This is a genomic window from Streptomyces sp. SP18CS02 (assembly GCF_036322365.1).
In the GTDB taxonomy this organism is placed as follows: Bacteria; Actinomycetota; Actinomycetes; order Streptomycetales; family Streptomycetaceae; genus Streptomyces.
This window is the reverse complement of record NZ_JAQYXC010000285.1, coordinates 114,575-169,932: the sequence shown is the minus strand read 5'-3', so window position 1 is coordinate 169,932 and position 55,358 is coordinate 114,575. Positions and strand designations below refer to the sequence as shown.

General features: G+C 70.4%; 52 protein-coding genes and 3 tRNA genes (2 of these 55 running past the window's edge). 21 read left to right on the top strand and 34 right to left on the bottom strand.

The features are described 5' to 3' along the window. From PUR26_RS17815 to PUR26_RS17800, 4 genes are all read left to right on the top strand, one after another. Positions 1-473, top strand: partial view of a hypothetical protein gene (locus PUR26_RS17815; RefSeq protein WP_329873374.1) — the 3' portion only. The gene continues 46 nt to the left of window position 1, outside the view; the window shows 473 of its 519 coding nt (coding positions 47-519); its start codon lies beyond the left edge, outside the window; its stop codon occupies positions 471-473. A 43-nt stretch (positions 474-516) separates the two neighbouring features. Continuing rightward, on the top strand, positions 517-1,410 hold the full coding sequence (locus tag PUR26_RS17810; RefSeq protein ID WP_329873373.1) for a DUF817 domain-containing protein: 894 nt from the start codon (positions 517-519) through the stop codon (positions 1,408-1,410). A gap of 151 nt (positions 1,411-1,561) precedes the next feature. After that, complete coding sequence (locus tag PUR26_RS17805) at positions 1,562-2,122, top strand: SigE family RNA polymerase sigma factor (protein WP_329873372.1); 561 nt, start codon at positions 1,562-1,564, stop codon at positions 2,120-2,122. Positions 2,123-2,348: 226 nt separating this feature from the next. Beyond that, a complete protein-coding gene (locus PUR26_RS17800; protein ID WP_329873371.1) occupies positions 2,349-3,995 on the top strand; it encodes a long-chain fatty acid--CoA ligase in 1,647 nt (548 codons plus the stop codon). Between the two features lie 82 nt (positions 3,996-4,077). On the opposite strand, the gene PUR26_RS17795 is transcribed toward PUR26_RS17800, so the two are convergent. Both PUR26_RS17795 and PUR26_RS17790 read right to left on the bottom strand, forming a co-directional pair. Further along, a complete protein-coding gene (locus PUR26_RS17795) occupies positions 4,078-8,079 on the bottom strand; it encodes a PAS domain-containing protein (protein ID WP_329873370.1) in 4,002 nt (1,333 codons plus the stop codon). A 402-nt stretch (positions 8,080-8,481) separates the two neighbouring features. After that, a complete protein-coding gene (locus tag PUR26_RS17790; protein WP_329873369.1) occupies positions 8,482-8,928 on the bottom strand; it encodes an SSI family serine proteinase inhibitor in 447 nt (148 codons plus the stop codon). 198 nt (positions 8,929-9,126) lie between these two features. On the opposite strand from PUR26_RS17790, the gene PUR26_RS17785 reads away from it, so the two are divergent. Then, positions 9,127-9,217, top strand: a tRNA-Ser gene (locus PUR26_RS17785). A 470-nt stretch (positions 9,218-9,687) separates the two neighbouring features. Continuing rightward, positions 9,688-9,760 (top strand) — tRNA-Arg (locus PUR26_RS17780). A gap of 102 nt (positions 9,761-9,862) precedes the next feature. On the opposite strand, the gene PUR26_RS17775 is transcribed toward PUR26_RS17780, so the two are convergent. The 7 genes from PUR26_RS17775 to PUR26_RS17745 form a co-directional block, all read right to left on the bottom strand. Continuing rightward, entirely contained in the window at positions 9,863-11,140 is a 1,278-nt protein-coding gene (locus PUR26_RS17775; RefSeq protein WP_329873368.1) for a site-specific integrase, read from the bottom strand. Next, on the bottom strand, positions 11,140-11,322 hold the full coding sequence (locus tag PUR26_RS17770) for a helix-turn-helix domain-containing protein (protein ID WP_019324615.1): 183 nt from the start codon (positions 11,320-11,322) through the stop codon (positions 11,140-11,142). Before PUR26_RS17770 ends, PUR26_RS17775 begins: the two co-directional genes overlap by 1 nt. Further along, the gene (locus tag PUR26_RS17765; protein WP_329873367.1) at positions 11,319-12,776 is read right to left on the bottom strand and encodes a replication initiator; all 1,458 of its coding nucleotides are present in this window, start codon (positions 12,774-12,776) and stop codon (positions 11,319-11,321) included. The genes PUR26_RS17770 and PUR26_RS17765 overlap by 4 nt, the downstream gene beginning before the upstream one ends. A gap of 126 nt (positions 12,777-12,902) precedes the next feature. After that, positions 12,903-13,652, bottom strand: coding sequence for a DUF2637 domain-containing protein (locus PUR26_RS17760; RefSeq protein WP_329873366.1), 750 nt, complete (start codon positions 13,650-13,652; stop codon positions 12,903-12,905). Between the two features lie 48 nt (positions 13,653-13,700). Next, on the bottom strand, positions 13,701-13,853 hold the full coding sequence (locus PUR26_RS17755) for a hypothetical protein (RefSeq protein ID WP_225050436.1): 153 nt from the start codon (positions 13,851-13,853) through the stop codon (positions 13,701-13,703). Positions 13,854-13,887: 34 nt separating this feature from the next. Beyond that, positions 13,888-15,300: a cell division protein FtsK gene (locus PUR26_RS17750; RefSeq protein ID WP_329873365.1), complete on the bottom strand. Its 1,413-nt coding sequence runs from the start codon at positions 15,298-15,300 to the stop codon at positions 13,888-13,890. 162 nt (positions 15,301-15,462) lie between these two features. Then, a complete protein-coding gene (locus PUR26_RS17745) occupies positions 15,463-15,849 on the bottom strand; it encodes a hypothetical protein (RefSeq protein WP_329873364.1) in 387 nt (128 codons plus the stop codon). 158 nt (positions 15,850-16,007) lie between these two features. On the opposite strand from PUR26_RS17745, the gene PUR26_RS17740 reads away from it, so the two are divergent. Next, a complete protein-coding gene (locus PUR26_RS17740; RefSeq protein WP_325748464.1) occupies positions 16,008-16,451 on the top strand; it encodes a GntR family transcriptional regulator in 444 nt (147 codons plus the stop codon). Positions 16,452-17,606: 1,155 nt separating this feature from the next. Here PUR26_RS17740 and PUR26_RS17735 read toward each other — a convergent pair. The 6 genes from PUR26_RS17735 to PUR26_RS17710 form a co-directional block, all read right to left on the bottom strand. After that, a complete protein-coding gene (locus tag PUR26_RS17735) occupies positions 17,607-18,473 on the bottom strand; it encodes a GNAT family N-acetyltransferase (RefSeq protein WP_329873363.1) in 867 nt (288 codons plus the stop codon). Positions 18,474-18,561: 88 nt separating this feature from the next. Beyond that, entirely contained in the window at positions 18,562-18,726 is a 165-nt protein-coding gene (locus PUR26_RS17730; RefSeq protein WP_329873362.1) for a hypothetical protein, read from the bottom strand. Then, positions 18,723-19,847, bottom strand: coding sequence for a radical SAM protein (locus tag PUR26_RS17725; RefSeq protein ID WP_329873361.1), 1,125 nt, complete (start codon positions 19,845-19,847; stop codon positions 18,723-18,725). Before PUR26_RS17725 ends, PUR26_RS17730 begins: the two co-directional genes overlap by 4 nt. Further along, a complete protein-coding gene (locus tag PUR26_RS17720) occupies positions 19,832-20,053 on the bottom strand; it encodes a hypothetical protein (RefSeq protein ID WP_329873360.1) in 222 nt (73 codons plus the stop codon). Before PUR26_RS17720 ends, PUR26_RS17725 begins: the two co-directional genes overlap by 16 nt. Continuing rightward, positions 20,041-20,370 (bottom strand): hypothetical protein, encoded by a 330-nt coding sequence (locus PUR26_RS17715; RefSeq protein ID WP_329873359.1) that lies wholly within the window; start codon positions 20,368-20,370, stop codon positions 20,041-20,043. Before PUR26_RS17715 ends, PUR26_RS17720 begins: the two co-directional genes overlap by 13 nt. Then, a complete protein-coding gene (locus tag PUR26_RS17710; protein WP_184931167.1) occupies positions 20,370-20,570 on the bottom strand; it encodes a hypothetical protein in 201 nt (66 codons plus the stop codon). The genes PUR26_RS17715 and PUR26_RS17710 overlap by 1 nt, the downstream gene beginning before the upstream one ends. Positions 20,571-20,693: 123 nt before the next feature. Here PUR26_RS17710 and PUR26_RS17705 point away from each other — a divergent pair, with 123 nt between their 5' ends. Beyond that, the gene (locus tag PUR26_RS17705) at positions 20,694-22,040 is read left to right on the top strand and encodes a hypothetical protein (RefSeq protein ID WP_329873358.1); all 1,347 of its coding nucleotides are present in this window, start codon (positions 20,694-20,696) and stop codon (positions 22,038-22,040) included. On the opposite strand, the gene PUR26_RS17700 is transcribed toward PUR26_RS17705, so the two are convergent. The 4 genes from PUR26_RS17700 to PUR26_RS17685 all read right to left on the bottom strand — a co-directional run bounded on the left by PUR26_RS17700 (position 22,018) and on the right by PUR26_RS17685 (position 27,870). Next, positions 22,018-22,551, bottom strand: a complete 534-nt coding sequence (locus tag PUR26_RS17700) for an NUDIX hydrolase (RefSeq protein WP_329873357.1) — start codon at positions 22,549-22,551, stop codon at positions 22,018-22,020. The genes PUR26_RS17705 and PUR26_RS17700 overlap by 23 nt on opposite strands. A gap of 122 nt (positions 22,552-22,673) precedes the next feature. After that, entirely contained in the window at positions 22,674-25,814 is a 3,141-nt protein-coding gene (locus PUR26_RS17695; protein ID WP_329873356.1) for a DEAD/DEAH box helicase, read from the bottom strand. After that, a complete protein-coding gene (locus tag PUR26_RS17690; RefSeq protein ID WP_329873355.1) occupies positions 25,815-26,645 on the bottom strand; it encodes a Hachiman antiphage defense system protein HamA in 831 nt (276 codons plus the stop codon). It abuts the gene before it with no gap. A 538-nt stretch (positions 26,646-27,183) separates the two neighbouring features. Beyond that, positions 27,184-27,870, bottom strand: a complete 687-nt coding sequence (locus PUR26_RS17685; RefSeq protein WP_329873354.1) for an HNH endonuclease family protein — start codon at positions 27,868-27,870, stop codon at positions 27,184-27,186. A gap of 140 nt (positions 27,871-28,010) precedes the next feature. Here PUR26_RS17685 and PUR26_RS17680 point away from each other — a divergent pair, with 140 nt between their 5' ends. The 10 genes from PUR26_RS17680 to PUR26_RS17635 all read left to right on the top strand — a co-directional run bounded on the left by PUR26_RS17680 (position 28,011) and on the right by PUR26_RS17635 (position 39,976). Further along, positions 28,011-28,868 carry a carbon-nitrogen hydrolase family protein gene (locus tag PUR26_RS17680; protein ID WP_329873353.1) on the top strand — a complete coding sequence of 286 codons (858 nt, stop codon included), beginning with the start codon at positions 28,011-28,013 and terminating at the stop codon, positions 28,866-28,868. Positions 28,869-28,921: 53 nt separating this feature from the next. Beyond that, positions 28,922-29,833, top strand: coding sequence for a DUF2797 domain-containing protein (locus tag PUR26_RS17675; RefSeq protein WP_329873352.1), 912 nt, complete (start codon positions 28,922-28,924; stop codon positions 29,831-29,833). Between the two features lie 104 nt (positions 29,834-29,937). Then, complete coding sequence (locus PUR26_RS17670; RefSeq protein ID WP_329873351.1) at positions 29,938-30,807, top strand: amidohydrolase family protein; 870 nt, start codon at positions 29,938-29,940, stop codon at positions 30,805-30,807. A gap of 105 nt (positions 30,808-30,912) precedes the next feature. After that, the gene (locus PUR26_RS17665) at positions 30,913-31,650 is read left to right on the top strand and encodes a response regulator transcription factor (protein ID WP_329873350.1); all 738 of its coding nucleotides are present in this window, start codon (positions 30,913-30,915) and stop codon (positions 31,648-31,650) included. A 32-nt stretch (positions 31,651-31,682) separates the two neighbouring features. Beyond that, entirely contained in the window at positions 31,683-33,305 is a 1,623-nt protein-coding gene (locus PUR26_RS17660; RefSeq protein ID WP_329873349.1) for a sensor histidine kinase, read from the top strand. Between the two features lie 26 nt (positions 33,306-33,331). Beyond that, positions 33,332-34,741 (top strand): bifunctional glycosyltransferase family 2/GtrA family protein, encoded by a 1,410-nt coding sequence (locus PUR26_RS17655; RefSeq protein WP_329873348.1) that lies wholly within the window; start codon positions 33,332-33,334, stop codon positions 34,739-34,741. Beyond that, positions 34,738-36,921, top strand: coding sequence for an ArnT family glycosyltransferase (locus PUR26_RS17650; RefSeq protein WP_329873347.1), 2,184 nt, complete (start codon positions 34,738-34,740; stop codon positions 36,919-36,921). The genes PUR26_RS17655 and PUR26_RS17650 overlap by 4 nt, the downstream gene beginning before the upstream one ends. Before the next feature lie 109 nt (positions 36,922-37,030). Next, a complete protein-coding gene (locus PUR26_RS17645; RefSeq protein ID WP_329873346.1) occupies positions 37,031-38,524 on the top strand; it encodes an MFS transporter in 1,494 nt (497 codons plus the stop codon). Positions 38,525-38,554: 30 nt separating this feature from the next. Beyond that, positions 38,555-39,310 carry a TetR/AcrR family transcriptional regulator gene (locus PUR26_RS17640; RefSeq protein ID WP_329873345.1) on the top strand — a complete coding sequence of 252 codons (756 nt, stop codon included), beginning with the start codon at positions 38,555-38,557 and terminating at the stop codon, positions 39,308-39,310. 132 nt (positions 39,311-39,442) lie between these two features. After that, entirely contained in the window at positions 39,443-39,976 is a 534-nt protein-coding gene (locus PUR26_RS17635; protein ID WP_329873344.1) for a GNAT family N-acetyltransferase, read from the top strand. A gap of 70 nt (positions 39,977-40,046) precedes the next feature. Here the strand turns inward: PUR26_RS17635 and PUR26_RS17630 are convergent, their stop codons facing one another. The 3 genes from PUR26_RS17630 to PUR26_RS17620 all read right to left on the bottom strand — a co-directional run bounded on the left by PUR26_RS17630 (position 40,047) and on the right by PUR26_RS17620 (position 43,929). After that, positions 40,047-40,859, bottom strand: a complete 813-nt coding sequence (locus PUR26_RS17630) for a YceI family protein (RefSeq protein WP_329873343.1) — start codon at positions 40,857-40,859, stop codon at positions 40,047-40,049. 137 nt (positions 40,860-40,996) lie between these two features. Beyond that, positions 40,997-43,456, bottom strand: coding sequence for an MFS transporter (locus PUR26_RS17625; RefSeq protein WP_329873342.1), 2,460 nt, complete (start codon positions 43,454-43,456; stop codon positions 40,997-40,999). 17 nt (positions 43,457-43,473) lie between these two features. Next, positions 43,474-43,929, bottom strand: coding sequence for a MarR family winged helix-turn-helix transcriptional regulator (locus PUR26_RS17620; RefSeq protein WP_329873341.1), 456 nt, complete (start codon positions 43,927-43,929; stop codon positions 43,474-43,476). Positions 43,930-44,088: 159 nt separating this feature from the next. On the opposite strand from PUR26_RS17620, the gene PUR26_RS17615 reads away from it, so the two are divergent. Continuing rightward, positions 44,089-44,286, top strand: coding sequence for a hypothetical protein (locus PUR26_RS17615; RefSeq protein WP_329873340.1), 198 nt, complete (start codon positions 44,089-44,091; stop codon positions 44,284-44,286). 537 nt (positions 44,287-44,823) lie between these two features. On the opposite strand, the gene PUR26_RS17610 is transcribed toward PUR26_RS17615, so the two are convergent. From PUR26_RS17610 to PUR26_RS17575, 8 genes are all read right to left on the bottom strand, one after another. After that, on the bottom strand, positions 44,824-45,663 hold the full coding sequence (locus PUR26_RS17610; protein ID WP_329873339.1) for an RNA polymerase sigma factor SigF: 840 nt from the start codon (positions 45,661-45,663) through the stop codon (positions 44,824-44,826). 234 nt (positions 45,664-45,897) lie between these two features. Next, positions 45,898-46,737, bottom strand: a complete 840-nt coding sequence (locus PUR26_RS17605; RefSeq protein WP_443077096.1) for an RNA polymerase sigma factor SigF — start codon at positions 46,735-46,737, stop codon at positions 45,898-45,900. Positions 46,738-46,902: 165 nt separating this feature from the next. Next, a complete protein-coding gene (locus PUR26_RS17600) occupies positions 46,903-47,196 on the bottom strand; it encodes a Dabb family protein (RefSeq protein ID WP_329873338.1) in 294 nt (97 codons plus the stop codon). Positions 47,197-47,227: 31 nt separating this feature from the next. Then, entirely contained in the window at positions 47,228-47,392 is a 165-nt protein-coding gene (locus PUR26_RS17595) for a hypothetical protein (protein ID WP_329873337.1), read from the bottom strand. 248 nt (positions 47,393-47,640) lie between these two features. Further along, a tRNA-Ser gene (locus PUR26_RS17590) sits at positions 47,641-47,725 on the bottom strand. 57 nt (positions 47,726-47,782) lie between these two features. Further along, positions 47,783-48,211, bottom strand: a complete 429-nt coding sequence (gene tadA / locus PUR26_RS17585; protein ID WP_329873516.1) for a tRNA adenosine(34) deaminase TadA — start codon at positions 48,209-48,211, stop codon at positions 47,783-47,785. A 431-nt stretch (positions 48,212-48,642) separates the two neighbouring features. Further along, positions 48,643-49,170 (bottom strand): tRNA adenosine deaminase-associated protein, encoded by a 528-nt coding sequence (locus PUR26_RS17580; protein WP_329873336.1) that lies wholly within the window; start codon positions 49,168-49,170, stop codon positions 48,643-48,645. Positions 49,171-49,341: 171 nt separating this feature from the next. After that, positions 49,342-49,530, bottom strand: coding sequence for a hypothetical protein (locus PUR26_RS17575; protein WP_329873335.1), 189 nt, complete (start codon positions 49,528-49,530; stop codon positions 49,342-49,344). A 272-nt stretch (positions 49,531-49,802) separates the two neighbouring features. Between PUR26_RS17575 and upp the strand changes: the two genes are divergently transcribed. After that, positions 49,803-50,438: a uracil phosphoribosyltransferase gene (gene upp / locus PUR26_RS17570; protein ID WP_329873334.1), complete on the top strand. Its 636-nt coding sequence runs from the start codon at positions 49,803-49,805 to the stop codon at positions 50,436-50,438. Positions 50,439-50,532: 94 nt separating this feature from the next. Here upp and PUR26_RS17565 read toward each other — a convergent pair whose 3' ends face one another. Beyond that, positions 50,533-51,156 (bottom strand): LytR C-terminal domain-containing protein, encoded by a 624-nt coding sequence (locus PUR26_RS17565; protein ID WP_329873333.1) that lies wholly within the window; start codon positions 51,154-51,156, stop codon positions 50,533-50,535. A gap of 167 nt (positions 51,157-51,323) precedes the next feature. Further along, a complete protein-coding gene (locus tag PUR26_RS17560; RefSeq protein WP_006377352.1) occupies positions 51,324-51,620 on the bottom strand; it encodes a type II toxin-antitoxin system VapB family antitoxin in 297 nt (98 codons plus the stop codon). 113 nt (positions 51,621-51,733) lie between these two features. Here PUR26_RS17560 and PUR26_RS17555 point away from each other — a divergent pair, with 113 nt between their 5' ends. Further along, positions 51,734-53,320, top strand: coding sequence for a helicase HerA-like domain-containing protein (locus PUR26_RS17555; protein ID WP_329873332.1), 1,587 nt, complete (start codon positions 51,734-51,736; stop codon positions 53,318-53,320). 212 nt (positions 53,321-53,532) lie between these two features. Here PUR26_RS17555 and PUR26_RS17550 read toward each other — a convergent pair whose 3' ends face one another. Together PUR26_RS17550 and PUR26_RS17545 are read right to left on the bottom strand one after the other, a co-directional pair. Beyond that, positions 53,533-55,068, bottom strand: a complete 1,536-nt coding sequence (locus tag PUR26_RS17550; protein WP_329873515.1) for a M28 family metallopeptidase — start codon at positions 55,066-55,068, stop codon at positions 53,533-53,535. Positions 55,069-55,266: 198 nt separating this feature from the next. Then, positions 55,267-55,358, bottom strand: the final stretch of a protein-coding gene (locus PUR26_RS17545) for an HhH-GPD-type base excision DNA repair protein (RefSeq protein WP_329873331.1). Its footprint extends 598 nt past the window's final position; only the last 92 of its 690 coding nucleotides appear in the window; its start codon lies off the right edge, out of view; the stop codon is at positions 55,267-55,269.

Sequence of the window (55,358 nt, the reverse complement as noted above, 5' to 3'; positions counted from 1 at the left end):
GAAGGGCCGTGATCTCGGCCGACGACGGCACGGTCGTGGCCGCCGTGCGGGACGCCCTGCGGCACGGCAGGTCGGCGACGTTCTACCTCACCCCGGGGCAGGCGGCGACGGTCAAGTCCTGGTACTGGACGCCCCAGCGGGTCGAGGAGCGCGGGCTGGAGCCCGTCTCGAACGAGGAGCTGGCCAGGATCGGGTCCGAGCTGAGGATCGAGGGCATGGGCCACTCCTACTCCAACCGGATCGTGTGCGAATGCGGGGCCGTCTACGGCGCGTTCGAGTTCGTCCAGCAGGGCGTCGCGGAGCACGGCAAGGAGCAGGTGGACGCGGTGCTCGCCCTGGAGGACGTCTACGTCCTGCGGGTCAATCCCGTGAACTCCGCCGTGTGCCCCGCCTGTACCCGCGGGATCATCGTCGGGCACGAGTACGACATGACCGGTTCCTACGGCTGCTGCCGGTCCGAGGCCCCCGTCTGACGGCCCGGAAAACCGTTCCGGCCGGTTCCGGCGTCCTTGGGGCATGGACAAGATCTGTGGGGGGACGGGGCAGCTGCTCCGGTTCGGGCTGCTCCAGGCGCGCTGCTGCGCGTTCGCCGTGGCGCTCGTCGCGGGCATCGCCGTCTCGGGCATGCTGCCCGAGCTGCCGGTCGCACGGTACGACCTGGTCCTGGCGTACGGGGTGCTGCTCGCCCTCGTCGCGCGGTGGGTGGGCTGGGACAGCGCGCGCGACACCTTCGTGATCGCCGCCTGCCATCTGATCGGGCTCGCCTTCGAGCTGGTCAAGGTACGGCTCGGCTCGTGGAGCTACCCGGAGGACGCGGTCACGAAGATCGCGGGGGTGCCGCTGTACGGCGGGTTCCTCTACGCGGCGGTCGGGAGCTACGTCTGCCGGTCCTGGCATCTGATGGAGCTGAGGCTGACCGGGTACCGCCCGAAGGCGATGGCGCTGCTCGCCGCCGGGATCTACCTCAACTTCTTCACGCACCACTGGCTGCCCGACGGCCGCTGGCCGCTGGCCGCCGCGATGGTGGCGGTCACGACCGGCACCTGGGTCGGGTACACGGTCGGGGCCCGCCGCCACCGGATGCCGCTCGTCCTCGCCTTCGTGCTCATCGGGTTCTTCCTGTGGGTCGCGGAGAACGCGGCGACGTACGTGGGGGCCTGGAGCTACCCGCACCAGCTGGACGGCTGGCAGCCGGTGGCCCTCACCAAGTTCGGTGCGTGGGCGCTGCTGATCAGCGTGACGTTCGTCCTGGCCGAGCGGGCCCGGCGCCGGGCCCCGGCCCGGGTCCACGACGACGACGGCGACGGCACCGGCGATGACACCGAGGACGACACCGGCGACGACCCGGTCCGGGCCCCGGCACGGGTCGCGGGACCCGCCGCGGCAGGGGCCGGCCCGGGCGGCGTCTGAGGCACGGCCCGCCGGTCCGACCCTGACGGTACGGCGCGGTTCCTCCACCTTCAGGAGGTGCGGCGGGCCCCATCCCTACAACCTGAGGCGGATCCCGGTTCGGGACCTGGGGCCGATCCCCCGGGGCGGTACCCGCTCCTAGCGTGGACCTATGACCGCGACCACTGGGCCCGTCTGCATCGGCGCCTCCACGGCAGCCACCGCAGCCTCCGGCACCGGATACCCGTCGTTCTCTTCGTACGTACGGGCCCGGGGCCCCGTGCTGCTGCGCACCGCGCGGTCGCTGACCGCGAATCCGTGCGATGCCGAGGACCTGCTCCAGACCGCCCTCGCCAAGACCTTCGCGGCCTGGGAGCGCATCGAGGACCATCGCGCGCTCGACGGCTATGTGCGCCGGGCCCTGGTCAACACCCGTACCTCGCAGTGGCGCAAGCGCAAGGTCGACGAGTTCGCCTGCGAGGAGCTGCCCGAGCCGGCCGGCCTCCCCGGGACGGACCCTGCCGAGCAGCAGGCGCTGCACGACGCGATGTGGCGCGCGGTCATGAGGCTCCCCGACCGCCAGCGGGCCATGGTCGTCCTGCGGTACTACGAGGATCTCAGCGAGGTCCAGACCGCGGAGGTGCTCGGGGTGTCCGTGGGCACGGTCAAGAGCGCCGTCTCCCGAGCCCTCGGCAAACTCCGGGAGGACCCGGAGCTCACTCCCGTACGCTGACCGCCCCGCTCCCGCCGCCCCGTGCGCCCGTCCCCGCTCCCCTTCCCCACAGGCCGTCACAGAGCGTCACCGGCCCGGCACCGGCCCGCCCCCCCCCCGGGCCCCGATGACGTGCGCGGTTCGCGGTTTTCCGCGCTTCCGTACTCTCGGGTAGTGACATACCGCGTGGTATGTGCGCAGAATCTGCACACCCTTACTGCCACGTAGCGCCCACCGGGAGGACGCCGTGCTGAGCACCATGCAGGACGTACCGCTGACCGTGACCCGCATCCTGCACCACGGGATGACGATTCACGGCCAGGCACTGATCACCACCTGGACCGGCGAGGACGAGCCGCAGCGCCGCACCTTCGCGGAAGCCGGCACCCGCGCCACCCAGCTGGCCAACGCCCTGCGCGACGAACTCGGAGTGGCTCCCGACGACCGTGTCGCCACGCTCATGTGGAACAACGCCGAGCACGTCGAGGCGTACCTGGCGATCCCCTCCATGGGCGCCATCCTCCACACGCTCAACCTCCGCCTTCCGGCGGAGCAGCTGGCCTGGATCGTGAACCACGCCGCCGACCGCGTCGTCGTGGTCAACGGCTCGCTCCTGCCGCTGCTCGCCCCGCTGCTGCCGCACCTCCCGACCCTGGAGCACGTCGTCGTCGCCGGCCCCGGTGACCGCTCCCTCCTCGACGGCGCCGCGCCCCGGGTCCACGAGTACGAGGAGCTCATCGCCGGCCGCCCCACCACGTACGACTGGCCGGAGCTGGACGAGCGGTCCGCCGCCGCCATGTGCTACACCTCCGGCACCACCGGCGACCCCAAGGGCGTCCTGTACTCCCACCGTTCGATCTACCTGCACTCCATGCAGGTCAACATGTCCGAGTCCATGAGCCTGACCGACCGGGACACGACCCTCGTCGTCGTACCGCAGTTCCACGTCAACGCCTGGGGCCTGCCGCACGCCACCTTCATGTCCGGCGTGAGCATGCTGATGCCGGATCGTTTCCTCCAGCCCGCCCCGCTCGCCGAGATGATCGAGCGGGAGCGGCCCACGCACGCGGCGGCCGTCCCGACCATCTGGCAGGGCCTGCTCGCCGAGGTCACGGCCAACCCCCGCGACCTCTCCTCGATGGCCCGCGTGACCATCGGCGGCGCGGCCTGTCCGCCCTCCCTGATGGAGGCCTACGACAAGCTGGGCGTCCGCCTCTGCCACGCCTGGGGCATGACGGAGACGTCGCCGCTCGGCACCATGTCGAACCCGCCGGCCGGGCTGACCGCCGAGGAGGAGTGGCCCTACCGCGTCAGCCAGGGCCGCTTCCCGGCCGGTGTGGAGGCCCGGCTCGCGGGCCCCGGCGGCGACTTCCTGCCCTGGGACGGTGTCTCGGCGGGCGAGCTGGAGGTCCGCGGACCGTGGATCGCGGCCGCCTACTACGGCGGCGCGGACAGCGAGCCCCTTCGGCCGGAGGACAAGTTCTCCCCGGACGGCTGGCTGCGGACCGGTGACGTGGGCGTGATCAGCCCGGACGGCTTCCTCACCCTCACCGACCGGGCGAAGGACGTCATCAAGTCGGGCGGCGAATGGATATCGAGCGTCGAGCTGGAGAACGCCCTGATGGCCCATCCGGACGTGGCCGAGGCCGCCGTCGTCGCCGTCCCGGACGAGAAGTGGGGCGAGCGCCCGCTGGCCACGGTCGTCCTGAAGGAAGGCGCCACCACCGACTACGTGACGCTGAAGGCGTTCCTCGCCGGATCGATCGCCAAGTGGCAGCTGCCCGAGCGCTGGGCGATCGTCCCGACGGTGCCGAAGACCAGCGTGGGCAAGTTCGACAAGAAGGTGATCCGCAAGCAGTACGCGGACGGGGAACTGGACGTCACCCTGCTCTGACCGGACGGAGGGGGCGCCCCGGGGCGCCCCCTCCGGTCCGCACCGGCCCGGTCCGTACGCGGTACGCACCGGGCCGCGCCGGTCAGTTCGTACCGATCTTCGCCAGCAGGTCGACGATCCGGGACTGGACCTCGCCGCTCGTGGAGCGCTCGGCGAGGAAGAGGACCGTCTCGCCCGACGTCAGCTTGGGCAGCTCCTCCTCGTTGAGGCTCGCCGAGGTGTAGACGACCAGCGGCGTGCGGTTCAACTGGCCGTTCGCACGCAGCCAGTCGATGATCCCGGCCCGGCGCCGGCGCACCTGCATCAGGTCCATCACCACCAGGTTCGGCCGCGTCTGGGCGGCCAGGGTGACGGCCTCCGAGTCCGTCGAGGCCCGCGCCACCTGCATCCCGCGCCGCTCGAGCGTCGCCGTCAGCGCCAGCGCGATCTCCTCCTGCTCCTCGATCAGCAGCACCCGCGACGGATGCTGCTCGCTGTCCCTGGGAGCCAGCGCCTTGAGGAGTACGGCCGGGTCGGCACCGTACGCCGCCTCCCGCGTCGCCTGCCCCAGACCGGCCGCGAGCAGCACCGGCACCTCGGCCGCGACAGCGGCCCGACGCAGCGACTGGAGGGCCGTACGCGTGATGGGTCCGGTCAGCGGGTCGACGAAGAGCGCCGCCGGGAACGCGGCGATCTGCGCGTCCACCTCCTCGCGCGAGTGCACGATCACCGGCCGGTAGCCGCGTTCGCTCAGCGCCTGCTGGGTGGAGACGTCCGGCGCGGGCCAGACCAGCAGCCGGCGCGGGTTGTCCAGCGGCTCCGGGGGCAGTTCGTCGTCGAGGGGCTGCGGCTGCGGCTCGTTGGCGACCTCGAACGCGCCGCCCGGGCCGTCCAGCGGCTCCGGGCCCTCGGCCGCGCCCTCGTCCGGTGCCCCTATCTCATAGGCCCGCCCCTCGGCCGGGACCGAAAGCCGCTGCTGGGCCGGGGTCTGCGACGGGGGCCCCGGGTGCTGCCGGGCGGCCGTCTCCGGTGCCGTCGGCCGCTCGCCGTCCGGGGGCGTGGCCAGCTTGCGCCGCCGTCCCGAACCCAGCGTCTGCGGCTGTCCGGGCAGACCCTGCCCCGGCCCCTGCCGCTGGCCCTGGCCCTGCTGCTGGGCGATCTGCTGCGCGAACGGCACGCCCTGGCCCAGCGTGCGCACGCTGAAGGCCCGCCCCTGGGTGGTGTCGGACGCGTCCTCCCCGGCGTCCGGCGCCTCGGCGGCAGGTGTCTGCGCGGCGGCAGGTGTCTGCGCGGCCGGCGTCGATGGGACCGGTGCGGGTGCGGGTGCCTGGGCGGCAGGTGCCTGGGCCGCGGGTGCCTCGGCGGGCAGCGGCTGGGCGGGGGGCTGTGCCTGCGGCGCCGGGTGCGGCTGGGCGGGCGGCAGCGGTACGGAACCCGTGCCGGTGCCCGTCCCGCTGTCCGCCGGGGCGACCTGGGGCTCCTGCACCGCCCGTCGGCGGCCCGTCGGCGGCTGCACCGGATGCGGCTGCGGCGGCGTGTGGTCGGCGTCGGGCTCCGTGCGTACGGAGCCGTGGCCGGCCTCCCCGTCGTCCGGGCGCCGGTCGGCCTCGGCGGGCGGCAGCGCGAACGCCGTCCGGACGCCCTCGGCCGGCGCGGGCCTCTCCTGGGCGGGCGACAGTGCCCGGCGGGCCCGCCGCCCGGCCGGTTCCGCCGGTGAGGGCGCCTGCGGCTGCTCGGGTGAGGGCGCCTGGACGGGAACCGCCGCCGGTGCCTGTGCCTGGGGGCCGCTCGGAGCGGCGGGCAGGGCGAAGGGCGCGTGCGCGGCGGGAGGCGTGGCGACCGGCCGGCCCTGGGACCCCGCCGGGGCGGACACCGCGTCGGTGGCGGGGCCCGGGCCGGCGGTCAGCGCCGGAAGCCCGCCCTCGCCGCCCCGCCCGCCGGACCGCAGCCCGCCGGGCGGTACGGCCCCGGGGGGCATGCCCTGCGGCGGTACGGCCGTACCGAGCGCCGCCCGGCCCTGGGCGCTCTCGGCAGCGGTCACGACCGACCCCTCGGCGGGGCTGGGCCGTCCGCGCCGTCGGCCCGTGGGCTCGGAGGCCCCGGAGTCCTGCGCCGGAATGAGCTGCTGCCCGGGCTGCCCCGGCTGACCGGGCTGACCGTGTTGACCGGCCTGCACCGCCACCCGGTCGGCTCCGCCGTCCGCCTCGGCGCGCGCCCGCCGCCGCCCGGTCGGCTCACCGGTCACGGGGTCCTCGGCGTGCACCGGGCTCTCCAGGAAGGCGTCCGTCGACGGGCGCCGGGCCCGCCGCCGCCCGCCGCCCGGCGCACCGCCGGACGTGTGACCGGCGCCCGCCCCGGCCGGCACCGGGGCCGTCTCGGGGTGGGCCGCGACCTCGGGCCGCGCGACCTCCGTGGCGGCGGGCGGAGCCACCGTCCCGGACCCGCCGCCCAGCGGAACCTCCAGGACGTAGGCGCTGCCGTTCGTCCCGGGCACCTCGTGCGTCTGGAGCACACCCTCGTGCGCCCGGACGATCCCGTGCACGATCGGCTCGTGCACCGGGTCGCCCCCGGCGTACGGGCCGCGCACCTCGATGCGTACGACCTCACCGCGCTGCGCCGACGCGACGACGATCGTCGAGTCGACGTACCCGCCGCCCGGGACCGGACGGGCCTTGCCGGTCGAGTCCACTCCGGCGACGTCCGCGATCAGGTGCGCCAGCGCCGTCGACAGCCGGGCTCCGTCGACCTCGGCCTCGATCGGCGGCGCGTGCACCGCGAACTGCACCCGCCCCGGCCCGATCAGCTCCACCGCGCCCTCGACGCCGGCCGCGACGACCCCGTCGAGCAGCACCTTCTCCTTGCGCAGCCGCTCGGCGCCGACGTCGAGGCGCTGGAAGCCCAGGACGTTGTCGACGAGGGTCGTCATCCGGGCGTACCCGGCCGCCAGATGGTGCAGCACCTGGTTGGCCTCGGGCCACAACTGGCCCCCGGGGTCGGCGGCCAGCGTGGCCAGCTCGGCGCGCAGCTCCTCCAGCGGTCCGCGCAGCGACTCGCCCAGTACGGCGGTCAGCTGGGCGTGACGGGCGACCAGTTCGGCGTACTGCCGCTCGCGCTCGGCGTACCGCTCCTCCAGCTTCTCGATCTCGACGGAGTAGCGCTCGCTCCGGTCGGCGAGCTCGGTGGCGTGCGCCTCGGCGCGTTCGGCCGCCTCGGTCTCGTGGGCCTCGGCCCGCGCCGCGAGCTCGGCCTCGTGCTGCTCGACGAGCTCCTCGTAGGGCCGCCGGTCGGTGAAGGTCATGACCGCGCCGACGAGCTGGTCGCCGTCCCGTACCGGCGCGGTGGTCAGGTCGACCGGCACCGGCGAACCGTCCTTGGCCCACACCACCTGCCCCCGCACCCGGTGCTTGCGACCGGAACGCAGGGTGTCGGCGAGAGGGGACTCGTCGTACGGGAAGGGCTCGCCGTCCGCACGCGAGTGCAGCATCAGCCCGTGCAGCTCCTTGCCGCCCAGGTCGCTGGCGCGCCAGCCGAGGATCTGCGCGGCGGCCGGGTTGACCAGGACGACGCGTCCCTCGGTGTCCGTCCCGACGACCCCCTCGGAGGCGGCGCGCAAAATCATCTCGGTCTGCCGCTGGGACCGGGCGAGTTCGGCCTCGGTGTCCAGGGTGCCCGAGAGATCCCGTACGACCAGCATGAGGAGTTCGTCACCGGTGTACGAGTTGCCCGCCACCGTGTACGCGTTCGTCGCGGTTCCGTACGAGTCGTACGCCTCGCGTCCGTCCTCCAGGCTCGCGCTGGTGACCTCGACGGGAAACTCGCCGCCGTCGGTCCGGCGCGCGACCATCCGGGTCGGCTTGGTCCGTCCGCGGTCGTCGGCGGCCTCGGGCCTGCGCATGGAACCGGGGATCAGCCGGGAGTCGAAGGCGGGCAGCAGATCGAGGAGTCCACGCCCCACGAGCGCGGTGCCCGGCGTCTCGAACATCTCCAGGGCGATGGTGTTCGCGTTGACGACGGTGCCGTTGCAATTGACGAGCACGAGCCCGTCCGGCAGCGCGTCGAGTATGGCTGCGAGGCGAGCAGCGCCTCGGGATGGCCTGCTGCTCACGACGACGCTTCCTCCCACTGACCTACTGCCACTTGCGGACGGCCGGCCCCATCCTGCCGCTCGGGCCGCTGCCTGTCACTGAAGGGAGTCTAAGGGCACGCAATGTGGTCGCGACGGCGGATCAGGGGGAGCTCTCATCAAGGTTGTGTGGCGGGGGTGCGCGGTCCCGGCGCGCGACCCACGCGTCGTCCGGCCCCCTGACGGCCCGCGGACCGGCGGTGATCCGGTCCGGCCCGCTGCCCCGAACGGACCGTTCGCGGGTCCGGGGGGAGCCTCGCGCGGTCCGTGTCGTACAGCTTCCCCTTCCCCCTTCCCCGGGCGCGTCGACCGGGGAAGGGGGAAGGGGACCGGGGGAAGAGGGAAGGGGTGCGGCGGGGAACCGGGAGCCGGGCCGGGGACGGGCTACGACCTGGCCAGCGGCAGTACGGGCTTGAGGGTGTCCCAGCGCTTGATCTCGCAGCCGTTGGTCCGGGCGAAGCGGGCGTCGACCTCACGCCCGTGCCAGGTACCCGTGATGTGGGCGGTGGCGTCCCCGCCGTGCTGCTGGGTGCACATCCTGTTCTTGTCCACAGGGCTGAACGGGTCCCTGCCGTTGGTCGACAGTTCCTCCAGCCGCTCGCAGGCGGCTCGCGCGGCCGGGTGGTTGCCGCCGGGTTCCTCCCCGCACTCCAACCGGAACGTTCCGTCCGCGGAGGGGTTGCCGGAGTCGGCCACGGTGACGGTCAGCGAGTCGGGCGCGGACAGCAGCGGCGGCAGCGGCATGGGAAGGGGCACGGCCATGGCGGCGGGTGCGGCGGCGCCGAGCGCGGTGAGGGACGCGGCGGCGGTGAGGACGAGACGGCGCAGCATACGAACTCCAGGGTTACGGATCCGTGGGGGATTGACCGGCATCTCCACCTCACTAACGCTCCTATGTCCCCGGCGTTGCGCAACCGGAGACCCTTTGCCCTGCGCCCCGCACGCCTAGTACCGTGGGGATCGATTGGTGACGGCCCCCCGGGCTGTGTCATCATCTGCACGCACCACTCGCGCCCGCGCGGGTGTGCTGGAGGCGTCGCCTAGTCCGGTCTATGGCGCCGCACTGCTAATGCGGTTTGGGTCTTAAAGCCCATCGAGGGTTCAAATCCCTCCGCCTCCGCGTGATCCGAAGCCCCGGCCCCACGGCCGGGGCTTCGGCCGTTCCCGGATCCGCTTCGGCCGTTCCCCGGTGGTCTCCGGGTTCCTGGCGGCGTGCCGCGGCCGAGATCTTCCGATGCCTCTGGGCCCCGGCGGTCCCTGCCGGTCTCCGCCGCCCCCGCCGGTCCTCTTCCGGTGCCTCTGGTCCCTTCCGGTCCCTTCCGGTCCCTTCCGGTGTCTCCGGTCCGCCGCCGGGTCCCGCGGCCGGCCGCCCCCGGTTCTTCCGGGCTCCGGGCCGCCCTCCGCGACAGCCGCGTGACCCGCGCCACATATGGCCGGGGGTGATCGCGGCAGCGGGATGCCCGGAAACCTGCCGGATCGGTGTTTCCGCAGGTCAGAGTGGGTGTGGTTAACGGATTTCGCGTCACGGCGCAGGTCATGTAATGTTGTTCCCGCAACGCCGACCGGGAAGAAAAAAGCCCGGAACGCCAAGCACTCGTAGCTTAACGGATAGAGCATCTGACTACGGATCAGAAGGTTGCAGGTTCGAATCCTGCCGAGTGCACAGCAGGACAGAGGCCCTCAGGAGACATCCTGAGGGCCTCTGTCGTATGTCGTGACGGCAGTGATTGACGGCAACCGCTTCGAAGGGCCGCTGCCGGACCGATCAGACGGCTACGAGGACACCGGCCGCGCCGTCGTCATCGTCCGGCCCGTTGCTGTCACCCCTCAGTGCGTCTCCGACACGGTCGAAGGCGGAGCGCTGGGAGTCCAGCCGCACGAAGGTGTAGATGTCCATGGTCACGCGAATCGAGCTGTGGCCCAGGACCTCCATGATCATGCGGGCGTCGGCACCCTGTTCGTGGAGCAGGGACGCGCACGTGTGGCGCAGGTCGTGGAAGCGGACCTTGCGGACGCCGGCGCGGACGGACAGGGCCTCGAAGGACCGGTTCAGGTTGCGGGGCTCTATGGGTGTCCCGTTTTTCGTGGTGAAGACGAGGCCCTTCCCCGTCCCCTTCCAGTTGTGACCCGCGGCCTTCTGGTCGGCGATCTGCTGGGCGCGCTGGGCACGGAGCGCGGTCACGCATTCGGCCGGCAGCGCCACGCGCCGGGCCGAGCGCTGGGTCTTCGGCGCGACGATCAGCAGCTCGCCACCCACACGCTGAAGAGCCTGCCGGACGGTCAGAACCCCGTCGAGAAGATCCGACCAGCGCAGCCCCAGCAGCTCACCCCGCCGGAGCCCGATGCGGACCGCCAGCTCGTACGCGGCCCAGAGCCGGTTGTCCCGGGCCGCCGTCAGGAGCCGACGCCCTTCCGCAGCGGTGAGCGGTTCGATCTCGCGCTTGGTACCCATGCTCAGCTCCACGTTCCTGGCCACGTTGCGGGGCAGCTCGTCCTCCCGTACGGCGTGCTGGAGAGCGGCACGCAGGATCACCAGCAGGAAGCGCACGGTCCGGTCCGACGGGAGCTTCTTGCAGCACTTGCCGAGGGCGCAGCAGCGCCGCTTGTGCTCCGGCCGCTTCTTGTCCTTCCCCTGCGCGCAGCACTGGCAGGTGGCCGCCGTCTTCATGAGGAAGGCGCGAATGTCACGGGCGGCGAGCCGGACCAGCTTCTTCTTGCCGAACTCCGGGGTGACGTAGTTCCGGACGAGGGATTCGTAGTTGACGTAGGTCGTCGGGCGGACCTTGGTCCTGGCGACGTTCGCCAGCCAGTACGCCAGGTACTCGGCGATCGTCATCTTGTTGGTGGCCACGGGAAGGCCGCTGAGCGAGTCGGCCTTGAGCTTGGTCAGCTTCTCGTGCGCCTCGTCCCAGCTCTTGCCGTAGACGCTGCGCCGCTTGTAGGTGCCGTCCGTCGTCAGGACGTACGCGCTGCCCTCCCAGCGGCCGTCCTTGCGCTGGTAGATGGTGCCCTCGTTGTTGGCGTTCTTCTTCGGCTTGGCCATCAGGCGGCTTCCTGTTCGGTGCGGAGGGATACGTAGGCGTCCAGCGCGGCTTCGCTGATGCGGCGGCAGCGGCCGATCTTGAAAGAGGCGAGTTCGCGGGAGCGGATCAGGTCGTGGACCTTCCAGCGGCTGATGCCGAGACGCTCGGCGACCTGGTCCACGGTGAGTACGGCGGTCGTCATGCAGGCTCCAGCCCTTCGTGCTTGCGGCGTTGGGCCTGGTTGATGTCGTGGCGGGTCTGGTTGGCGAGGAGTTCTTCGCCGGGGCGGTAGCCGGAGGCGAGGTAGGCCCAGGAGGACTCGGTGACGAGCACCGTGTCCGGGGCGGGTACGGAGTGGCCGGCGCGGATGCGGGCGGCGTCGGCCTGGGCGAGGCGCCAGGCGCGGCGGACGTCGCGGAGGGCGCCAAGGGTGGTGGAGTAGGCGCGGGACTTGGTGGAGAAGTGGCCGCGGAAGCCGAGCATGTGGGCCCACTTACAGAGCTTGAGGTCTGCGAACTCGGGCAGGCCGCCGAGGTCCCAGGCGGTGCGGATCATCTGCCGCACGTGCTGGTGGACGGGCAGGTCCCGCAGGGGTTCGGCCTGGCGGGTGCCTTCGCAGTCGGGGCACAACTCCCGGATTCGGCCGCCGACCGTGCCACGGCCGGAGCAGGTCCGGCAGACCAGCGAACGGTCAACCGTTCCGGAGTCCTCGGCACTCTTGGTGGCGTATTTGGCGATGTAGCCCGCCACCGCCTTGTCAGTGAGTTCCCCGTCGCCGAGCGCGGTGATCTCGTCCACCTTGAACCTCTTGCCCCAGCCGATTTCCCGATCCCCCACGGTGTCGGAGACAACGGTCAGGGTGGTCCGCTTCAGCGCGGGCTTGATCGCGCGGAGGAGGTGGTCTGCGCTGGCCCAGGCCGGCGGGGGGCTGGTGTGGCCGCCAGGGCCGTCGAAGCGGATGACAGCGTGGAAGTGGACCAGACCGCGCTGCTGGTACTCGGCGACCTTCGCGAAGGAGATCCGCAGGGCCGCGTTCATGTCCTTCTGCGTGATGCCGAAGTTTGCGGCGAGGGTGCGGCGGAGGTTGAGGGTGAAGCGTGCCCAAAGAGCGCTGGCGTGGGCGTTCCAGAGCACGGCGCCGGTGTAGTCGTACGTCTTCGGGCTCAGAGGGGTGCCGAGTTCGGGGGCGCTGTCGGGGTGCCGGGTGCCGCAGCGGCAAGGCTGGGGCTTGCCGTCCTTGGTGGTGGGTCGGTTGTGGACAGGGCCGAAGGAGGGCGCGGTGAGGGTCAGGAAAACCCTGGGGTGGGTGCGGATGGTTTCGGGGACGTTCTTGCCGCCGGAGAGTCCGGCGCGGATGAGGTGGTAGGTATCGGCGGCGTAGAGGCGGGAGCAGGTGGGGCAGCGGGAGGCGCGACGGTTGCCGCAGGTGGTCAGCAGACGTCCGGTGGGCTCGTCGCTGGTGGAGTACGAGCGGATCGTTTCGCCGGTGGTGTGGTCGCGGGTCGTGGTGTGGCCGACGAGGTTGATCGGACGGGTGCAGCCGCGCAGGCGGTTGATCTGTTCGCGGGTGCGGTCGAAGTCGCCGAGGTTGGCCAGTTCGATCAGGTCCCGGACAGCGGGGCTGATCACGTGCCGCAGGTCGAGGTCGCGGGGCATCGGCAGGGGGATCCTTTCCGCTGATGGAGGCCTCGGGCAGCACCGAGACGGAGCCAGGTGCTGCCCGAGGGCATGACGGGTCAGGCCCAGGAGGCCAGGAGGAGATGTCGGGAGGCCGGCGGAGGGTCAGGCCGTCAGTGCCGCGTGTGCGGCGGTGGCCAGGGGGAGGCTGACGCCGAGACGGGCCTTGAGTTGCGGCAGCGTGATGGGCTGGCCGGTAGCGGCGCGGTGGGCGTCGGCAATCTCGCGGGCGGCGTCCAGCAGAGCCGGGGCCACCTTGGCGGCCGGATGCGGCACAGCGACAGGAGCGGGGGCCGGGGGCGCCGCTGGTTCGGGCACGGCAACCGGTTCAGGAGCAGGCTCCGGGATGAGGGCGGCTCCGGCGTCGGCTGGAGCGTCCTCCGGTACGGATGCCGGGTCGGCCACGGGAGCCGGGGTCGGGAGCACAGCCGGTGTGGTGGCGGGGTCCGCGGTGGTGACGGCGTGGAAATGGCGCAGCAGCGCGGGGCCGACGGCACCCCAGCCGAGGAGGAGCAGCGGGGCCACGGCGTCTACGCAGGCGCGGCCGTAGTGCCCGGCGATGACGGGTTCGGCGATGTTGAGGGCGAGGGTGAAGAAGCCGGAGGTGTGCATCAGCCGGTTCGCGCCCTTGAGGTCGTCGGCGGCCACGCCGCGCAGGGACAGGTACCGCAGGGCGACCAGGAGGCCGAGGACGGACAGGTCCACCATCGGCGCGATCAGGGGCGCGACCGGGTCGGGGACGCCCAGGCGCAGGGCCAGGTTCCAGACGTTGCCGAAGGAGAACACGAAGGCCAGCATGGCGATGACTGCCATGACCACGGTCACGGTGCGCTGAGTGATCCGGTCTTCTGACATGAAGGGATTCACCTCCTTCCAAGGGGAGTTGAGGCCGAGGCCGACGGGTCAGCTCGCGGGGACGAGTTCGGCCCTGTGGGCGACGTTCGGACCGAGGTAGGTCTCCAGGACCTGGCGTTCGTGGGTGTTGGCGATGCGGTAGGCGGCGATGCCTATCCGCGCGGCGCGGCCAAGGTCCCCGGTAGTGATGGCCTTGCGCATGTGTCGGATGTAGATCCGCATGGAGGGGCGCATCTCAGGCCGCTTCCGCCGGGGGCTCGGGGTCCTCCTTGTTGAGGTCCACGCCCGTGCGGTGGATCAGGTCCTCCAGGAGCTTGGCCGGGTGGCGAACGAGGTGGGTGGTCTGTTCGGCGACGCGGGCGGCGTCCCGGTCGGCGACGTAGGGGGTGCGGATGCGGATGAAGCCGGGGCGGCCGTGCTGAGACATGACTGCGACGCCAACGTAGGCGGGGTCCTGGAGGGTGACCGGGCTGGCGTCGGGCCACTCGCGGATGTCGTCACCGAGCGCGGCCACGGCGGCGTCGGCGGTCTTCTGCGCGAATGACAGCCCGACCGGGCACACGTCGCGGATGAAGGTGGGGATCGCGTCTCCGGTGGTCTTCTGCGTGGTCAGCAGGGTCAGGAAGCCGACCGAGCGGCCCTTCTTCACCAGGTCCTCCACCAGGCGGGCGTTCTCCGCCGCGAGCGCGGACAGCTTCTTGGTAGCCGGGTCGGAGCCCTTGTAGTCGCGGAAGTAGGTGTGGGCCTCGTCGATGACGATGACGATGAGCGGCCAGTCCTCCGAGGGACCGACGTGCCACATGTTCTTCACGCCCAACACGCGGCGGATGGACGCGGAGCGGGCGCGGCGCAACTGTACGAGTTCCTTCAGCTTCCTGTTCGCCTCCTCCAGATCGTCCCCGCAGAACTCGAACGCGCGCTGCACGAGGTCGGCGTAGTCGCCCTCGTAGGCGTGGGAGACCTTTCCGTCGAAGAAGACGAACTGGATGGCCGGCGAGGGCGCCCAGTCACACACCAGCCGGTTCACGCATGACGTCTTCCCGAAGCCCGGCAATCCGCCCATGGCCACCCCGGGGACCTCCTTCAGGGGCACGACCACGGGCAAGCCGAACTCGTCCACCCCCAGCTCCCACACCGCGTACTCCTCCGGCGGGCGGCCGGTGGGCACATGAATGGTCGGCGTGATCAGCGGATCCACCCGCACCCCGCGCAGCGTGACCTGTCCTGGCTTGTCACCCGGCAACACGGACACGCGGGCCATGCGCCAGGCGTCCGCCAGATAGGGAGCGGCCTTCTGGAACTCCGCCAGACCCACCTTCGGCAGGCAGGTTGCCCCAGCCATCACCCCGAAGGTGTCCGGGGTGACCTTCAGAGCCGGGACCAGGACGCGGGGCTTGGGTTCCTTGCCGTCCGAGGTCGCGAACGAGGCCAGGGCGGTCGGCATCTTGTCCGTGACCGACAGCCCGCACATCCGCGCCAGCCGCTTCCAGCCCCAACGGATCCGTATCGCCTGCCGGATGCTGATCCGCTCCATCGGCGACGCCTGCAGGTAGCGGATCACCCAGACCACGGCCCACAGGGTGAGCAGTCCGAGCCCGAGCCACACCGCTGCACGGAGCCAGTCGAAGGCTTCGTTGAGTTCGTTCACCGGTCTTCCTTCGTTCCGTTCGAGAGATCGCGCCGCACCGGGCGCGTGGGGAAAGGCAAAGGCAGGGGGCGCAGTGCCCCCAGGATGGCGGCAGCCTCGTCGATGAAGATCACGAGCGGACGGCCGCCATCCGGGGTCTCACCGCGCACGCGGGGAGCGACGTCACGCCGCAGCACCCTCGGGCCCGGTCGTCTCCTGCGGCATAGCAGGGGCGTCGACCAGCTCCAGTGCCGCGCAGCGGTAGGCCACGCCCTCCTGAAGCTGGTCGTTGAAGATCCGCGCCCACGGGCTCGCGAAGAGGTCCACCGGGCGGACTAACCGGCCCGGGTGCAGACCGTTGGGCAGACCGGTCTGCGGAACGGTCACCTTCAGTGCCTCAGCGCGCTCGCCCTCCATCACGAAGAGCGTCAGGGTGCACAGCGGCGCACCGGTCTCGAAGTCCACCGCGCGGATGCCGTTCTCCTGGTCCTTCCACTTCGGCACTGCCGGCGTGCCGGTCATGACGTTCGTGGTGGGGAGCACGTGCACACGGATAACGGTCCTGGCCATGGCGAATAGGCCCTTTCAGTCGGGTTCGTGACCAGTGATCCGGCCACACCCAGAGGTAACCACAACGCCTGGGTGTACTGCAACACCCAGGCGTTGGAGGGATCCTGCTATCCATGCGTTCCGTAGGTAGACAGAGGCTGCGGCCGTATCCTGCGGGCATGACGCTGCCCCTCGAAGACGACTCCCGCCCGCCCTACGTCCAGGTGGCCGACTATCTGCGGCGCCAGATCCAGAGCGGCGAGCTAGGGCCTGGCGACAAGGTGCCGTCCTCACGGGAGCTGCAAGAGAAGTTCGGGCTCGCCAGCGCCACGGTGCAGAACGCGTTCCGTCTGCTCAAGAGCGAAGGGTTGATCTACAGCGTCCAGGGGCGAGGCAGCTTCATTCGCCGCCCCGCCCCTGAGTCCGACGCGGCCGCGGAGGGGGCAGGGGGAACCTCCCTGGCCGGCGACGCTGCCGGTTCAACCGCCGATGCGCGGTACGTCCGCCTTTCTCAAGAGGTCGCAGACCTTCGACGTGACGTCGCTTCCATGCGTGAAACGCTTGTTGAAGCGCTTGAGCTCATTCAGTGGCTGAAGGATCAAACGCTTGGCGAAGACGCTTAATCTCGCGCGTCACCTGTTGCATGAGCGCGGCGAGGTCGGCCACTTCGGCCGCGAGGAGTGTCACGTCCGCGTCCAGCGCTGATATCTCCGACTCGTTCACTGTTCCCCGTCCATCGCCGCGCCGTTCATTCGTTCCGTCCCGCAGAACCCCTCGATGGCCCGCCCTGGTGAAGCGCGCGTGCACCATCCGGCACCTTCTCTGGAAGCCTGCTGCGATCGGGCATCTCGCCACAACCCCGCGACCCGCCGGGCGGGAGAGGCTGTCAAAATCCCTTGCCGCGTCCCGTCGTGTGGGCGGCAGTACCGCAGAGCAGTTCCGCCTCCCGGGAAGCCGTCAGCCGCTGTGAAGGTCTCGCAACCGGATCCCGCGTGCCCATGCTTATGTGTGGCGTGGGTCACATTTCTCATTCTCTGTGTACGTAGGCCCCGGAACCTCCGGCGCGAGCCGCACGCAATCAGCGAAAGCGGACACCCCCTCAGAACGCGCATTCCCGCACCTCTCCAGCGGCCCCGCTCGGCTGCATTCCTGTGGACAACTTCCAGCAGGAACATCGAACGGCCAGGAGCCTGTGGATAGATTCCGGCGATCCCGCGATCAGACCGGGATAAAACATGGCAAAAAATCCCACTCCCTGCCGACCGAAGCAGCCGAAGGGGCGAGCTGTCCAAAGTTTCTTTACTGGATCAAGGCGGCCCGCTGGCGCGGGCCGCGCGGCGCGGCGGCCCCAGGCCGCCGCTGGCTCCATGTCTCCGCCACCGCCCGCGACGGCCCCGCCCGCTCGCGCCGCAAAAGCCCGAGAAGCGGGCAGTCAGACCCGTGAAGAACCCCGACAACTGCCCCACGGCGAGCACGGCCAGAAGGAGCGGGACGCCTGCCAAGTCCGCATCGGCCACTGCGGATTGCCGGTCAGCCAGTCGTGACCCGGCGATCGGTCTCCCGCCCATCCATCAGGCGAGGTTGGTGGCAGCGCTCAGGCTGCAACGTGGCCGAGACCGTGACGCACTGGGGGAAGCGTGGCCGGGGCCGGTGGGTGGTTGCTGGAGACACACGTGGCGGGTGCTTGTTCGGCACACCCGCCGTCGTGGCTGACTTTCTGTGGCTGAGGTCGCCAACGGCACGGGGCAGCCCACCAGAGAAAGTGGCGCGGTCCGGAGCTATGCGGACATGGCGTAGGTGAAGCCGAGGGAGGTGAGTCCTTCGGCCTGGCACAGCCGGTCGGAGGGTCCGCCGATCTCGGTCTGGAGGAGTTGGTAGGCGGCGCCGTGGGACTGGCCCCAGTGCATGGCTGCCCGCCACAGGACGCGTCCCAGGCCCTGGCCTCGGGCCTCGGGGAGGACGGCGAAGTACTGGGGCATGAGCTGGGGGCGTCCAATGGCGTCGGGCTGGATCTCCATAGGGCCGATCGCGCCCACGATGCGGTCCTCGACGGCGGCGGCGAGAACCGGGCCGCACCGGCCGGCCTGCATCTGTGCGTGGAGGAAGGCCAGACCATCGCCCGCCATGGCCTCGGCGAACGGGGCGAAGGTCTCCTGCACGGCGGCCGACCAGGCGGTTACGGGCCGGACCGGGCCGTCCGGGGCGGGGCAGGGGCGGGCGGTGAAGTCCTTCAGCTGGATGCGGGTGCCGCGCGGGTGTGCAGTCTCGGGACCGAGAGGGCGTACGACCCGGGCGCCCGCCACGTCGTGCGTGGAGGCGAGCTTCGCGGCCAGCTCGGCGGCCTCATCCACGATGGTGTCGCGGAGCCCGTAGGCGAAGACCTTCACAATGCCGCGTCCACGCCGACTCAGGGTGGGGATGAGGGTGTGCTCGGGCTGGTGAACCACGTCCTCGCGGAGGACTTTCTCGTCCTTCTCGCCGCCCCAGCGCCGGTCCTTGTCGTAGGGCAGGAAGTCACCCGTGTTGGCCGCTCGCAGGATGTCCTCGAACATGCTGACGGTCAGGGCACTGGGGTGGATGGGACCGAGAGTCGGCACGATCGGCGCGGTCAGTTGGGGCCGGAGCCAGTCCCAGCGGAAGAACATGACCGGCACCCTAGCGGTGGGCCGGCCAGGGCTCAGGCCCCGACGCGAGCACGCCGGGGCCTGAGCAGAGTTGACCGGATCGTGTCGGTCAGTGGGGGTTGTCGTCCCCGGCGTCGCAGGAGCACTCCGCGCTCTCCACGATCACGTCGAGGTCCTGGACGGCGGTGATCGACGCGGTCGCGACGGGCGGGGCCGCGCGGCGGGCCGAGGTCGGCGGGCTGGGGAGGATGGTCACCGGTACGGGCGGGGTCATGAGGCGTTCTCCTTGTCTCCGTGCTGGCAGTAGCTGTGCAGCGGCGCTTTGGCCTCCTGGTAGTGCTTGGCCAGGGGGCGGCAGACCCGGCAGGTGCCGGACAGAGCGCAGCCTTCGCACCCTCCGGTGCGAAGCATGAGGCGGTCGGCGATGGCGCCGAGCCGGGTGAGGCCGTCGATGCCTTCGGCCATGAGGTCGATCTGGTCGTCGCGCCCGACCTTGCAGATCGAGACCTTGGCGTGCGGGTCGGCGTGGAAGAAGGTGTGTCCCGCGTTGCAGCCGGCGAACGGCTTGCGCTGCCGCAGGTGGGCGGCGGACTGGGCGAGCAGCGGCTCTCCGCCGCCGTAGATCGTGGGCGTCATGTTCGTGTACGCGTGGTTTTCGACGTCCCACTCATCGGCGAGGGCGGCCATCTCGTCGGCCTCGGAGGCGTTGTCCTCGGTCACCACGACGTTGATCCGCAGCGGCAGCCCCGCCTCACGAGCGGCGTCCATGCCGCGCCGGAACGCCTTCCACGCGCCACGGCGCTGGGTGAGTGTGTCGAAGGACTCCTCACTCGCCCCGTACATGCTGACCACCAGCCGGTAGGGCGGGCAGTCCCGGAAGAGCTTGAGGAGGTCCGGCCGCCAGAGCAGCGAGCCGTTGGTGGAGATGGTGAGCATCATCCCGGCCAGCCAGGCGTACCGGTAGGCGCCCTGGAAGTGGGGATCCATGGTGGGCTCGCCACCGGTGATCTGGAGCCAGAGGACACCGGCCTCGCGCATGATGTCCAGCAGCCGCACCTTGTCCTCCCAAGCGAGCCCGGAGAAGGGGCGCTCGCCGAGGTAGCAGTGCTTGCAGCCGAAGTTGCAGCCGAGATTGATCTCCCAGGACGCCCGGCAGTAGCCGTACGGGGACGGCTCACGCACCAGCACTGTGCCCTGCGTGGGCTGACCGCCCAGGCCCAGGCCCCACACGTCGGCGGCGGTCTGCACCGCCCAGTCGGGCAGCGGCTCACCGTCGGTGGCGCCCTGGCGCAGGCCCTCGTAGTGGTCGGCGGAGATTCGGGCGCCGGCCCTTGCTCCCGGCTTGAGGAGAAGGTGCCCGTCGAGGAACGGGGAGGCGATCAGAGCGTGGGCCATCGGTGGCCCTCCTTCCGGATCACGAAGCGGGACAGCGAGTGGGACTCCTGGCGACCGGCGCGGCAGTGGATCTCGCCCAGGCCGTTGCAGGTGCCGCAGGTCTTGCCGGACGAGTTGGCGCCGCTGCCACCGCAGTCCCCGCACTGTTCGTTGCGAGGCGAGCGAGGGCGCCGGGTCTTGTGCGGGCTCGCGATCAGTTGGGGCACGAGACCTCCTCCAGGGCGTCTTCCCAGGTGTGCTGCTCGGCGTGGTCGGTGAACAGACAGCAGCCCTCACCGTCAGGACCCGGGGCGGCCACTGGGCAGTCCGGCAGTACGACAAGTTCCGCCTCGTCCACCGCGTGCCAGCGGAGCCACAGCGCGGTCCCGTACGCGCTGGCGTCGGTGAGGAGACCGAAGTGCTCACCTTCGTCGTGCGCGGACAGCTGGCACTGCACAGCCCTGTCGATGTACGGGGCGGCCGACTTCTCCCGTGCTTCCCGTGCCAGGTCGAGGGGCACCCGGCGCCAGTGCGCGCAACGCATCACGACACCATCCGGAAGGACGCGACGGCATTCCGGGCCTGCTGCGAGCACCGGGGGCAGACGCAAGGCGGGTAGCGGCCCGGGTTCTCCGGGACCACCGGGTCCTCACCCACACGTACCTCCGTGAGAGGCCCCCAGGTCTGGCCGGAGTCGCGGGAGACCCGCAACGTCATCCGTACGTCGTCCTGTCCGTTCGCCATGGCCAGGAGCATCGCGATCCGCAGGCCCGGCCAGAAAGGCCAAGCGGATTACCCAACTTGGGTAACATCACCCTCGGTTGACCAAGTGCAGCGATCCGTAGCCCTCATGCCGGAGCGTGCCCGATGCCCGAGCCATCTCGCTCGAAGGAACTCCCGGTCAGCCTGCTCACGGACCCAGTGATGATCGAGGCATGCCAGGCCAGAGACTTCGGCCGCATCTTTCAGCTGGTCAAGGCACGAGCAGGCATCTATCCGTCGATGGTCGCGCGCCGCTGCGACCTGACCCCGAGCCGCGTGGGCGAGGTGATTGCCGGACGGCGGCAGTTGCTGCACATGGACGTGATCGAACGGATCTCGGATGGACTGCGCATCCCCGGACACATGCTCGGACTTGCCCGACGCTCCTGGGAGACGCCGCCCAGCCTGACGGTCACGCCCCGTGAACCGGTCGAGGTGCCGACCTCAGCCGTCGAACCACTGGCCGCCGGACTACCGGGGGCGGATGTCGACAGTATTCTCGCCCTGGCGGCCGAGCGGGATCTCAGCCCGTCGACACTGGACGCGCTGCACTCGTCGATCGCGGACTACTGGCGCCGGGACGACGAGCACGGCGGCGAGACCTTACGGCCGGCGGTCGTCGGCCAGCTCCGCTACGTTGTCGACCTCCTCAAGGAGCAGCGTCCGGCTCCTTTACGAGACGGCCTGCACAGCATCGCGGCCGAGCTGGCCCGGCTCACCGGATGGACCTATTTCGACGCCCGCCAGTACAACCAGGCACGCGCCTACTTCACCGAATCCCTCGGCCTGGCCAAGGCCATCGACGACCGCCAGTTCATGGCCAACGTCCTCGCCTGCATGAGTCTCCAGGCCACCTACCAGGACAAGCCGGGCGACGCCCTCGCACTCGTCACAGCCGCCCAGGATCAGGCCCGAACGGCTGCGGGGACGACACCGCGCGTGCTGGCCATGCTCGCGATGCGCGAAGCCTTCGCCCACGCCACCCTCGGCAACCACGGCGCGACCCACACTGCGATCTCGGAAGCCCACACCCAGTTCGGACGGATCGGTGCCGGCGATCCGGACCCGGCCTGGGTCGCCTACTTCGACGAACCGAAACTGATCGTGGACACCGGCATCGCACACGGCCGCCTGGGCGAAGCCGCCCTCGCTGAACCACTCATCGCGGACGCTCTTCGCCGAGAACACCAGTTGAACCACCGGGGCCGCGCCTTCCACGCCTTCTGGCTCGCCCGCACCCAGCTCCAGCGCGGCAAACTCGACGAGGCGTGCCATACAGCCATGGACGCCCTGGCCCCGGCGGCGGCCGTCAGCTCACAACGAGTCGCCGGCCATCTCCGGGAGTTCTACGAACAGCTGGAGCCCTTCCGCCGCGAACCGGCCGCGGTGGCGTTCGAGTCCCGGCTCCGGGAAGCGCTGCCCCGCCAGATCAGCGGATCGCCTCGTCCATGAGCACATAGAGCAGCCCAACGAGGGAGCCACTGCTGACGATCTCCCGGCGGTCGATCATGCCCCGCACGTCGGCCAGCGGGATCCACTCGATCCGGTCCGACTCGTTCTTCTCGGTCGGCGGACCCTCGTACGTCGCCCCGTCAGCGCGGAAGACGTGATGCTGGGAGTCGGTGATGCCGTTGGCTGGCTCGGCGTAGATCAGCGACTTGATTGGACCGGGCCGCCAGCCGGTCTCCTCCAGAACCTCACGGACCGCTGCATCAGCCGGCGTCTCGCCCTCTTCGACCAGGCCCATGGGCAACTCCCACGCCCAGGCGTCCGTGATGAAGCGGTGCCGCCACATCATCAGAACCTCGCGCCGCTCGTTGACCACGGCGGCCACGGCCAGGTGGCGGAGCTTGACGACGTGGTGTTCCCAGCGGTTCCCGTCCGGCGTCTCGACGTCGGTGAGCCACAGGTTCACCCAGCTGTTCTCGTAGATCGGACGTTCACCGTGGATCTTCCACTGCATCGCTGCGGCCCCTCTCGATCGACCTCCAGCATCGCAGAGCAAGTAGGTAGGCAGACCCTGTTCAGGGCATCACGGCGCGGTGGACACGCAGCTGTGACGCCCTACTTGGACCTGCGCACGGGTTAGGCCGTCGAGCCTCCTACCGCATCCCAGATTGTCTTCAACGTTGTGGGCGAGAACTCCCGCGTTGAAGACTCTTCCCAGGAAGAAGCTGGTTGAGAGGCCACCCACGCGCGCGCCTCTTGGAACGATGTGAAACGGGGGGCTATGGCGCCGAAATGCGATGCTGCAGCGCGTGGAACGCCGACCATCCGAAGGGGAAGAGACTCGATCTTATCTACTCCGTAGAAAGACATGGCCGGAACGTGAAACGCCCTGCTTGTCTCTTCGCTGGACTTTCCAGCTAGCTCGATCAATTGCAGCGCACCGAGCCCCCACGGGAGGTACCCGGAAAGATCTCGAAACAGGTATCGACCGGCATCTGTAAGTGGCTTGTCTGAGTGAGAGAACCAGTTGTCGGCGATTTCCGGAAGAGCCTTCCCGGACACCCAGTCGCGAAGGATTCCGGCGACTCTCCTAGAATTCAAACCGCCTGCCTCATCGGAAGGCGCAAGCGACATCTCTGGAACCTCTGCTAGCACCTCGATAACTTGCATCAGCGGATTAAGGCTATCGCCGAAGAGGTTCTCTGGCGCCCAGAACTCTGGGTCCTTGAATATTCTTGGAGAGGTTGCAGAAAGGAGCCCGACACTGGGCAGAGAGAGGCCTGTCACATCGGCAACACCAAGGAGTGAACTCGACCTGAACTCCTCCATGAATCCTCTCGACCATGTAACCAGTCGCTCAGCCACCTCCCTGTCTTCTGCCTGCAGTCCGTGAAACACCAGAGAGGAACGCAGGATTTCTTCAACTTCAGCGCTGGCTGCGTCGAATCCGCCCACTTTAAGTGCATGCGCAAGATACTGAAAGAAGTGGCTGATCTGCGGATTTCCACGTACGAGACGGAGATTATATTCAGGTCGTGTCTCGTCCAGCATCATGATGGCTTGAAGCAGGGCCGACACTACCTCGGCCGCTTCACCCTCAAGATACTGGCGAAATTCTGCATCCTGCGTCTTGTTTATTGATGGGTAGATGACGACACCCACGCGGTCGCGCAGGGCGCGCCCGGCTCTTCCGGCAATGTTCCAAAACTCGGAGTAACGGAGAGGTCGGTACTTTTCCCCCCTGCCCTGGGGCATCTTTAGCGTTTCGACAATCACCGAGGACAGGGGGAAGTCGACACCTTGCGCAAGAGTGGATGTCCCCGCGACGACTCGAATGCATCCCTTATCGAGAAGAACCTCGATAAGGCTCCTCACCTCGGGTGGCAGCCCAGCGTGGTGGAACGCGACACCTGAGCGAAGTGTCTTCGCGAGCGGGTATTCCGAGCCCAGCTCATTTTCCACGTAGTCGATAACTGCATTGAGGAGATTGATATCAGGGCAGGTGGCGCTTGTTACCGGCGGCAATTGATCTGCTACTTGCTGTGCGCGCTTCTCAGATTTCCCTGGACCCCCCGTCAGGATTAGGGTGCCCCCCTGTGCCCTCTCGCTCATCGAGATTGCCAAGGAAGCCGACATGCTCTCTCGCTGACGGGACTCGCATGGGATAGAAGCCGGCCCCAGATCCATCACCACGCCATCCCAGTTTGAGGGCTGCGTAGCAGACGGCACCAGTTCAAGGGTGTCGTTGTAGCGCTTCTCCTTGCGATCTCGGGTCCAGTGGCCAAGTGCCCTAATTTGCTCGCTAGGCTTCCAGTTCAGCTCAATAGCAGAACCCTCGCCCGAACCTAGCCACTTAGCCAGGTCGGATGCATTAGGAAGGAAAGGCGTCAGCAGCAGGAATCGGCAGCGTCGGCCTCTTTCTTTCTTAAGGGTAGCGAGCAGCAATTCAAGGCGGGGGCCACGGCTTTCGTCGGCGATGTGATGGGCTTCATCCACAACAACAAGAGAGAGATCTCGTACGCTTGCGTGGTCAGATTTAACCAGTAGGTCAAGCTTTTCCGGAGTTGTTACGAGTACGTCGGGCCGGTTGCTCAGCAGGGAGCTCTCCGTAGGGTCCAACTCGAAAACAGGTACCGCTGCTTCTACTGAGATCTGAGAACCATCAGAGCTTGCACCTGAAAGATCGCGCCTCAGGCGACGCGTCATCTGATTCACCAGTGCGCGCGTGGGAACAACATAGGCGATTACTGATCCGGGATTAAGAGCCATGGTCTGGACGATCGAGAATTCTGCCAGAAGCGTTTTGCCGGCGCTCGTGGGCATCTGGACGCTGATGGCAGTCTTGAACGGGTCCAGAAGACTCTGAGAAAGTGCCTCGCGCTGAGACCACCAAAGCTCAGAGACCGGATACTCGTGATCATCAGATGCGATCTGCTGGGCGAATTCTCGTGCAGCGCTGGAAAGCCGTGATGTGTTGTACCAGATCGATGACTTCGCCATTGCTGTGGCGAGAGGCTCGATTGATTCGCCGATCCTCTCCAGCTCTATGTCGCCACTAGCCCCCAGCAGTAGACGCGCATTCTCGCTATGCCTTTGTAGTGTGACGAGAATGCTTTCAGGAGCGCCTGTTCTGATATATGATCCCAACACGGACAGGGCCTCGCCGATGTGATAGAGGCCCAGGAGTTTGCATTTTTGCTTATCCTCGCGCCAATCCGCTCCCGGAGATTCCCTGAAGATACTTGCCTCGCCTTCGCGCTGCAATTCGGAGAGTCGTGCGAGATAGGCGATCCCGTTATCTACGTCGCGCCACGAGTTGCTCTTCCTTGCGAGCATTGCGAGTGACAGAGCCGAGTGGGACCAGACGCGATCACTCCATTCCCCGAGGTCTTGTCCTGTTTCCAGCTCCTGGATTCTTTCTCCAGTCAACAGCAGTCTAAGCTCGGGCTGCTTTTGAGCTAGGACTCCTGAAACAATCAACATCCAAAGGTCGTATAGTGAGACTCGTTCAGGCGAGGTCCAAAGGACTGTTCGAAATTGGAATGCGCGCTGCGCCAGATTTGCTACGTGTTTTTCGTCTTTTTCCGCGCGAGCGGCTGATATTGCAAGCGACTCGAACGACCAGGCGATCTCGTCTACAGACTCTGGGTCTACATCCTCGGCATCGAGTGTCAGGGCGTCCAGGAACTGCGCTAGGTAGTTCAGGCGCAGCGATCCCACGTATTCGTCACCGCCCTCGTCGGCGAAGGCGTCGATGAAGATCTGGTCACGGTCCATTTAAGCTGCCCCCTCTCTAGCGATTCGGTAGACCTCCTGCGCGATCTCGAAGAGATCGCCTTCCACCACAATGCTAACCCAGCGGATTCTCTTGCCGAAGCTTTGCGGGTTGCTCTTGAAGGTTCCGGGATCCTTCTCGTGGTGGGTGTCGGAAGTCCTGACGAGGAGGGGCGCCAGTGTTATCTTGAACTTTTCTCTTTTGAGGACAAATGACGCGTGAAGTCTGGAGCAGACTGCGGCGTACCCTTCCTCGGCGTGATCGCGTAGCCAGCATAGTTCTTGAAGAAGGGCTCGGCGATTTCCGATCAGTTCGCCGAGTTTCTCCTCCATCCCGGAGACAACTCCCGGTGGGCTTTTCTTGTCCTGGGATCCCTTCACTTCGCCGAGAATCAGGGAAACGCTTGGTTGGTCAATGTCTTCAAGGCCGATGACGTCAGCCCCGCGGGTCTGCTGATCAGGGATCTCTTTGTGCTTGATTCGTGAAGCCGGTATGAAGGTCCCGAATATCTGCTTCAGTGCCTCGCTGGCTAGTATTTCGCCAAATTCACTTCGCTGTACATCGAGGTGCTTCTTCCGGTCACCCTTCCAGGGCTCTGGAATTACCGCATCGCGCTCCTCGGTGAGTGCCAGCTGTACGTCCTGCTCGGATATCTCGAACGACTCTCCACTGAAGAGCGTCAGCTCTTGGGCTGACCGGAGGAGCCGCTCGCGTACGTCGGCCTCGTCGAAGTAGTGAGCTGTGACCAGAGGTGCGATGGCATGGGCGAACTGCGCCTGATCTGCCGGGACCACGTGCACGTACCTGTGCCCATCGATGACCTCGTCGGACACAATGCTGAAGAGCCCTGTCAACTGTCCCCCCATCCCGCGTGGCCCTGCCACGGTGCCCCCCTGTGGCCGGCCCACGAGCTACAGCTGTGCCTAGTTGCCCCGAATCTACGGCTCCAGGCACGGATGGGGAACCAGCTGGCACAGGCGTCGCCGCGAGCGGGGCAGCAGTTGGCGCGAGTCTGCGGACTAGCCAGGAGGGGGTAGGCGAGGTTGCGCTGGTGGCACTGTGTGTATGGGGTTCCCGCTTGCCGCAGAGCATCAGGTGGGTTCCGGCAGGTTGTGGAAGCCCCTTGGAGCGATGTGTTCTGGAGGCGAGTTGACGGCAAGGTTGACGGCAACCGCAGCTCACAGTGACGCGCGACCACTAGCGTGAGCACCCAAGGCGTGAGGCTCCGGTGGCTTTGCGCTATGGGGTGCCCGATCCTACGGATCAGAAGGTTGCAGGTTCGAATCCTGCCGAGTGCACAGCAGGCCAGAGGCCCCGGACGAGAGTCCGGGGCCTCTGGCGTTGAAGGCCCCCCCGCCCCGCGATCGCGGATCAGGGTGCGGTCTCGTAGGTGACCGTCGTGTCCGGGCAGCCCGTCGACAGGGCGGTCAGGGCGTCGCGTTCGGCGGTGTCGAGGGTGAGGCCCCAGCGGAGTTTCGTCTGGGTCCACTCCGCGAGGTACTGACAGCGGGCCGTGGCCGCCGGGGGCAGCCATTCGGCCGGGTCCTGGTCGGCCTTGCTGCGGTTGGAGGCGGCCGTGACGGCGACCAGGGACGTCGAGGCGCCCTGGTCGTTGGCGTACGCCTCGCGGCGGGCGGCCGTCCACTGCGAGGCGCCGCTGTCCCACGCCTCCGCGAGCGGGACCATGTGGTCGATGTCCAGCGCCGAGGCGGAGCTCACCCACATCTGGTCGTAGTACGACCACCACATTCCGCCGATCAGTTTGCAGCCCGGCAGGATCTGCGGGTCCTCGGTGGCCTCGGCCAGCAGCACCTCGGCCCTGGTGTTGCAGCCGTCGGCGGGGATCTCCCCGGCGTTCCAGTGCTTGAAGCCGGTGCGCACGTAACCCTCGCGCGACTCGGCGGCCAGGGGGAGGGCGGCGACGGCCTCGGCGAGCGGGAGGGTGGTCCCGGCCGCGTGCGGGAGGGCGGTCCCGGTGCCATGGGCCGGGGTGGCGAGGGCGAGGGGCAGGAGGGCGAGCGCCGCCACGGTGGCGGCCCGCTTCAGGGTCTTGATCATGGACAGTAGGGAACGGCGTCCATCACCCCCACGAGTGGCAGTGACCCGAACAACTGAGCCGTCTGGACGATCGTGTTCACCGCAGAAACGTTGCCTCGCCCTCTCGGGAGGGAGGAGCCACCTTGCTAGATTGACGGTCCGTGCCCCTTGATCAGCTTCCGTCCCGTGTCCTTCGCGTCGCAGCCGCTCAGGCGTGCCCCGTCGCCGGGGACGTCGACGCGAACGTCTCCACCGTCGCCGCCATGGTGCGGCGGGCCGCCGCGAGCGGGGTACGGGTCGTCGTGTTCCCCGAGAAGTTCCTCAGCGGCTACGAGCCGGACCTCGTACGCGCCGAGCCCGAGCGCTGTGCCGTCCGGACGGCGGACGGCCGGCTGGCGCCGGTGCGTGAGGCCTGCCGGGAGACCGGGACCGTCGCCGTGGTCGGGGCCGCCGTGCAGGACGCGGGTGAGCTGTACGTGTCGGCCCTGGTGATCGGGTCCGACGGGGAGCTCGTGGCGCGCTACGACAAGCAGACGCTGTTCGCGACCGAACGGGTCCTCTACCGGCAGGGAGCCGCCGGCTGCACCCTGGAGGTCGACGGATGGCGGCTCGGGCTGGGCATCTGCTACGACTCCGGGTTCCCCGAACACGCGCGCGCGGCGGCCCTCGACGGCTGCCACGCCTACGTGGTGGGCGCGCTGTTCGGCGTCGGCAACGGGTATCACGAGTCCCGGATGTGGTTCCCCGCCCGCGCCTTCGACAACACGGTGTACACGCTGCTGGCCAACCACGTCGGCACGACCGGTGGCTGGCGGGCCTGCGGCGGCAGTGCCGTCTGGGGCCCCGACGGACTCCCCGTCGCCGAAGGCGGAGCGGAGACGACCGAGTTGGTCGTCGCCGATCTCGACCCGGGACGGCTGCGTGAGGTGCGCGAGGCCCACACCATGCTGCGGGACCTCCACGACACGGCGTCGGCGCCCCGCGCCCGGTACCGCGTCGGACCCCCGTCCGGTCGCTGAACCGTCCGGACCGCCGGACCTCCGCGCTACCGTGCCCGGAAACGGGAGGTGCGGTGGCCGGGTGGCGGTGCAGAGGGCTGAGGTGGCCGCAGGGGCGGCCCGTACTCGTATGGGACCGGGAGCGCCTCAGTGCCCTGGAGTACGGGCGGGCCATCGGGTTCCGGGCCGTCGGCGAGCGGCGGTGCCCCGGGGCGCGGGGCAATCCGTGTCCCCTGGACTCCCTCGTCGCCGGGCGGAGCACGGGTGGGCTGTGCGCGGAGTGCGCCAGGCTGGACCGGCTGCACTCCGTCGCCGCCGACACGATCGCCGACGACCGGCGGGTCTACCGGGTGTACCTCGCCTGGTTCGGGCCGGGCATGGTCAAGGTCGGGATCACCGCGGAGCAGCGGGGTGACGCGCGGCTGCTGGAGCAGGGGGCGGTGGCGTTCAGCTGGCTGGGCCGGGGGCCGCTGATGGCGGCGCGCCGGGCCGAGGAGGTGCTCGGTACGGCGCTGGGGGTGCCGGACCGGATCCCGTACGCCGCCAAGCGCGCCGTCCGCGCGGTCCTGCCGGGGGAGGGGGAGCGGGCGGCCGAGGTCGAGGATCTTTACCGGCGGGCCGTGGGGGTGCCCGGCTGGGAGGACACCCTGGAGCGGCTGGGACCGGCGGTGGTCGATCACGCGCGGGCGTTCGGCCTCGCCGGACTCGGGGCGGTCGACGGGGCCGTCGCCGAGCTCGTGGACGGCGGGGCGGTGCGCGGGACGCTCATGGCCGCGGCCGGGCCCGATCTGCACCTCGCCGTACCCGACGGCCGGGCCCTGGTCCTCGACACACGGCTGCTCACGGGCTGGGAGCTGGTGTCGGCCGGGAGCGAGGAGAGCGCCGGCGGAACGACGGCGGGCGGGGCGACCGTGCCGGTCGCACCGCTCTCGAAAGGGCCGAAGGGGCCGAACGGCTCGGAGGGGGTGCAGGGAGGGCTGTTCTGACCAGCGCGGTCGGGAGCGCGCGGAACGGCCGCCGGGCAGAGGGCCGGACCGCGGGGCCGGACGTGGTCTGGACACGGCCCGCACGGCGGCGGAGGGTGATCCGCATGAGCGATCCACTGGCGGTCAGGGCGTTCTGGGAGAGGCTCGGCCTCCCCGGACTCGTCGATGTGCACACGCATTTCATGCCCGAGCGCGTCCTGCGCAAGGTGTGGGCGTACTTCGACTCGGTGGGGCCGTCGCTCGGCACGCAGTGGCCCATCACCTACCGCCAGGAGGAGGACCGGCGGGTCGAGCTGCTGCGGGAGTTCGGCGTGGTGCGCTTCACCTCGATGCTCTATCCGCACAAGGCCGGCATGGCCCGGTGGCTCAACACGTGGGGGGCCGATTTCGCCGGGCGGGCCGAGGGGTGCCTGCGGACCGCGACGCTCTACCCGGAGGAGGGCGTGGAGGCGTACGTGCGCGAGGCCGTCGAGACCGGTGCCCGTGTCTTCAAGGCGCATGTGCAGGTCGGGGCGTACGACCCCGGCGACCCGCTCCTCGACCCGGCCTGGGGGCTGCTGGCCGAGGCGGGTGTGCCCATAGTGATCCACTGCGGGTCCGGCCCCGCCCTCGGCAAGCACACCGGCCCCGGCCCGGTCGGCCGGCTGCTCGCCCGCCACCCCCGGCTGCGGTTGGTCATCGCCCATATGGGGATGCCGGAGTACGCGGACTTCCTGGACCTCGCCGAGCGGTACGAGGAGGTGCGGCTCGACACCACGATGGCGTTCACCGACTTCAGCGAGCGGCTGATGCCCTTCCCGGCCGCCGAACGGGGACGTCTGCTGGACCTCGGGGACCGCGTCCTGCTGGGCTCCGACTTCCCCAACATTCCCTACGGCTACCTCCATCAACTGGAGTCCCTGGAGCGGCTGGACCTCGGTGACGACTGGCTGCGGGCCGTCTGCCACCACAACGCGATCCGGCTGTTCGGCTGACGGGGAGCCGGGCCCCGGGGGCGCGTTCGGCCGGCCGAGAGGTTTCTCAGCCGATTCACAGGAACGCGAAAGAGTCCTCTCAGGGGTGCCCGCCAGCGTGGGAGCATGACCACGACCTCGCCCCGGCGGCGTACCGAGATGCTCAGGCCCGACGGGAGCGCCGTACGGGTGCTCGTCGTGGACGACGAGGCGTCGCTCGCCGAGCTGCTGTCCATGGCCCTGCGCTACGAGGGGTGGGAGGTGCGCAGCGCCGGTGACGGCGCGGGCGCGCTGCGCTCGGCGCGCGAGTTCCGGCCGGACGCCGTCGTGCTCGACGTGATGCTGCCCGACATGGACGGCCTGGCCGTGCTCAGCAGGCTGCGCCGCGAACTGCCGGACGTGCCCGTGCTGTTCCTGACGGCGAAGGACTCGGTCGAGGACCGGATCGCCGGCCTGACGGCGGGCGGCGACGACTACGTCACCAAGCCGTTCAGCCTGGAGGAGGTCGTGGCCAGGCTGCGGGGGCTGATCCGGCGTTCCGGTACGGCCATGGTGCGCAGCGAGTCATTGCTGGCGGTGGGCGACCTGACCCTGGACGAGGACAGTCACGAGGTGTCCCGGGGCGGCCGGAACATCCATTTGACGGCGACCGAGTTCGAGTTGCTGCGCTTCCTGATGCGCAATCCGCGCCGGGTGCTCAGCAAGGCGCAGATCCTGGACCGGGTCTGGTCGTACGACTTCGGCGGACAGGCCAACGTGGTCGAGCTGTACATCTCGTACCTCCGGCGGAAGATCGACGCCGGGCATACGCCGATGATCCACACCCGGCGGGGTGCGGGGTACCTGATCAAGCCGGGTGAGTGAGACCCGGGTGGGTCCGGCTGCGGGAGCCGGCCATGGAAGGGCGGGCCGTGCGGGGGCCGGCCACGGAAGAGCGGGCCGTGCGGGGGCCGTGGGTGAGGGCCGTGGGTGAGGGCCGGGGCGGGCGGCGCTGGTCGCTGCGGACGCGGCTCGTCGTATCGGCGGTGGCGCTGATCGCGGTCGTGGCGGCGGTGATCGGCGCGGTCACGACGATCGCCCTGCGCTCCTACCTGGTGGACCAGAAGGACGGCCAGCTCAGGACGGCCGTGGACCGGGCCGCGCACGAGGGCGCCCCGGGCGGTCTGCGGTTCATCACCGCGCCCGGACAGCCGATCGGCACCGTCGGAGGGCGGGCCGCCGCCCCGGGCGGCGCGCTCGGGGAGGCGGGCCGGCTGGTGGGCCCCCGGCCCGGCGACCCGCCCGGCTCCCTCGACACGGCGCAGAGCGCCGCGCTGTCCGCCGCCGCGCGCGACGGCGGCGTGCACACGGTGAGCCTGCCCGGACTCGGCGACCACCGGGTGCTCGCGTCGCGCGACGGGACGATCGTCCTGGGCTTCCCGCTCACCGACGTGCAGGACACGGTGAACCGGCTGGTCCTCGTCGAGGTGTACGTCGCGGCCGCCGGGCTGATCGCCGCCGGTATCGCGGGCGGCACGCTCGTCGGCGTCGCCCTGCGCCCGCTGCGGCGGGTCGCGGCGACCGCGACGCGCGTCAGCGAACTGCCGTTGCACAGCGGCGAGGTGGCGCTGTACGAACGGGTGGCGGACGCGGAGGCGGACCCCCGTACCGAGGTCGGCCAGGTCGGCGCGGCCCTCAACCGGATGCTCGACCACGTCCATTCGGCGCTCCACGCCCGTCAGCAGAGCGAGACCCGGGTACGCCGGTTCGTCGCGGACGCCAGCCATGAACTGCGTACTCCGCTGGCGTCCATCCGGGGGTACGCCGAGCTCACCCGGCTCGGCCGCGAGCGGACCGGGCCCGACACCCGTCACGCGCTCGGCCGGATCGAGGCCGAGGCGACCCGGATGACCGGTCTCGTCGAGGACCTGCTGCTGCTGGCGCGGCTCGATGCCGGACGCCCGCTCTCGTACCAGAGCACCGATCTCTCGCCGCTCGTCGTGGACGCGGTCAGCGACGCCCGCGCGGCCGGGCGGGACCACCGTTGGCGGCTGGAGCTGCCCGACGAGCCCGCGACCGTACGGGGCGATGCCGCCAGGCTGCACCAGGTGCTGGTCAATCTGCTCGGCAACGCCCGGTCCCACACCCCGGCGGGCACCACGGTCACCGCCCGGGTCCGCTGGGAGGGCCCCTGGGCCGTCGTCGAGGTGGAGGACGACGGGCCCGGAATCCCGCCCGGTCTGCTGCCGCACGTCTTCGAACGGTTCGCCCGTGGTGACGCCTCGCGCTCCCGGCACGCCGGCAGCACGGGGCTCGGACTGGCCATCGTCCAGGCCGTCGTCGTCGCGCACGGCGGCGGTGTGCGCGTCCACAGCGTGCCCGGGCGGACCGTGTTCGCCGTCCGTCTCCCCTGTTCGGCCCGACTCCCGTACGCCGGAGCCCCCTCGGATCCCTCCCCGGTCCAGGGCCCGGTCCCGTCCCACGGCTCACGGCCGGACCAGGACTCACAGGCGGGGCACAGGCGCAGCACACAGCCGTGACAGCGCCCGCCGGGAGTGTCGGTGGCATGCGAACCGAATGCTTTGTGGGTGCCCTGCCCGCCCGGGAGCATCTGCCCGTGGGCGTCGCCGGCCGGCCCGTCCTCGACGTGGTGATCCCCGTCTTCAACGAGGAGAAGGACCTCGAACCCTGTGTGCTCAGGCTCCACGAGCACCTGGCCCGCACGTTCCCGTACGGCTTCCGCATCACCGTCGCCGACAACGCGAGCACCGACCGTACGCCGGAGGTCGCCGCCCATCTGGCCGGCCGCGTCCCGCAGGTGCGGTCGGTGCGCCTGGAGCAGAAGGGGCGGGGGCGTGCGCTGCGGACCGTGTGGTCGCACTCGGACGCCCATGTCCTCGCCTACATGGACGTCGACCTGTCGACCGATCTGAACGCGCTCCTGCCCCTGGTGGCGCCGCTCATCTCCGGGCACTCGGACCTCGCGATCGGGTCGCGGCTGGCGCGCAGCTCCCGGGTGGTGCGCGGGCCGAAGCGTGAGTTCATCTCCCGTACCTACAACCTGATCCTGCGCGGCTCGCTCGCCGCCCGCTTCAGCGACGCCCAGTGCGGGTTCAAGGCGATACGCCGTGAGGTCGCCGAGCGGCTGCTGCCGATGGTCGAGGACACCGGCTGGTTCTTCGACACCGAGATGCTGGTGCTGGCCGAGCGGGCGGGGCTGCGCATCCACGAGGTGCCGGTCGACTGGGTCGACGACCCCGACTCCACCGTCCACATCGTGAGGACCGCCACCGACGACCTCAAGGGCGTCTGGCGGGTCGGGCGGGCGCTCGCCAGGGGCACGCTGCCGCTGGACCGGCTGGCGCGGCCGTTCGGCGACGACCCCCGCGACCGGATGATCAGCGGCGTCCCGCGCGGTCTGGCCCGGCAGCTCGTCGGGTTCTGTGTGGTGGGCGCGCTGTCGACCCTCTTCTACCTGCTGCTGTACTCGGCCCTCCGGTCCGGGGCCGGGCCGCAGGCGGCCAACGCCCTCGCCCTGCTGGTGTCGGCCGTGGCCAACACGGCCGCCAACCGGCGCCTCACCTTCGGCGTGCGGGGCCGGGACCGGGCCGTCCGCCACCAGGCCCAGGGCCTGGTCGTCCTCGGCATCGGGCTCGCGCTCACCAGCGGTTCGCTCGCCGCCCTCGACGCGGCCAGCGGCAGCCCCGCGCACTCCACGGAGATGGCGGTACTGATCGCGGCCAACCTCGCGGCGACGGTGCTGCGGTTCCTGCTCTTCCGCGCCTGGGTGTTCCCCGAGCGGCGCGAGGCGGCCGTGGGGACGGGCCGCCCCGGCGGCTCCTCCGCCGGTGCCGCCGCGCCCGCCCCGTACACCGGCCCCTCGCCCTGCACCGGCCCCGCCCCGTACACCGACCCCTCGCCGTACTCCGCGCCTTCGCCGTACGCGTACGACAACGAACCGAGGAACGCACGATGACGACGACCGATCACGACAGTCCCGTTCCCGCGGGCTCCGCGCCTCCGTCGGGGCCCTCCCCGGCTCCTTCCCCTTCGGCCGTGCCCCTGGCGGCCGGGCGACGGCTCGGGCAGGGCGGCGGGCCCGGCGGCGGGCGGGTCGCCCGGCTGTGGCGCGGGCGGGCCGAGGACGCCGCCTGGGTCCGACCCGCCCTCCTCGGGCTCCTCCTCGTCACCGCCGTGCTCTACCTGTACGACCTCGACGCCTCCGGGTACGCCAACTCCTTCTACTCGGCCGCCGTCCAGGCGGGCAGCGAGAGCTGGAAGGCGTTCTTCTTCGGTGCGTCCGACGCCGCGAACTCCATCACCGTCGACAAGCCGCCGGCCGCCCTGTGGCCGATGGCGCTGTCCGTACGGTTCTTCGGCCTCGGGTCCTGGCAGATCCTGCTCCCCGAGGTGCTGATGGCGGTCGCCACCGTCGGTGTCGTGTACGCCGCCGTCCGCCGCCGTTTCAGCCCGGCCGCCGGACTCGTCGCGGGCGCGGTGCTCGCACTGACTCCCGTGGCCGCGCTGATGTTCCGGTTCAACAACCCGGACGCGCTGCTCGCGCTGCTGATGACGGTCGCCGTGTACCTCGTGCTGCGCGCACTGGAGGACGGGCGGACCAAGTGGCTGGTGTGGGCGGGCGTGGCGATCGGGTTCGCCTTCCTGACGAAGACGCTCCAGGCGTTCCTGATCCTGCCGCCGCTGGCGCTGGTGTACGCGGTGTGCGCGCCCGTCACCGTGGGCAGGCGGCTGGGCCGACTGGCGCTGGCGGGGCTCGCGGTGGTGGTGTCCGGCGGCTGGTGGGTCGCGATCGTCGAGCTGTGGCCGGAGTCTTCGCGTCCGTACGTCGGCGGCTCGCAGAACAACAGCTTCCTTGAGCTGACCTTCGGCTACAACGGGCTCGGCCGCATCAACGGCAACGAGGTCGGCAGTGTCGGTGGTGGCGGTGGCGGTGGCGGTGGTGGCGGTCAGGGCGGCGGCTGGGGCGAGACCGGCGTCGGCCGGATGTTCAACGACTCCATCGGCGGCCAGATCTCGTGGCTGCTGCCCGCCGCGCTGGTCCTGCTGCTCACGGGACTCGTCATCACCTGGCGGGCGAAGCGGACCGACACGGCACGGGCGGCGTTCCTGGTGTGGGGCGGCTCGCTGCTGATGACCCTGGTGGTCCTCAGCTTCATGGCCGGCATCTTCCACGAGTACTACACGGTGGCCCTCGCCCCCTACATCGCGGCCCTCGTCGGCATGGGCGTGACGGTGCTGTGGGAGGAGCGGGCGCACCTGCCGGCCTCGTCCACGCTGGCGCTCACGACGGCGGGCACGGCCGTCTGGGCGTACACGCTGCTCGGCCGTACGGCCGACTACCTGCCGTGGCTGCGCTGGGCGGTCCTCATCGGCGGCGCGGTGGCCGCGCTCGGGCTGCTGCTGGGGGCGCGCCTCGGGCGCCGGGCGGCCTTCGCGGCGGCCGGGCTCGGGCTGGCGGCGGCTCTGGCGGGGCCGACGGCGTACACCCTCTCGACGCTGGGAACCGGACACACCGGTTCGATCGTCACCGCCGGTCCGGCCTCCATGCGGGGCGGTCCGGGCGGCGGTGGAGGCCCCGACGGCATGCGTCCCCCGGGGATGCGGGGCGACGGCCAGGGCCGGACGCCCCCGGGCCAGGCCCCTCAGGGGCAGACCGCTCAGGGGCAGGGCCGGACGCCCCCGGGCCAGGCTCCTCAGGGCCAGGCACCGCAGGGCCAGGGTGGCCGGCTTCCCGCGCAGGGCGAGCGGGGCGGTCCCGGGGGCGGCATGGGCGGCCTGCTGAACGGCACCGCCGTGAACTCCGCGGTGGAGTCCCGGCTCCGGCGGAACGCCGACGCCTACACGTGGGTCGCGGCGGCCGTCGGCTCCCAGAACGCTGCCGGTTACCAGCTCGCCACCGAGAAGCCGGTCATGGCGATCGGCGGCTTCAACGGCAGCGACCCGTCCCCGACGCTCGCGCGGTTCAAGCAGTACGTCGAGGACGGCGAGATCCACTACTTCATCGCGAGCGGCGGCCGGGGCGGCGGCCCCGGCGGCGGCGGAAGCTCGTCGATCACCTCATGGGTCGAGTCCACCTTCGAGAAGGTCACCGTCGACGGCACGACCCTCTACGACCTCACCCGGAAGGCGGCCTGAGAGCGGACGGAACCCGCCGGGCCGCACCTGACAGCACATCGGTATACAGCGTACGAGAGTCCTTGTACGGTGTAAGGGCAAGGTCCCTTACACCGTACAAGGAGCAGGCATGCCGGCGACGACCGCCGAGAATCGCATCACGGCCCCCACCGGGGGGCATCCGCAGCGCTGGCTGATCCTCGGCGTCATCTGCCTCGCCCAGCTCACCGTGCTGCTCGACAACACCGTCCTCAGCGTCGCGATCCCCTCGCTCACCGCCGAACTCGACGCCTCCACCGCCGACATCCAGTGGATGATCAACGCGTACTCGCTGGTCCAGTCGGGTCTGCTGCTCACCGCCGGAAACGCCGCCGACCGGTACGGCCGCAAGAAGATGCTGCTGTCCGGGCTCGCCCTGTTCGGTCTGGGATCGCTCGCCGCCGGGCTCTCCGAGACGTCCGGGCAGCTGATCGCCGCCCGGGCCGGGATGGGCATAGGCGGCGCGCTGCTGATGACCACGACCCTCGCCGTCGTCGTCCAGATCTTCGACGACGCCGAGCGGGTCAAGGCCATCGCCCTGTGGTCGACGGTCAGTTCGCTGGGCTTCGCCGCCGGGCCGCTGCTCGGCGGTTTCATGCTCGACCACTTCTGGTGGGGCGCGATCTTCCTGATCAACATTCCGGTGGCGGTCGTCGGCCTCGTCGCCGTCGTCGCGCTGGTCCCCGAGTCCAGGCACAAGCAGGGCGACCGGCCGGACCTGCTGGGTGCCGTGCTCTCGACGATCGGCATGACGGCCGTCGTGTACGCGATCATCTCCGGCCCCGAGCACGGCTGGACGTCGGGTCAGGTCCTGCTGTCCGCCGCGATCGGCATCGCCGTCCTCGGTCTCTTCGTCCTGTGGGAGCTGCGCACCCCGCACCCGATGCTGGACATGCACTTCTTCCGCAACCAGCGGTTCGTCGGGGCCGTCGCGGGCGCCATCCTGGTCGCCTTCGGCATGACCGGCTCGCTCTTCCTGCTCACCCAGCACCTCCAGTTCGTGCTCGGATACGGGCCGCTGGACGCGGGCCTGCGTACGGCGCCGCTGGCGCTGACCGTGGTCGTCCTCAACCTCACCGGGGTCGGGGCGCGCCTGCTGCCGAAGCTCGGTACGCCGGGGACCATCGCCCTCGGCATGGCCATGGTCGCCGCCGGTCTCGCCGCGATCGCCGTCCTGGGCGGACAGCACGGCTACGGCGGCATGCTGCTCGGCCTGGTGGTCATGGGCGCGGGTGTCGCCCTGTCGATGCCGGCCATGGCCAACGCGATCATGAGCGCGATCCCGCCGGAGAAGGCGGGCGTGGGCGCGGGCATCAACGGCACGCTCGCCGAGTTCGGCAACGGGCTCGGCGTCGCCGTCCTCGGAGCCGTGCTCAACTCGCGCTTCGCGGCGCTCGTACCGGTCTCGGCCGCGTCGCTGCCCGCGGCGCTCGCGGCGGCCGGCAGCGCGCAGGAGAAGGCCCGCATCGCGGACGCCTTCGCCGCCGGGCTGGAGACCAGCCAGCTGGTCGGCGCCGTCGCGGTGCTGGCGGGCGGCCTGCTCGCGGCGCTGCTGCTGCGACGGGCGGAGCGGCCGCAGGCATAGCATCGGGCTCAGGAACGAGGAGGAAAGCCCATGGTGTCGGCAGCCGACCGCACGAAGCGTCCGACGCGGTCGAGTGTGTGGCTGGAGGGCAAGGCCCCCCGGACCAGGCGCGCGGACCAGCCCTCCGGCCTCGACCGCGACAGGATCACGGCCGCGTCGGTGCGGCTGCTGGACGCGGACGGGCTGGCCAGGTTCTCCATGCGGCGGCTGGCGGCCGAGCTGAACGTCACGGCGATGTCGGTCTACTGGTACGTCGACACCAAGGACGACCTCCTGGAGCTCGCCCTCGACGCGATCTTCGGCGAGTTGACGCTCCCGGACCCGTCGTCCGACGAGGACTGGCGCGACCAGCTCCGGACGCTGGCGGTCGCCTACCGCAGCCTGCTGGTCCGCCACCCGTGGGCGTCCCCGCTGATGGGCCACTTCCTCAACATCGGCCCGCACTCGATGGCCTTCTCGGTGTGCGTGCAGGAGGTCGTCGGCAGGACGGGCCTCCCGCCGCACGGCCAGACGGGCGCGCTCTCGGCGGTCTTCCAGTTCGTCTACGGCTTCGGGACCATCGAAGGGCACTTCGTCCAGCGGTGCGCGTCCGCGGGGATGACGCAGGACGAGTACTTCCACCAGGCGATGTCGACGATCAGGCGGCAGCCCGACCTGGAGAAGACCTTCGAGAGGGCGACGGAGCTCATGGAGGCGCGGGGCGGGGACACGGTGGAGGAGATGCGGGAACGGGACTTCGACTTCGCGCTGAAGATCCTCGTCGCGGGCATCGAGGCGATGCGCTAGCCCCGGCCTGCCCCCGGCCGTCCCTCCCGGCGCTCCTCGCGCCCTGCCCTCCCGCCCTCCCGGCCGGTCCTCGGGCTCCGGGCCTCCGGGGGCCGATTACCGCTGCGGGCGCTGTTTCGACAGGATGGGGGCATGACCGAGATCCGTACCCCCCGACTCATCCTCCGCCGCTGGCAGGACGACGACCTCGTCCCCATGGCCGAGATCAACGCGGACGCCGAGGTCATGCGCTGGATCGACGACGGCTCGGTCCGTGACCTGGAGCAGACGGCCGAGGACATCGAGCGCTGGGAGGAGGAGTGGGACGACGAGGGCTTCGGACTCTTCGCCGTGGAGCTCCTCGCCTCGGGCGAACTGGCCGGCCTCGCCGGACTGTCCGTACCGGAGTACCTGCCGGAGGTGCTGCCCGCCGTGGAGATCGTCTGGCGTCTCGGACGGCCGTTCTGGGGCCAGGGGTACGCCTCCGAAGCAGCACACGCCGCCCTGGAGTTCGCCCTTCAGGACCGGGGCCTCGACCGGGTCGTCAGCATCAACCGGCTGGGCAACGAGGCGTCGGAGAACGTCGCGCGCAAGCTCGGCATGTCGCTGGAGCGGGAGACCGAGCACCCCGAGTACGGCGTCCCCCTGCACGTCCACACCATCGACCTCAGCGAGTTCCAGGGCTGACCGGTACGCGGACGGCGCCGGTACGAGCCGTACCGGCGCCGAGCAGGCCGGGCATCGCGCCCACCCCCTCCTAGGGGAGCCGGTCTCCCTGAACCGCCTGCATGTCCAGTTCGACCTTCAGCGTGGTGCCGATCGCCGAGATGCCGGCCTGCACCACCTGGTTGTAGTTCATGGCGAAGTCGTCCCGCCGCAGCTCCGCCGTCGCGCGGAACGCCGCCCGGACACCGCCCCACGGGTCGGGTCCCGTGCCCAGGTAGGTGAGGTCGAGGTCGACGTCGCGCACGATGCCGTGGAGCGACAGCCGGCCGTGCACCGTCCAGCGGTCCGGGCCCGCCGGGGTGACCCCGTGGCCCTCGTAGACGATCTCCGGGTACGTGCCGACGTCCAGGAAGTCCGGCGACCGCAGGTGCTTGTCCCGCAGCGCGTTGCCCGTGTCGATGGAAGCGGCGGAGATGACGGCGTGCACCCGGGACGCGGCGAGGTCCTCGGCGATCTCGATCCGGCCGCCGAACTCGGTGAAGCGGCCGTGGACGCTGGAGATCCCCAGGTGCTGGGCGACCGCGCCGACCGTCGAGTGCGCCGGGTCCAGGGCCCAGGCGCCCGGCGGGGGCAGCTCCACGCCGCCCGCGCGGGCCAGTACGACCGCGCCCACCTCCGCCCGGCCGCTCGCGGTCACCAGCGCCGTGGACGCCACGGGGGCGTAACCCACGGCCGTCACGATCACCGTGTACGGGCCGGGGGGCAGCGTCACGTCCGCCGCCACCGTGCCGTCCGTGTCCGCGGTCGCGCGCAGTACCTGCGCGCCGGTCATGTCGGTGACGGTCACGACGGCGTGCTGGACGGCCCAGCCGTCCCGCGTGCGTACCTGTGCGTGCAGTCCCATCCCGTTTGTCTCCTCCTGTGAAAAACACCGGGGCGGCAGGCCGTCCCCTGCCTGCCGCCCCCTGTGGGGTCCCGGCGGGTCACGCCGGGCACCCCGGTCCCGGCCGCGCCTCCGCTCGGGGCGCCGCCGGGAGTCCGTCACTCGCCCGGGTGGGCGAGCTCGATGTCATGCCCGTCGACCCCGCGACCGGCCACGGTCAGCGAGCCGGCCACCGGCGGGTAGCCGGTCGCGATGACCGTGTACTCGCCCGCGTTCAGGTCGGCGAAGCCGTACGCGCCGTCCTCGCCGGTCGTCGCGGTCGCGACCACGTTCCCGGCCGCGTCGACGAGCGTCACCCGGGCGTCGGCCAGCGGACGGCGGTCCGCACCGGCCCGGATCGTGCCCTGGAGCAGCGCGCCCGACTGGAGCAGCGCCTCGACCCGGGTCACGCCCTGGCCGCCGATGTCGACCGGCAGGGCCAGCGGCCGGTAGCCGTCGGCGTTCACCGCGACGGTCACGGCACCCGGCACCAGTTCGGCGAAGGTGAAGACGCCGTCCTCGGCGGAGAGGCCGGTGGCCAGGACGTCCCCGCGCACATCGGTCACGATCACCATGGCGCCGTCGACCGGGGTGCCGCCGTCGGCGGCCCGGACGGTGCCGGTCAGCCCGCTCGTACCGGAGAGCAGGATGTCGTAGGCCAGGGCCTCGTCCCCGACGACCACCGTGGACGCCTGCGGCTGGAAGCCGTCGGCGGAGGCGATCAGGACGTAGGAGCCGGAGCCCGGTGCGTCCAGGGCGTACGAACCGTCGGCCTGGGCCACCGAGCGGCCCAGCTGACGCCCGGCCAGCGAGATCAGCGTGACGGCCGCCCGGGGTACGGGCACGGCGTCGGCGGTCCGTACGGTGCCGTGCACCGGCGTGCCGTTGACGACGGGGGGCAGCGGAGCCGTGGTCTCCACCGACCCGGCGGCCGGGGTGGCGGCCGGGGTGGCCGTGGCGGCAGGGGCGGGCGCGGCCTCGGCGGTCGCCGGTTCCGGCGCCATGCTGCTCTTCAGAGCGACCTCCTTGATGAACAGCGTCAGCAGGAAGGCGATCAGCGCGAACGGCGCCGAGTAGAGGAACACGTCGGCCACACCGTGCCCGTACGCGGTCTCCATCACCGTGCGGAACGGAGCCGGCAGCGTGTCCAGGTCGGGGATGCCCCCGCCGCCCGTACCGCCGTGGCCCAGGGCCGCGCCCTGCGGGCCGAGCTCGGCGAGCCCGTCCTTGACGTAGTGGGTGACCCGGTTGGCCATGACCGCGCCCAGCGCCGAGACGCCGATGGCACCGCCCAGGGACCGGAAGAACGTGACGACGGACGACGCGGCGCCGAGGTCCTCGGGGGCGACCTGGTTCTGCGTGGCGAGCACCAGGTTCTGCATCATCATGCCGATGCCGAGGCCCATGATCGCCATGTAGATCGCGATGTGCCAGTACTCGGAGTCGTACCGGATGGTGCCCAGCAGTCCGAGGCCGGCCGTCACCAGGACGCCGCCGCTGACCAGCCACGCCTTCCACCTGCCGGTCTTGGTGATGATCTGGCCGGAGACCGTGGAGGAGATGAACAGGCCGCCGATCATCGGGATCGTCATGACGCCGGACATCGTGGGCGACTCGTCCCGTGCCAGCTGGAAGTACTGGCTGAAGAAGACCGTGCCCGCGAACATCGCGACACCGACGAAGAGCGACGCGAGCGAGGCCAGGGTGATGGTGCGGTTGCGGAACAGCCGCAGCGGGATGATCGGCTCGCTCGCCCTGTTCTCCACGACCAGGAAGAGCGCGCCCAGGACGATCGATCCGGCGACCATCGTGTACGTCTGCCACGACAGCCAGTCGTACTTGTCACCGGCGAAGGTGACCCAGACCAGCAGCAGTGAGACGGCGGCGCTGATGAAGAAGGCGCCCGTCCAGTCGACCTTGACCTGACGCTTCACGACCGGCAGCTTCAGGGTCTTCTGGAGCACGACCAGCGCGATGATCGCGAAGGGCACACCCACGTAGAAGCACCAGCGCCAGCCGAGCCAGTCGGTGTCGGTGATGACGCCGCCGAGCAGCGGGCCGCCGACGGTGGCGACGGCGAAGGTCGCGCCGAGGTAGCCGCTGTAGCGGCCGCGCTCGCGCGGGGAGATCATCGCGGCCATCACGATCTGCGCGAGGGCGGACAGGCCGCCGACGCCGATGCCCTGGACGACGCGGCAGGCGATCAGCGTGCCGGCGTTCTGCGAGAGACCGGCCGCGGCCGACCCGAGGACATAGATGACCAGGGATATCTGGACCAGCAGCTTCTTGGAGAAGAGGTCCGAGAGCTTGCCCCACAGCGGGGTCGTCGCGGTCATCGCCAGCAGCGAGGCCGTCACGACCCAGGTGTAGGCGCTCTGGCCGCCACCGAGGTCGGAGATGATCTGCGGCAGGGCGTTGGAAACGATCGTCGAGGACAGAATGGCGACGAACATGCCGAGCAACAGCCCGGAAAGTGCCTCCATGATCTGCCGGTGCGACATCGGCGCGCCGTCGGATGAGGAGTGCCCCCCATGCTTGGCGTGGCCGCCCCGCACACCGGCTGGTGTGGTCGTTGCCATGAACTTCCTTTGCGTCGCTATACGTGTGTACGGCCGGTGTGGGCCCGGCAGTCCCCGAACGAGTCCCGGAGGCGGGCCAGCATCACGTTGAGTTGCCCGACCTCGTCGTCGGACCAGTCCTTGAGGTGGTGGGCGAACAGGTCCGCCGACCGACGGCCGAGACCGTCCAGCAGGTCCTTGCCCGCGGCTGTCAGCCGCAGGATGCGGGAGCGCTTGTCGCACGGGTCGGGCTGCCGCTCGATCCATCCGCGCTCCGCCACATGGGCCACATGCCGGCTGGTGACCGACATGTCGACGGCGAGGAGCTCCGTCAGGCGGCTCATCCGCATCTCGCCGTACCGGTCGAGAAGGGCCAGCACGGCCGCCGATCCGGCGGGGCACTCGGCGGGCAGAAGGCGCGCGAGACCCCGCTTGACGGCGCCTATGGCGCTCAGTTGCCGGGCCAGTTCTTCGTACTGACTCCGCTCGGCCATGGGCACCCCCGCACATCTTGTTGCTTAGGGCAACCATAGAATCGGTTGGTTGCTGAAGGCAAACTAAAAAGGGGCGAAGGCGCCTAAAGCTCTGGCAAAGGAGCGGTAAACGGAGGCTGAGGTGGGGGCGGAGGCCGCCGTTCGCTAGGGTCCTGCCCCATGGCACACAACACCCAGGGCCCCGAGGGCTACGACCCGTCGGGCAACACCCAGATGTTCCGCGCCTTCGTCGACGAGGGTGCGCCGCAGCGGCAGCAGCAGGTGACGGCCCAGTCCGGCCCCCGGGTCGGCCTGATCGTGGGCATCGTCGCGGCCGTAGTGATCATCGCGGCGGTCGCCTGGCTCGCCCTCGGCTGAGCCGGCCCGCCCAGGTCGCCTCCAGGACGCGGAGGCGTCCGGCCCGCCCGGCGCACCTGCCCGGCCCCGCGGGCCCGCCCGTCCCCTTCTTCGTCGCGCCCGTGCCGATCGGCCCGGGCGCGACGCGCGCTGCCCGGAAAGCCGCCCGGTATCGGCTCCGCGCGTGCCGACACCGGCCGGGGGCGCCGGTCCACGGTGCGGTGGATCCGCGTCCATGCCGGGCCCCGCCCCGCATGTCACCGGTACGGCGGCGAGGTGCCGTGCGGACCCGGACCGGGACCGGGACCGGGACCGTACGCCGCCGGGCCGGAGCCAGGGCCGGGTGCGGAGCCGTACGGCCGCCGGGAGCCGGGAGCCGGAGTCGGATTCGTACGTCGCCGGGAGCCGGCGTGCCCGAACACCGTGCGGACCCGTCCGTCACCGCCCGGGTCGCCCGGGCCGCCCGCAGACGGTCGGCGCCCCGCCGAAGCGGAGCGCCGCCATGGCCGAGTCCGTCGTCGCACCGCGTCGGCGCGGCGCTCCGGCGGACAGGGCCTCTCAGTCGGAGATGAGTCCGTCCCGCAGCTGCGCCAGCGTGCGGGTCAGCAGCCGCGAGACGTGCATCTGGGAGATGCCGACCTCCTCGCCGATCTGTGACTGCGTCATGTTGGCGAAGAACCGCAGCATGATGATCTGGCGTTCCCGCGGGGGGAGTTTGGCCAGCAGGGGCTTGAGCGACTCGCGGTACTCGACGCCCTCCAGCGCCGTGTCCTCGTAGCCGAGCCGGTCGGCCAGGGAGCCCTCCCCGCCGTCGTCCTCCGGTGAGGGCGAGTCCAGCGACGAGGCGGTGTAGGCGTTGCCCACGGCCAGGCCGTCGACGACGTCCTCCTCCGACACCCCCAGTACGGCGGCGAGTTCGGGGACGGTCGGCGAGCGGTCGAGCTTCTGGGCGAGCTCGTCGCTCGCCTTGGTCAGCGCCAGGCGCAGCTCCTGGAGGCGCCGCGGCACCCGGACCGACCACGAGGTGTCCCGGAAGAAGCGCTTGATCTCGCCGACGACCGTCGGCATCGCGAACGTCGGGAACTCCACGCCGCGTTCGCAGTCGAACCGGTCGATCGCCTTGATCAGGCCGATCGTGCCGACCTGGACGATGTCCTCCATGGGCTCGTTGCGACTGCGGAAGCGGGCCGCCGCGTACCGCACGAGCGGCAGGTTGAGCTCGATGAGAGTGTCCCGGACGTAGGCGCGCTCGGGGCTGTCCTCGTCGAGCGCGGCGAGCCGCAGGAACAGGGAGCGGGACAGAGTGCGGGTGTCGATGGCTTCCGAGGTTTCGACAAGCACGGCGGGTTCGCTCTTCGTGAGCGTGAGCACCTTCGAGCTGCCCTGTTCTGCGGACATGCCACCCCCTTGAGGTCGCGGACGGTCGCGTGGGCCGCGACCATCGGAGGAACGCAGCCTCCACCTGAATACCGGCGCCGAGACTGCGGCAAACGCGGTTCCAGCAGAATGTCACATGTCGGCAACACGCTGTAGTGACTTGTCGACACAGTGGAGGCAAATCTGCGCAGGAAAAAGGGGTTGCGCGGCTTTTATGTCGCCGAAATCAGGACTGAACGGGTCTACCCGATTCAGCTACGCTTCGATTCTGTTTGCTGATCTCAGACGGGCGAAGCTCCGGGCCAGGAGCCTTGACACATGCATCTGGGAAACACCCAGTTCCTGACTGATCTGGGACTGGGTGAGGTTGCTGTAGTAGCGGAGCATCAGGATCCGCTGTTCCCTCTCGGGCAGTTGGACGAGGAGATGCCGGACGAGGTCCCGGTGCTCGACCCCGGCCAGGGCCGGGTCCTCGTAGCCGAGCCGGTCGAGCAGTCCCGGCAGCCCGTCCCCCTCCTGTGCCGCCTCCAGTGAGGTGGCGTGGTAGGAGCGCCCGGCCTCGATGCAGGAGAGCACCTCGTCCTCGGAGATCTTCAGCCGTTCGGCGATCTCGGCCGTCGAGGGCGACCGGCCGTGAGCGGTCGTCAGGTCCTCGGTGGCGCCGTTCACCTGGACCCACAGCTCGTGCAGGCGGCGGGGCACGTGGACGGTCCGTACGTTGTCCCGGAAGTACCGCTTGATCTCGCCGACCACGGTCGGCATGGCGAAGGTGGGGAACTGGACGCCCCGGTCCGGGTCGAACCGGTCGATCGCGTTGATCAGGCCGATCGTGCCGACCTGGACGACGTCCTCCATCGGCTCGTTGCGGGACCGGAAGCGGGCGGCCGCGTACCGCACCAGGGGCAGGTTCGCCTCGATCAGGGCGCCGCGCACCCGCTGGTGCTCCGGGGAGCCCGGCTCCAGACCCTTGAGCTGGCCGAAGAGCACCTGGGTGAGCGCCCGGGTGTCCGCGGCCCTGCCCTGCGGTCTGGGGCGGGCCTCCGACTCGTTCTGGGGCGGCACCTGTTGAGGCGTCGTACTGGCCGGCACGTTCACGCCACCCCTTTGCGGTCAACTTTGCGGCAACAACGATCAACCCGTCCGTCAAAAGCGGTCATAGCATCACAAGACATGTCCACTGTGTGCAAGCACCGCATAGCACCGTGTTGCAAAGCGAAAGCCCCGCACCATGGCGGTGCGGGGCTCCGGGGTGCGGAGTGCTCAGAACTCGTAGTCGGCGATCACCCAGGTGGCGAACTCGCGCCACAGGCCGGCGGCCTCCTGATGGGCCGGGTGCTCGATGTACCGCTTCAGCGCGTCCCGGTCGGTGACGGCCGCGTTGATGGCGTAGTCGTACGCGATGGGGCGATCGGTGATGTTCCAGGCGCACTCCCAGAACGTCACGTCGGGGATGAGACCGCCCAGTTCCTCGAACGCCTTCACTCCGGCGGCCACGCGCGGCTCGTCCCGCTGTACGCCGTCGTTGAGCTTGAAGAGGACCAGGTGCCGGATCACGGGGACTCCTCGGAAGGTTCGGCCGGGCGGGCTAGTTGATGAGCTCGGTCATGAACGCGCCGACGCCCTGCGCGGCGCTCGAAATGCCCTCGAACCCTACCTGGACGAGGTCGGCCGCACGGGCCGGGGAGGTGATGATCGTGTACAGCACGAAGACGACGACCACATAGAGCGCGATCTTCTTCGTTTGCGCCATCAGTCCAGTCTCCCCTGCCGCTCCCTGGCGATCCCCTGCACGGTCGGGTGAGTCTAACCGAGCCCCAGGGGCCAAGGGCCGGGCCGTCGGGGCCCCTTGCCGGGCGCCCGGGACCAGGGCGCCGGAGCGCGGGCGCGGGCCGGGCCCCCGTGATCCCGAAGGGCCGGCGAGGTGCACGCCCGTACGCGGAAAGGTCCCGGCACGCGGAAAGGGCCCCGACGCGATGCGTCGGGGCCCTTCCACAAGAGCGGTAGCGGAGGGATTTGAACCCTCGGTGACTTGCGCCACACTCGCTTTCGAGGCGAGCTCCTTCGGCCGCTCGGACACGCTACCGAGAGAGAGCTTAGCCCAAAGGGACCGGTTCGCTGAAATCCATGGCCGGAGTCGTGGTCAGCGGTCGCGGAAGAAGCGGGTGAGCAGCTGGGCGCACTCCTCCGCGAGCACCCCGTGCACGACCTCGGGGCGGTGGTTCAGCCGTCGGTCCCGTACGAGATCCCAGAGCGAGCCGACCGCGCCCGCCTTCTCGTCGAGCGCCCCGAACACCACGCGGTCCACGCGCGACTGCACGAGCGCGCCGGCGCACATCACACACGGCTCCAGCGTCACGACGAGCGTGCAGCCGGGCAGCCGCCACTCGCCGGTCCGGGCGGCGGCCCGGCGCAGTGCCAGCACCTCGGCGTGCGCCGTCGGATCGCCGGTCACCTCCCGCTCGTTGTGCCCGGTCGCGAGCACCGTGCCGTCGGCGGACAGCACGACCGCGCCGACCGGCACATCGCCGGCCCGCGCGGCGCGCTCGGCCTCTTCCAGGGCATGGCGCATCGGGACCCGCCAGGGATCCCGTACGGGGTCGGGCACGGCGCCGGGCACCGGGCCGGAGGGGGTGTCGGACAGGGAGTCGGTCACGGGACGGGGTTCGGGGTGGGACACAGGTTCGCGCTCTGCACGGGGTCGGGGCCTCGGCCGGAGCGAAGTCCGGTCGTAGGACCGGGTTCGCGCCCGGATCGAGGGCCGGGGCGGGGCTGGGCAGGAATCGGTCTCGGTCTCGGTCTCGGGATCGGGGCCGGGATCCGGCTCGGGGTCGGGGTCGGGGCGGGGTCAGGATCGGGTCGTTCCCGGGCCGGGATCCGGTACGGCGGCCGGATCCGGACAGGGCCCTGGTCGGACGCCGGTTCGGTACCGGCATCGGCCGTGGGGCAGCCGGGGGTCGGCCGGGGTCTGCCGGGCGTCGGCCGGGCGTCGGTCGGAGGGCGCTAGCGGACGGCCTCCAGCACCTCCGCGGCGCCCAGCGCGTCCGCGATGTCGGCCAGGGCCTCGGTCGAGAGCGCCAGCAGCTCCTTCTCCCGCAACCCGAGGTCCGCGAGGATCTCCAGGTCGCCGACCGGCTCGGCGGGCACGGTCTCCGCCGCCGTCACCGACTCCTCCTCGTCGTCCTCGTCCGGTTCCCCGTCCTCGGTGCCGTCGAGGTTCAGCGTGTCCAGGTCATCGGCACCACCGCCCTGGTCGTCGCCCAGCAGTTCCTTGATGAGGATCTCCCCGTACGAGGAGCGGGCGGCGGCCGCCCCGTCCGAGATGTAGATCCGGGGGTCGTCCTCACCCTCCACCCGGATGATCCCGAACCATGCGTCTTCCTGCTCGATGAAGACGATCACTGTGTCGTCATCCACCGACGCATCGCGAGCGAGGTCGGTCAGATCCGACAAGGTCTCTACATCGTCGAGCTCTGTGTCGCTCGCTTCCCATCCGTCTTCGGTGCGCGCGAGCAGTGCGGCGAAGTACACCGTGACTCTCCCACTGATCAGAGGTGTGGCGATCGGGCGGCACGCTCCTGAATGCCCCGCCCACTCGGCATCGTGGCAGATGCGAGGCCTTCAGGAGAGGTGTTCCGCTCTTGCGTCGTGCACCAGTCTGATGCCGGGAGCCGCTCGCTGTCACCAGGCCCCGCCCATGTCTCACCAGCGGAAGGTGCGCATACGCATCGCCTGGCGCATCCGCGCGGCCCGTGCCCGGCGCGGCTGGACGCGCTCGCGCAGCGCCTTGGCCTCGTTCAGTTCGCGGAGGAACTGCGCGCGGCGCCTCCTGCGCTGCGCGTCGGTCTCCGGGTCCTCCTGCGTCCGCTTCGGTTCTTGCCGGTCCGGCATCGCTAGACCACCCCCAGGCTGGGTCCGTCCATCGGGGTGTCCGCCGGACCGGGCCGGGCCGGTGGCGTCGCCCGGGATCCGTCTCCGGCGGGGTCGTGGGCCGTCCGGCGCGCCGGACGGCCCCCTCCTCCGCAGGGGATCCACGCTCGGATCCCGCCCGGGGCCGCTGCCCCGGTACGCCGCTCCCCGGTCCGGCCCGGTCCGCCGGACATCCCCACCCCACCTTCCCTCCGCGGCGGGGGTTGATGCCAGTGCGGGCTACTGTGGGGTACATGCGGATCCACGTCGTCGACCACCCGCTGGTGGCGCACAAACTCACCACACTGCGCGACAGGCGCACCGATTCCCCGACCTTCCGGCGGCTCGCCGACGAGCTGGTCACCCTGCTCGCGTACGAGGCCACCCGGGATGTGCGCACCGAGCAGGTCGACATCGAGACCCCCGTGACCCGGACGACCGGCGTGAAGCTGTCGTACCCGCGTCCGCTGGTCGTGCCGATCCTGCGGGCCGGCCTGGGCATGCTCGACGGCATGGTGCGGCTGCTGCCGACCGCCGAGGTGGGTTTCCTCGGGATGATCCGCAACGAGGAGACGCTGGAGGCGTCCACGTACGCCACCCGGATGCCGGAGGACCTCTCCGGCCGCCAGGTGTACGTCCTGGACCCCATGCTGGCCACCGGCGGCACGCTGGTCGCCGCGATCCGGGAGCTGATCAAGCGCGGTGCGGACGATGTGACCGCGGTCGTGCTGCTGGCGGCGCCGGAGGGCGTCGAGGTGATGGAGCGGGAGCTGGCGGGCACGCCGGTCACCGTCGTCACGGCCTCGGTCGACGAGCGCCTCAACGAGCACGGTTACATCGTGCCGGGCCTGGGCGACGCGGGCGACCGGATGTACGGCACCGCCGACTAGATCGTCTCCATCGTCTCCCCAGGCTCATTGTTTTTGGACCGAGCCGGATCGAGCCGGCCTGGCCGGGCCCGATGGGCCCGGCCAGGCCGGCTTTTCAGCAGGAGGAGGGCGCGGGCGCCGGTTTGGCCAGGAGGGCCAGGGCGGCGGTCGCGTCCTTCGGCGCGTTCAGGGCCTGGAAGGCCGTACCGATGATCAGGTCCACGTCCGCCGTGGGCCGGGTGTCGGTCTTGACCGTCGCGCCCTTGAGCTGCGTACCGAGGACCGGGAAGGCCCCCTTGGTGGCGTCGGCGGCGCCCAGCAGCATCCCGGCGCCGGGGACCTTCTTGTCGTAGGCGGCCGGGGCGTTGCCGACCTTGCCGATGGCGAAGCCGCGCTTCTTCAGCTCGTCGGCGGTCGTCTTGGCGAGCCCGGCGCGCGGGGTGGCGTTGTAGACGTTCACGGTGATGTCGGCGGGCTTGGGCAGATTGACCGCGTCCACCGCGGGCCGGGCCTTCTGCGGCGTGCAGCGTGCGGCCGCCGTCGTGCGTCTCGCGGTGTCACCGCCGCCGAAGATGTCGATGAGCTGCAGGGTCCCCCAGCCGGCCAGGCCCAGGGCGACCACTGAGGCGACGACCGCGAGCACGATCCGGCGGCGGCGGCGCGGCCGACGCATCCTCGGATACGTCTGGCCCGTGATGCGGTACTTTCCGCCCATACCGGGGGGAGTGAGCATGCTCATGGGCGCAGCGTAATGCGGCCCGTTGGCTATGCCTACTAAACGATCAGCGGATGGGGCCGGATGGGTCGGAAAAGGCCCGAAAGGGTCAGTCCCGATCGGTTCCGAACCCGATCGGCGGCGGTGAGGCCGCCGGGGCTCGGTCCGTCCGGGGGGGCCGTCCGTCCGGCTCAGTCCATTTCGAGCACGCGGGCGTGCAGTACCTGCCGCTGTTGCAAGGCCGCGCGCACGGCGCGGTGCAGTCCGTCCTCGAGGTAGAGATCGCCCTGCCACTTCACGACGTGCGCGAAGAGGTCGCCGTAGAAGGTCGAGTCCTCGGCGAGGAGCGTCTCCAGATCCAGCTGGCCCTTGGTGGTCACGAGCTGATCGAGGCGGACCGGACGCGGCGCGACATCCGCCCACTGCCGGGTGCTTTCCCGGCCGTGGTCGGGATACGGCCGCCCGTTACCGATGCGCTTGAAGATCACACGGAAAGCCTACCGGGCAAGCGGCTCCCGGCGCAGCCACGCGACGCCAGTGCGATGCTGGCGAAAACTGAGCAAAACCTAGCAAACCCAGACAAGAGGACCAAGGGGCCGCGATGACCGGCAGTGAGGCGGCGCGGATCGCCGCGGGATACGCGTTCGCGGGGCCCTCTCTGGAACTCGGGGCGCTGCTCTGGGAAGGGCGCTGCCTGCCCGACGCCCCGATCCGCGTCCCGCTGCCGATGCTGAACCGGCACGGGCTGGTCGCCGGTGCCACCGGGACCGGGAAGACCAAGACGCTCCAGCTGATCGCCGAACAGCTCTCGGCACACGGCGTGCCCGTCTTCCTCGCCGACATCAAGGGCGACCTCTCCGGGATCGCCGCGCCCGGAGAGACGGGCGACCGGGTCCGCGAGCGGAGCGGGGAGGTCGGCCAGGACTGGGCGGCGCGGGGGTTCCCCGCCGAGTTCTACGCGCTGGGCGGGGCCGGATCCGGCATCCCGCTGCGGGCCACGGTCACCGGTTTCGGTCCGGTCCTGCTCTCCAAGGTGCTCCAGCTCAACCGGACCCAGGAGCAGTCCCTGGGGCTGATCTTCCACTACGCGGACACCAAGGGCCTGGAGCTCGTCGACCTGAAGGACCTGCGGGCCGTGGCCGGCTTCCTGGTGTCGGACGCCGGGAAGGGGGAGCTGAAGGGCATCGGCGGGCTGTCGTCCGCCACGGCGGGGGTCATCCTGCGCTCCCTCACCGCCTTCGAGCAGCAGGGCGGTGCGGGGTTCTTCGGCGAGCCGGAGCTCGACACCGCCGAGTTCCTGCGCACGGCGCCGGACGGGCGCGGACTGGTCTCCGTGCTGGAGCTGCCCTCCGTGCAGGACCGGCCGCAGCTCTTCTCGACCTTCCTGATGTGGCTGCTCGCCGACCTCTTCCACGACCTGCCCGAGGCGGGGGACCTGGACAAGCCCAAGCTGGTCTTCTTCTTCGACGAGGCGCACCTGCTGTTCCACGGCGCGTCGAAGGGGTTCCTGGACGCGGTCACACAGACCGTGCGGCTGATCCGCTCCAAGGGCGTGGGGGTCTTCTTCGTCACCCAGACCCCGAAGGACGTGCCCGGAGACGTACTCGCGCAGCTCGGCAACCGGGTGCAGCACGCGCTGCGGGCGTTCACGCCCGACGACGCGAAGGCGCTCACGGCGACCGTGCGGACCTTTCCGAAGTCGCCGTACGACCTGGAGGAGGTGCTGACCGGGCTCGGCACGGGCGAGGCGGTCGTCACCGTGCTGAGCGAGGACGGCGCCCCCACCCCGGTGGCGGCGACCCGGCTGCGCGCCCCCGTCTCGCGGATGGGGCCGATCGACGCGGCGGAGCTGGACCGGGCGGTGACGTCGTCGCCGCTGTACGGGCGGTACGCGGAGGCGGTGGACCGGGAGTCGGCGTACGAGAGGCTGACCGCCGCCGAACAGCGGGCCGGGGCCGGGAAGGCCGAGGGGGAGGCGGTGGGCCGGTCCGGGGAACCGGCGGCCCGGACCTCCCGGCGGGAGCGGAGCGACGAGGAGGAGCCGGAGCCGGGGCAGGAGCAGCGGGACTCGCTGGTCGAGCAGGTGGTGGGCAGCGGGATCTTCCGGTCGCTGGCCCGGTCCATCGGGACGCAGGTGGGCCGGGAGATCACCCGCTCGCTCTTCGGGACGGCGCGCCGCAGGAGATGACCTCCCGCGGCGCGCCCACCGGTACGTGCTGCTGCCCCGGCCCGACGGAGCCCGGCCCGGCGGCGAGGCGCCCGACGGGACCCGGCCGATGGACCGCCCGACGGAACCCGCCCGACGGAACCCGGCCGTGCCGGTACGGCCGGCGCGGCGCGGCCGGGTCCGGTGGTGGCCGGGGCCGGGGCCGGGCGGTCGGGTCCGGAGGCTGCCGGGTCCTACTCGGTGACCTCGTGGTCGTGGCCCTCGTGCAGGCCGCCGCCGCTGCCCGCGTCGCCGTCCGTCGGGACGGTGACGACCGGCTTGCGCAGCGAGCTCAGGTCGTGGGCGTAGGTGCCCACCGCGTTGGCGATGACGTCGATGTTGACGTCGAACGCCTTCATGTCGATGTTCTTGATGTCGTCGCACTTGGCGTGGTAGCACGCGTCGTACGCCACACCCGCCGTACCGCCGAACTTGGCGGCCTGGGCGGCCGTCTTGACACCCTCGGCACCGGTGAACGTGCCGCCGGACGGGATGCCGACCGCGATGAAGGGGCCGTAGTCCGAGCGGCCGGTGAAGTCGGTGCCCTCGTGCGGCTGGCCCTGCTTGTCCAGGAACTCGTTGATGTCGCGTTCCAGCTGGGCCGAACCGGCCGGGCCCGCGGGCTCGCCGACGCCGTCGGAGTTGTCGCCGTCGTACACGAACAGGCCGTAGTTCGGGGAGGCGATCATGTCGAAGTTGAGGTAGAGCTTGAGCTCCTTGCGGCCGAGCGCGTCGAGGTTCTCGACGTAGTGCTCGGAGCCGAGGAGGCCGTTCTCCTCCGCCGACCACCAGGCGAAGCGCACCTTGTTGGCGGGCTTCTCCTTGGACTTGGCCAGCTCCAGAGCGACTTCGAGCAGGCCGGCCGAGCCGGAGCCGTTGTCGTTGATGCCGGGGCCCGCGGTCACCGAGTCGAGGTGCGAGCCGAGCATCACCGTGTTGGCGGCGTTGCCGCGGGCGGTCTCCGCGATGACGTTGTTGGTGGAACGCTTCTCCTGGAGCTGCCGGATCTCGAAGGAGACCTCCACCGGGCCCTTGGCCAGGTCGGCGGCGAGCGCCTCGCCCTCGGCCTGGGTGATGCCACCGGTCGGGATCCTGCCGTTCTCGGGCGCGCTGAGCGTGCCGGACATCGTGCCGGGGCCGTTGTTGTAGATGATCGCGCCGGTGGCGCCCGCGGCCGCGGCCTGGATCTGCTTGTCGGCGAACGTGCAGCCACCGCGCTTGATCAGGGCGATCTTGCCGGTGAACGTGCCGGTCGCGTAGTCCGTGGGCTCACAGCCCGTGGTGGCGTCGACCGGGACGGCGGCCAGCTCGGCCTTGACGCCGCCGACGGGCGTCGACTTGGTGTACGTCATCGCCGTGATGCCGATGTCGCGCGGGGACGGCGAGACCACCGAGAGCTTCTCGGCCTGCGTCTGGGTGTAGATGAAGTCGAACTTCTGGTACTCGACCTGGTAGCCGGCCTTCTTGAGCTGCTGGTACACGTACGCCGCGGAGGCGTCGTGTCCGAGCGAGCCCGCCGCGCGGTGTCCGCCGGCCGAGTCGGCTATCTGCTGGAACTTCTCCAGGTGCTTGAAGGCGTCCTTGGCGGACGACTCCCGGACCAGTTTCCGGGAGAGCTTCGATGCGTCCTTGGCCGCTTCCTTGCCGGGGTCGTGCCGGTCGGCGGAGGCGGGGGAGGCGGAAGCCAGCAGGAGCGGGGTCGCAAGTGCTGCTGCGGCCAGGGCGGCCACGGCTCTGCGGTGGGATGCGTTCACAGAGGTCCTTCCCGGTGCGAACGAGGTTGAAGGGAAGCTAGCGATCTCCAGGGCTTCTGTGAACAGATGTGCCGCAACTCACGTCATTTACCGTACGTTTCGCCTCGGAACGTGTCACTCCGCCGTAGAACTTCGGCGTCATCAAGCCGAGTTGGCCGATGAGCCGCTACCGGTTCAGCTCGTCCCGCTCCTTCCACCGCCCTCCGCCGCCTTTCCCGTCCCGCTCGTTCCGCCCGCTCCGCCCGTTCCGCCCGTTCCGCTCGTCC

Excerpts from the sequence above, each read along its gene's own strand:
- PUR26_RS17810 (WP_329873373.1), top strand. The coding sequence starts at position 517 with ATGGACAAGATCTGTGGGGGGACGGGGCAGCTGCTCCGGTTCGGGCTG.
- PUR26_RS17805 (WP_329873372.1), top strand. The coding sequence starts at position 1,562 with ATGACCGCGACCACTGGGCCCGTCTGCATCGGCGCCTCCACGGCAGCC.
- PUR26_RS17790 (WP_329873369.1), bottom strand. The coding sequence starts at position 8,928 with ATGCTGCGCCGTCTCGTCCTCACCGCCGCCGCGTCCCTCACCGCGCTC.
- PUR26_RS17775 (WP_329873368.1), bottom strand. The coding sequence starts at position 11,140 with ATGGCCAAGCCGAAGAAGAACGCCAACAACGAGGGCACCATCTACCAG.
- PUR26_RS17770 (WP_019324615.1), bottom strand. The coding sequence starts at position 11,322 with ATGACGACCGCCGTACTCACCGTGGACCAGGTCGCCGAGCGTCTCGGC.
- PUR26_RS17765 (WP_329873367.1), bottom strand. The coding sequence starts at position 12,776 with ATGCCCCGCGACCTCGACCTGCGGCACGTGATCAGCCCCGCTGTCCGG.
- PUR26_RS17760 (WP_329873366.1), bottom strand. The coding sequence starts at position 13,652 with ATGTCAGAAGACCGGATCACTCAGCGCACCGTGACCGTGGTCATGGCA.
- PUR26_RS17755 (WP_225050436.1), bottom strand. The coding sequence starts at position 13,853 with ATGCGCAAGGCCATCACTACCGGGGACCTTGGCCGCGCCGCGCGGATA.
- PUR26_RS17745 (WP_329873364.1), bottom strand. The coding sequence starts at position 15,849 with ATGGCCAGGACCGTTATCCGTGTGCACGTGCTCCCCACCACGAACGTC.
- PUR26_RS17740 (WP_325748464.1), top strand. The coding sequence starts at position 16,008 with ATGACGCTGCCCCTCGAAGACGACTCCCGCCCGCCCTACGTCCAGGTG.
- PUR26_RS17735 (WP_329873363.1), bottom strand. The coding sequence starts at position 18,473 with ATGTTCTTCCGCTGGGACTGGCTCCGGCCCCAACTGACCGCGCCGATC.
- PUR26_RS17730 (WP_329873362.1), bottom strand. The coding sequence starts at position 18,726 with ATGACCCCGCCCGTACCGGTGACCATCCTCCCCAGCCCGCCGACCTCG.
- PUR26_RS17725 (WP_329873361.1), bottom strand. The coding sequence starts at position 19,847 with ATGGCCCACGCTCTGATCGCCTCCCCGTTCCTCGACGGGCACCTTCTC.
- PUR26_RS17715 (WP_329873359.1), bottom strand. The coding sequence starts at position 20,370 with ATGCGTTGCGCGCACTGGCGCCGGGTGCCCCTCGACCTGGCACGGGAA.
- PUR26_RS17710 (WP_184931167.1), bottom strand. The coding sequence starts at position 20,570 with ATGGCGAACGGACAGGACGACGTACGGATGACGTTGCGGGTCTCCCGC.
- PUR26_RS17705 (WP_329873358.1), top strand. The coding sequence starts at position 20,694 with ATGCCCGAGCCATCTCGCTCGAAGGAACTCCCGGTCAGCCTGCTCACG.
- PUR26_RS17700 (WP_329873357.1), bottom strand. The coding sequence starts at position 22,551 with ATGCAGTGGAAGATCCACGGTGAACGTCCGATCTACGAGAACAGCTGG.
- PUR26_RS17695 (WP_329873356.1), bottom strand. The coding sequence starts at position 25,814 with ATGGACCGTGACCAGATCTTCATCGACGCCTTCGCCGACGAGGGCGGT.
- PUR26_RS17685 (WP_329873354.1), bottom strand. The coding sequence starts at position 27,870 with ATGATCAAGACCCTGAAGCGGGCCGCCACCGTGGCGGCGCTCGCCCTC.
- PUR26_RS17670 (WP_329873351.1), top strand. The coding sequence starts at position 29,938 with ATGAGCGATCCACTGGCGGTCAGGGCGTTCTGGGAGAGGCTCGGCCTC.
- PUR26_RS17665 (WP_329873350.1), top strand. The coding sequence starts at position 30,913 with ATGACCACGACCTCGCCCCGGCGGCGTACCGAGATGCTCAGGCCCGAC.
- PUR26_RS17660 (WP_329873349.1), top strand. The coding sequence starts at position 31,683 with ATGGAAGGGCGGGCCGTGCGGGGGCCGGCCACGGAAGAGCGGGCCGTG.
- PUR26_RS17655 (WP_329873348.1), top strand. The coding sequence starts at position 33,332 with ATGCGAACCGAATGCTTTGTGGGTGCCCTGCCCGCCCGGGAGCATCTG.
- PUR26_RS17650 (WP_329873347.1), top strand. The coding sequence starts at position 34,738 with ATGACGACGACCGATCACGACAGTCCCGTTCCCGCGGGCTCCGCGCCT.
- PUR26_RS17645 (WP_329873346.1), top strand. The coding sequence starts at position 37,031 with ATGCCGGCGACGACCGCCGAGAATCGCATCACGGCCCCCACCGGGGGG.
- PUR26_RS17640 (WP_329873345.1), top strand. The coding sequence starts at position 38,555 with ATGGTGTCGGCAGCCGACCGCACGAAGCGTCCGACGCGGTCGAGTGTG.
- PUR26_RS17635 (WP_329873344.1), top strand. The coding sequence starts at position 39,443 with ATGACCGAGATCCGTACCCCCCGACTCATCCTCCGCCGCTGGCAGGAC.
- PUR26_RS17630 (WP_329873343.1), bottom strand. The coding sequence starts at position 40,859 with ATGGGACTGCACGCACAGGTACGCACGCGGGACGGCTGGGCCGTCCAG.
- PUR26_RS17625 (WP_329873342.1), bottom strand. The coding sequence starts at position 43,456 with ATGGCAACGACCACACCAGCCGGTGTGCGGGGCGGCCACGCCAAGCAT.
- PUR26_RS17620 (WP_329873341.1), bottom strand. The coding sequence starts at position 43,929 with ATGGCCGAGCGGAGTCAGTACGAAGAACTGGCCCGGCAACTGAGCGCC.
- PUR26_RS17615 (WP_329873340.1), top strand. The coding sequence starts at position 44,089 with ATGGCACACAACACCCAGGGCCCCGAGGGCTACGACCCGTCGGGCAAC.
- PUR26_RS17610 (WP_329873339.1), bottom strand. The coding sequence starts at position 45,663 with ATGTCCGCAGAACAGGGCAGCTCGAAGGTGCTCACGCTCACGAAGAGC.
- PUR26_RS17595 (WP_329873337.1), bottom strand. The coding sequence starts at position 47,392 with ATGGCGCAAACGAAGAAGATCGCGCTCTATGTGGTCGTCGTCTTCGTG.
- tadA (WP_329873516.1), bottom strand. The coding sequence starts at position 48,211 with ATGCGCCATGCCCTGGAAGAGGCCGAGCGCGCCGCGCGGGCCGGCGAT.
- PUR26_RS17575 (WP_329873335.1), bottom strand. The coding sequence starts at position 49,530 with ATGCCGGACCGGCAAGAACCGAAGCGGACGCAGGAGGACCCGGAGACC.
- upp (WP_329873334.1), top strand. The coding sequence starts at position 49,803 with ATGCGGATCCACGTCGTCGACCACCCGCTGGTGGCGCACAAACTCACC.
- PUR26_RS17565 (WP_329873333.1), bottom strand. The coding sequence starts at position 51,156 with ATGAGCATGCTCACTCCCCCCGGTATGGGCGGAAAGTACCGCATCACG.
- PUR26_RS17555 (WP_329873332.1), top strand. The coding sequence starts at position 51,734 with ATGACCGGCAGTGAGGCGGCGCGGATCGCCGCGGGATACGCGTTCGCG.